This is a genomic window from Microcoleus sp. PH2017_24_DOB_U_A (genome assembly GCF_020738205.1).
GTDB lineage: Bacteria > Cyanobacteriota > Cyanobacteriia > Cyanobacteriales > Microcoleaceae > Microcoleus.
The window spans coordinates 1-57671 of record NZ_JAEQCT010000036.1 but is presented as its reverse complement, the minus strand read 5'-3'; the positions used below and the strand labels follow the sequence as shown (position 1 = coordinate 57671).

At 45.0% G+C, this 57671-nt stretch carries 44 protein-coding genes and 1 tRNA gene (1 of these 45 running past the window's edge); 17 read left to right on the top strand and 28 right to left on the bottom strand.

Going from position 1 to position 57671, the window contains the following annotated elements:
* Nucleotides 1-740 carry the start of an ATP-binding protein gene (locus JGK07_RS10825; RefSeq protein WP_293196985.1) on the bottom strand. Its footprint begins 3892 nt before the window's first position, so 740 of the gene's 4632 nt are visible here — the first part of the coding sequence; its start codon is at nucleotides 738-740; the stop codon falls past the left edge of the window.
* 427 nt (nucleotides 741-1167) lie between these two features.
* Entirely contained in the window at nucleotides 1168-6702 is a 5535-nt protein-coding gene (locus JGK07_RS10820) for a PAS domain S-box protein (protein WP_293183404.1), read from the bottom strand.
* Between the two features lie 680 nt (nucleotides 6703-7382).
* Here JGK07_RS10820 and JGK07_RS10815 point away from each other — a divergent pair.
* Nucleotides 7383-11195, top strand: coding sequence for a glycoside hydrolase family 2 protein (locus tag JGK07_RS10815; RefSeq protein WP_293225120.1), 3813 nt, complete (start codon nucleotides 7383-7385; stop codon nucleotides 11193-11195).
* A gap of 3 nt (nucleotides 11196-11198) precedes the next feature.
* Here JGK07_RS10815 and JGK07_RS10810 read toward each other — a convergent pair whose 3' ends face one another.
* The 11 genes from JGK07_RS10810 to dnaK form a co-directional block, all read right to left on the bottom strand.
* Nucleotides 11199-11585: a type II toxin-antitoxin system VapC family toxin gene (locus JGK07_RS10810; protein ID WP_293183400.1), complete on the bottom strand. Its 387-nt coding sequence runs from the start codon at nucleotides 11583-11585 to the stop codon at nucleotides 11199-11201.
* On the bottom strand, nucleotides 11582-11818 hold the full coding sequence (locus JGK07_RS10805; protein ID WP_293183398.1) for a toxin-antitoxin (TA) system antitoxin: 237 nt from the start codon (nucleotides 11816-11818) through the stop codon (nucleotides 11582-11584). The genes JGK07_RS10810 and JGK07_RS10805 overlap by 4 nt, the downstream gene beginning before the upstream one ends.
* A gap of 88 nt (nucleotides 11819-11906) precedes the next feature.
* On the bottom strand, nucleotides 11907-12152 hold the full coding sequence (locus JGK07_RS10800; RefSeq protein WP_293183396.1) for an HNH endonuclease: 246 nt from the start codon (nucleotides 12150-12152) through the stop codon (nucleotides 11907-11909).
* Nucleotides 12149-12604, bottom strand: coding sequence for a KGK domain-containing protein (locus JGK07_RS10795; protein WP_293183394.1), 456 nt, complete (start codon nucleotides 12602-12604; stop codon nucleotides 12149-12151). The genes JGK07_RS10800 and JGK07_RS10795 overlap by 4 nt, the downstream gene beginning before the upstream one ends.
* A gap of 279 nt (nucleotides 12605-12883) precedes the next feature.
* Nucleotides 12884-13027 (bottom strand): hypothetical protein, encoded by a 144-nt coding sequence (locus tag JGK07_RS10790; RefSeq protein WP_293183392.1) that lies wholly within the window; start codon nucleotides 13025-13027, stop codon nucleotides 12884-12886.
* Nucleotides 13024-15450 carry a dynamin family protein gene (locus JGK07_RS10785; RefSeq protein WP_366934279.1) on the bottom strand — a complete coding sequence of 809 codons (2427 nt, stop codon included), beginning with the start codon at nucleotides 15448-15450 and terminating at the stop codon, nucleotides 13024-13026. The genes JGK07_RS10790 and JGK07_RS10785 overlap by 4 nt, the downstream gene beginning before the upstream one ends.
* Nucleotides 15451-15600: 150 nt before the next feature.
* Nucleotides 15601-16575 carry an Rpn family recombination-promoting nuclease/putative transposase gene (locus JGK07_RS10780; RefSeq protein ID WP_293183388.1) on the bottom strand — a complete coding sequence of 325 codons (975 nt, stop codon included), beginning with the start codon at nucleotides 16573-16575 and terminating at the stop codon, nucleotides 15601-15603.
* Between the two features lie 207 nt (nucleotides 16576-16782).
* Nucleotides 16783-17844 carry a J domain-containing protein gene (locus JGK07_RS10775; protein WP_293192099.1) on the bottom strand — a complete coding sequence of 354 codons (1062 nt, stop codon included), beginning with the start codon at nucleotides 17842-17844 and terminating at the stop codon, nucleotides 16783-16785.
* Between the two features lie 140 nt (nucleotides 17845-17984).
* Entirely contained in the window at nucleotides 17985-18173 is a 189-nt protein-coding gene (locus JGK07_RS10770; RefSeq protein WP_293183384.1) for a four helix bundle protein, read from the bottom strand.
* A gap of 112 nt (nucleotides 18174-18285) precedes the next feature.
* Nucleotides 18286-18462 carry a four helix bundle protein gene (locus JGK07_RS10765; protein WP_293183382.1) on the bottom strand — a complete coding sequence of 59 codons (177 nt, stop codon included), beginning with the start codon at nucleotides 18460-18462 and terminating at the stop codon, nucleotides 18286-18288.
* 235 nt (nucleotides 18463-18697) lie between these two features.
* Entirely contained in the window at nucleotides 18698-20830 is a 2133-nt protein-coding gene (gene dnaK, locus JGK07_RS10760) for a molecular chaperone DnaK (RefSeq protein WP_293183431.1), read from the bottom strand.
* Between the two features lie 299 nt (nucleotides 20831-21129).
* Here dnaK and JGK07_RS10755 point away from each other — a divergent pair, with 299 nt between their 5' ends.
* From JGK07_RS10755 to JGK07_RS10735, 5 genes are all read left to right on the top strand, one after another.
* Nucleotides 21130-21879, top strand: a complete 750-nt coding sequence (locus JGK07_RS10755) for a Uma2 family endonuclease (protein WP_293183380.1) — start codon at nucleotides 21130-21132, stop codon at nucleotides 21877-21879.
* A 71-nt stretch (nucleotides 21880-21950) separates the two neighbouring features.
* The gene (locus tag JGK07_RS10750) at nucleotides 21951-23669 is read left to right on the top strand and encodes an SNF2-related protein (RefSeq protein WP_293183378.1); all 1719 of its coding nucleotides are present in this window, start codon (nucleotides 21951-21953) and stop codon (nucleotides 23667-23669) included.
* Between the two features lie 70 nt (nucleotides 23670-23739).
* Nucleotides 23740-24138 carry a hypothetical protein gene (locus JGK07_RS10745; RefSeq protein ID WP_293183376.1) on the top strand — a complete coding sequence of 133 codons (399 nt, stop codon included), beginning with the start codon at nucleotides 23740-23742 and terminating at the stop codon, nucleotides 24136-24138.
* A complete protein-coding gene (locus tag JGK07_RS10740; protein WP_293192094.1) occupies nucleotides 24117-25136 on the top strand; it encodes a helicase-related protein in 1020 nt (339 codons plus the stop codon). Before JGK07_RS10745 ends, JGK07_RS10740 begins: the two co-directional genes overlap by 22 nt.
* A gap of 175 nt (nucleotides 25137-25311) precedes the next feature.
* Nucleotides 25312-28803: a DNA methyltransferase gene (locus tag JGK07_RS10735; protein ID WP_293196991.1), complete on the top strand. Its 3492-nt coding sequence runs from the start codon at nucleotides 25312-25314 to the stop codon at nucleotides 28801-28803.
* 187 nt (nucleotides 28804-28990) lie between these two features.
* Here the strand turns inward: JGK07_RS10735 and JGK07_RS10730 are convergent, their stop codons facing one another.
* The gene (locus JGK07_RS10730; RefSeq protein ID WP_293183370.1) at nucleotides 28991-29629 is read right to left on the bottom strand and encodes a restriction endonuclease subunit R; all 639 of its coding nucleotides are present in this window, start codon (nucleotides 29627-29629) and stop codon (nucleotides 28991-28993) included.
* A 93-nt stretch (nucleotides 29630-29722) separates the two neighbouring features.
* Nucleotides 29723-30280 carry a DUF6009 family protein gene (locus JGK07_RS10725; RefSeq protein WP_293183368.1) on the bottom strand — a complete coding sequence of 186 codons (558 nt, stop codon included), beginning with the start codon at nucleotides 30278-30280 and terminating at the stop codon, nucleotides 29723-29725.
* A gap of 206 nt (nucleotides 30281-30486) precedes the next feature.
* Here JGK07_RS10725 and pds point away from each other — a divergent pair, with 206 nt between their 5' ends.
* Nucleotides 30487-31860, top strand: coding sequence for a 15-cis-phytoene desaturase (gene pds / locus JGK07_RS10720; protein ID WP_293233442.1), 1374 nt, complete (start codon nucleotides 30487-30489; stop codon nucleotides 31858-31860).
* A gap of 208 nt (nucleotides 31861-32068) precedes the next feature.
* Entirely contained in the window at nucleotides 32069-32998 is a 930-nt protein-coding gene (crtB, locus tag JGK07_RS10715) for a 15-cis-phytoene synthase CrtB (protein ID WP_293204914.1), read from the top strand.
* Nucleotides 32999-33140: 142 nt separating this feature from the next.
* Here crtB and JGK07_RS10710 read toward each other — a convergent pair whose 3' ends face one another.
* The 8 genes from JGK07_RS10710 to JGK07_RS10675 form a co-directional block, all read right to left on the bottom strand.
* Nucleotides 33141-33620, bottom strand: a complete 480-nt coding sequence (locus tag JGK07_RS10710; RefSeq protein WP_293196992.1) for a hypothetical protein — start codon at nucleotides 33618-33620, stop codon at nucleotides 33141-33143.
* Nucleotides 33621-34167: 547 nt separating this feature from the next.
* On the bottom strand, nucleotides 34168-35940 hold the full coding sequence (ureC, locus tag JGK07_RS10705) for an urease subunit alpha (RefSeq protein ID WP_293204917.1): 1773 nt from the start codon (nucleotides 35938-35940) through the stop codon (nucleotides 34168-34170).
* A 279-nt stretch (nucleotides 35941-36219) separates the two neighbouring features.
* Nucleotides 36220-37350: a glycosyltransferase family 61 protein gene (locus JGK07_RS10700; protein ID WP_293241806.1), complete on the bottom strand. Its 1131-nt coding sequence runs from the start codon at nucleotides 37348-37350 to the stop codon at nucleotides 36220-36222.
* 469 nt (nucleotides 37351-37819) lie between these two features.
* Nucleotides 37820-38131 (bottom strand): urease subunit beta, encoded by a 312-nt coding sequence (locus JGK07_RS10695; RefSeq protein ID WP_293186510.1) that lies wholly within the window; start codon nucleotides 38129-38131, stop codon nucleotides 37820-37822.
* A 36-nt stretch (nucleotides 38132-38167) separates the two neighbouring features.
* Nucleotides 38168-38470, bottom strand: coding sequence for an urease subunit gamma (ureA, locus tag JGK07_RS10690; protein ID WP_293153142.1), 303 nt, complete (start codon nucleotides 38468-38470; stop codon nucleotides 38168-38170).
* A gap of 316 nt (nucleotides 38471-38786) precedes the next feature.
* A complete protein-coding gene (locus JGK07_RS10685) occupies nucleotides 38787-39674 on the bottom strand; it encodes an urease accessory protein UreD (protein ID WP_293186512.1) in 888 nt (295 codons plus the stop codon).
* A 66-nt stretch (nucleotides 39675-39740) separates the two neighbouring features.
* Nucleotides 39741-41057, bottom strand: a complete 1317-nt coding sequence (locus JGK07_RS10680) for a photosystem II assembly protein (protein ID WP_293186514.1) — start codon at nucleotides 41055-41057, stop codon at nucleotides 39741-39743.
* The gene (locus tag JGK07_RS10675) at nucleotides 41050-41973 is read right to left on the bottom strand and encodes a radical SAM protein (RefSeq protein WP_293196995.1); all 924 of its coding nucleotides are present in this window, start codon (nucleotides 41971-41973) and stop codon (nucleotides 41050-41052) included. The genes JGK07_RS10680 and JGK07_RS10675 overlap by 8 nt, the downstream gene beginning before the upstream one ends.
* Nucleotides 41974-42702: 729 nt before the next feature.
* Between JGK07_RS10675 and JGK07_RS10670 the strand changes: the two genes are divergently transcribed.
* Nucleotides 42703-44478, top strand: coding sequence for an ATP-binding protein (locus tag JGK07_RS10670; protein WP_293186518.1), 1776 nt, complete (start codon nucleotides 42703-42705; stop codon nucleotides 44476-44478).
* A gap of 407 nt (nucleotides 44479-44885) precedes the next feature.
* On the opposite strand, the gene JGK07_RS10665 is transcribed toward JGK07_RS10670, so the two are convergent.
* Nucleotides 44886-44970 (bottom strand) — tRNA-Leu (locus JGK07_RS10665).
* Between the two features lie 199 nt (nucleotides 44971-45169).
* On the opposite strand from JGK07_RS10665, the gene ndhL reads away from it, so the two are divergent.
* From ndhL to JGK07_RS10645, 4 genes are all read left to right on the top strand, one after another.
* A complete protein-coding gene (ndhL, locus tag JGK07_RS10660) occupies nucleotides 45170-45385 on the top strand; it encodes an NAD(P)H-quinone oxidoreductase subunit L (RefSeq protein WP_293153127.1) in 216 nt (71 codons plus the stop codon).
* Nucleotides 45386-45691, top strand: coding sequence for a DUF3007 family protein (locus JGK07_RS10655; RefSeq protein ID WP_293186520.1), 306 nt, complete (start codon nucleotides 45386-45388; stop codon nucleotides 45689-45691).
* A gap of 328 nt (nucleotides 45692-46019) precedes the next feature.
* A complete protein-coding gene (gene trpA / locus JGK07_RS10650; protein WP_293219030.1) occupies nucleotides 46020-46817 on the top strand; it encodes a tryptophan synthase subunit alpha in 798 nt (265 codons plus the stop codon).
* A gap of 610 nt (nucleotides 46818-47427) precedes the next feature.
* Nucleotides 47428-48132: a DUF6658 family protein gene (locus tag JGK07_RS10645; RefSeq protein ID WP_293186522.1), complete on the top strand. Its 705-nt coding sequence runs from the start codon at nucleotides 47428-47430 to the stop codon at nucleotides 48130-48132.
* A 686-nt stretch (nucleotides 48133-48818) separates the two neighbouring features.
* On the opposite strand, the gene JGK07_RS10640 is transcribed toward JGK07_RS10645, so the two are convergent.
* Nucleotides 48819-50450 carry a YcjF family protein gene (locus JGK07_RS10640; RefSeq protein WP_293186523.1) on the bottom strand — a complete coding sequence of 544 codons (1632 nt, stop codon included), beginning with the start codon at nucleotides 50448-50450 and terminating at the stop codon, nucleotides 48819-48821.
* Nucleotides 50451-50479: 29 nt separating this feature from the next.
* Here JGK07_RS10640 and JGK07_RS10635 point away from each other — a divergent pair, with 29 nt between their 5' ends.
* Nucleotides 50480-50704, top strand: coding sequence for a hypothetical protein (locus tag JGK07_RS10635; RefSeq protein WP_293186524.1), 225 nt, complete (start codon nucleotides 50480-50482; stop codon nucleotides 50702-50704).
* 391 nt (nucleotides 50705-51095) lie between these two features.
* Nucleotides 51096-51623, top strand: a complete 528-nt coding sequence (locus JGK07_RS10630; protein ID WP_293193490.1) for a DUF937 domain-containing protein — start codon at nucleotides 51096-51098, stop codon at nucleotides 51621-51623.
* Nucleotides 51624-51731: 108 nt separating this feature from the next.
* On the opposite strand, the gene JGK07_RS10625 is transcribed toward JGK07_RS10630, so the two are convergent.
* The 3 genes from JGK07_RS10625 to JGK07_RS10615 all read right to left on the bottom strand — a co-directional run bounded on the left by JGK07_RS10625 (nucleotide 51732) and on the right by JGK07_RS10615 (nucleotide 52930).
* Entirely contained in the window at nucleotides 51732-52142 is a 411-nt protein-coding gene (locus JGK07_RS10625) for an Npun_F0494 family protein (protein WP_293193489.1), read from the bottom strand.
* A gap of 143 nt (nucleotides 52143-52285) precedes the next feature.
* Nucleotides 52286-52603, bottom strand: coding sequence for a DUF433 domain-containing protein (locus JGK07_RS10620; RefSeq protein WP_293226369.1), 318 nt, complete (start codon nucleotides 52601-52603; stop codon nucleotides 52286-52288).
* A 132-nt stretch (nucleotides 52604-52735) separates the two neighbouring features.
* Nucleotides 52736-52930: a hypothetical protein gene (locus JGK07_RS10615; protein WP_293290865.1), complete on the bottom strand. Its 195-nt coding sequence runs from the start codon at nucleotides 52928-52930 to the stop codon at nucleotides 52736-52738.
* A 300-nt stretch (nucleotides 52931-53230) separates the two neighbouring features.
* Between JGK07_RS10615 and JGK07_RS10610 the strand changes: the two genes are divergently transcribed.
* Nucleotides 53231-53671 carry a peroxiredoxin gene (locus JGK07_RS10610; RefSeq protein ID WP_293226373.1) on the top strand — a complete coding sequence of 147 codons (441 nt, stop codon included), beginning with the start codon at nucleotides 53231-53233 and terminating at the stop codon, nucleotides 53669-53671.
* Between the two features lie 882 nt (nucleotides 53672-54553).
* Nucleotides 54554-57208, top strand: coding sequence for a C39 family peptidase (locus JGK07_RS10605; protein WP_293226376.1), 2655 nt, complete (start codon nucleotides 54554-54556; stop codon nucleotides 57206-57208).
* Nucleotides 57209-57671: the final 463 nt, after the last annotated feature.

Sequence of the window (57671 nt, the reverse complement as noted above, 5' to 3'; positions counted from 1 at the left end):
CTAATTGCCGACAGCGCATAATTTGAAGTAAAAACCCCCCGCCATTCGCCAGCATCCTTGATGGGAGACACCGCAAAAATTCCTAACGTCGGCATAGCGTTGAAAACAACAATTGGCGACCAAGTTTGTTTGTTGGAGGCTTTGGCCTGGCGAAACCAAACTGTTTCGCGGTTATCCATAGGGATGCTATAGAGCAGTTTTAGGGGATTGCCTTTGGAGTCAACCGAGTAGTATTGCATTTTACCCAAGTCGGTACTTTTCATACTGCAAAAAAAACGCGTACCGATTGAGAATTTCTCCCCTGTCTCTTTTGTGACTTGTTGCACAAATTCCTCGCTCATCAGGCGCCCGTACCCAATTTGTTCTCCTCGCTCATTGACAAAAAAGCTCGATTGCAGAGCGGGGTTGAAGATTATTTGCTGCCAAAGTTGCTGTCGCAGTTGCTGAGTGTTGTTGAGGTTCAGCATTTCTTGTTCTACTGCTAGACGGTTGGCTGCTACGGCATTCTGGGGGGCGTTGAGGTAGTTGCTGAGCCGATCGCCAATTCGCTCTCCTACTTGTTCCATTAACTGCTGTGCTAGATCCTCGACGGATTCCCGGCTGCTTTTGAAAGAAAGATAACCCACTAGCCCGACAGCGCTGACTGTTAGCAACACAAAGGGAACAATCAGAACTGTTCGCAGGCGAGGTTTGCTGAAAATTTCGGCGGCTGCTGGGTGGTTGAGGGGATAAATCGGCATGGCGCGATCGAGGAGTTGGGCTGGCGATCGAATTTTAACTTTTGCAGTCTTCTGCGAGGTTAATTTCTAGGTATGTAGTTGCGCTTAAGCGCTCTTGATTTAGGTATGTAGTTGCGCTTAAGCGCTCTTGATTTAGGTATGTAGTTGCGCTTAAGCGCTATTTAGGTATGTAGTTGCGCTTAAGCGCTCTTGATTTAGGTATGTAGTTGCGCTTAAGCGCTCTTGATTTAGGTATGTAGTTGCGCTTAAGCGCTCTTGGTTATATGTAAGCTCAGAGCGCTCAAGCGCAACTACGTACCTGGAGGAGCGCTTAAGCGCAACTACGTACCTTTCCGGAGCGCTCAAGCGCAACTACGTACCTTTCCGGAGCGCTTAAGCGCAACTACGTACCTTTCCGGAGCGCTCAAGCGCAACTACGTACCTTCTGTTAGTGTAAGGTTTTTAACTGAGCTAAAACTGTGGCGAATCGAGCAGAATCGATCGGCTTTGCTAAGTGTTCGTCGTAACCGGCCTCGATCGCCCGATGCCGGTCTTGTTCGCTAGCATAAGCTGTCAGCGCCACAGCGGCCAAGCGCTTGATTTTGTCAGATTCGGACGATCGCACTTTGCGGATTAACGAGTAGCCATCCTCAACCGGCATCCCGATGTCGCTGACTAAAATATCCGGCGGCGACTGCTGTAAAATGTCGATCGCCTCTTGGGCTGAAGCAGCAGCCATCGCCAGAGCCCCCAACTGTTTCAGCGCCAAAACCAAAAACTCGCGGTTGTCGGGTTCGTCATCAACTACCAATACCTTTAAACCAGCCAAAATACCAGGACTCACGGCAGCTAATTGCCTTTCCTCTATCAACTGCGGCTGCTGACTCCGACGCTGTTTCAGGGGCAGCATTACTGTAAATGTCGCCCCGAGTCCCTCTCCGGGACTTTCGGCGCGTACAGTGCCGCCGTGAAGTTCCACCAAGTGCTCGACGATCGCCAATCCCAGTCCCAAACCCCCGTAAGCCTTAGTAATTGAGCCATCTGCTTGTCGGAAGCGATCGAACACGTAGGGCAGAAACTCAGCAGAAATGCCTTTGCCGGTATCGCTAACAATAATTTGTATGTAATTAGGTGATGGGGAATTAGCAACAGCTACCGCAGACAAACGCAGTTGGACTGTTCCCCCGGATGGCGTAAACTTGACGGCGTTAGTCAGCAAATTCGAGACTACCTGCTGCAACCTCTGGGCGTCGCCCCACATCAAACTGATTGCGGGGTCAAATTCCGAGGAAACAGTCACAGACTTAGCCTGAGCGGCGAAACTGACACAATTGAGGGCAACTTCGATCGTCTTTGTCATGACGAACCAGCCGGGTTTTAGAACCAGCTTGCCTTGAATAATCCGGGAAACATCGAGCAAATCTTCGACTAGCTGCGTTTGCACCCTCGACTGACGCTCGATCGCTTCCAAACCGCAAGCTAAAGAATCTGGTGTGTACGGGCGGGTGCGGAGCATTTGGGCCCAACCCAGAATTGCGTTTAAAGGCGTGCGGAGTTCGTGGGAAAGAGTGGCTAGAAACTCGTCTTTCCGGCGGTTGATGGCTTCTGCTTCTGCCCGCGCGGCTTGTTCGCGATCGAGCAACTGAGCGAGTTCTGCCTCGACTTGCTTGCGATCGCTGATGTCGGCGACGATCGACATACAGTTAATGTTACCCTTGGCGTCGCGGACTGGAGTTGCCCACAAACCGATGTCGATCGAGGTGCCGTCTTTTCTTTGGCGCTGGGTTTCCATGCCGGCGATCGCATTTCCAGCGCGAATTCCTTTCAAATTCTCCATAAATTCCTCCCGCTTGTCTGGGGGAACGCTGGGCAAAAATTTACCTACCGCCTCGGATTCTGGCCAGCCAAAAATCCTCTCTGCCGCTGGGTTCCACATTTTTACAATGCCGTCCTCGGCGCCGAAAACGGTAATTGCTAGGGGACAAGCCTGGATCAAGGCTTCCAAAGTTTGATTGATTTGCGATCGCGCCTCTTCTGCTTGTTTGCGATCGGTGATATCGACGTTCACGCCGATAGTCCGCAGGGGCAAACCGCGCTCGTCCTGAAACACCTTAGCCCTGCAAGCAATCCAGGCGACGCTGCTATCCGAGCGGCAGATGCGGAACTCGATGTTTAATTCCTCGCCGTTCGTCGCCGCAGCCAGTACCTGCTGTTCGGTGAAAGTGCGATCGTCTGGATGCACCATTGCCAGCAAATTTTGATAGCTGCTCTGGAAACCGCCGGCAGGCAGCCCGTACAAAGCCTCTAACTCCGGCGTACACGCGAGTTCGCCCGTTTGGACGTTCCATTCAAAAGTTCCGATTTTACCTGCTTGCTGAGCGATTTGCAGCCGTTGTTGATTGTTTTTGAGTTCTGCTTCCACCCGCGAGATTTCGGTCAAGTCAATGTAGAATCCGACGATCGTCTCTGGTTCGCCCTTGTCAGGGCACAAAGTCGTCGCGCCCATCAGCACCGGCACGCGGCTGCCATCTTTGCGGATGTACTCTTTCTTAAAAGGAGTTGCGACTCCCGACGCCCGCAGTTCCCCGGCCGCCCGGGCGTCGAGGTGGAGGTATTCGGAGGGGGTCATATTGTCCCACCGCATTTGACCGGAGAGCACGTCTAAGCGAGTATAGCCCACCATGTTGAGCAGGGAGTCGTTGGCGTAGGCGATGCGGCCGGTAAAATCGCCGATCGCGACTCCGAAAATATTTGAGTCTAACAGTCGGCGGAATAAAGCTTCGCTTTGCTGGATTACCCGTTTTGCTTGGTTGCGATCGGTAATTTCGGCAACCACGCTGCTGACTCCCAACAGCGTTCCCGATTCATCGATCACGGGGTAAAAGCTGACTTGCCAATCCCGCACAACTCCCGGCTGTTGAAGGGTTTCGGCCTTAAGTTCCATGTCGAGTACGGGGGTTTGCGTAGCGAGCACTTGGCGGTAAATCGGCTCTACCAGATTGGCAAGTTCCGGTATCGCTTCTCTGACGGTGCGCCCGATGTGATCTGCGATCGTGCGGCCGTTGATCGCAGCGAGGCATTCGTTCATGCGGATGTAGCGCAAATTGGTATCGAGAAAGCACAGCCCGACTGGTGTGGTGTTGTAAACTAAGTCGAGTTCTGCTAGTTGGTTGCTAATGCGAATTTCGTTTTCTCGGATCTGGTTTTGAGCTTGTTTGCGATCGGTGATATCGACCACGAAGAACGATCCTTTGTCTGTGCATCCTTGCAAGTGTCCGGCGCCGACGAAAACTGGGAAGCGCGAGCCGTCTGAGCGGATGTATTCTTTTTCAAAAGGCTCGCAACTTCCTGATGCTGCGACTTGGGCGAGGGCTGCGCGATCGAGTTCTGCGTATTCCGGCGGCGTGATATTGCTCCAGTGGATTTTTCCTGAAATTAAGTCTTCTCTCGTATATCCAATCATGTCCAGCAAGGCGTTATTAGCTTCGGTAATTTCGCCGCCCGCCTCCCAGAAACCAATGCCGATCATGTTAGAATCTACCACGCTGCGGAAGCGCATTTCACTTTCCCGCAAAGCTAATTCTGTTTGTTTAGCTGCGGTAACATCTGCGATAATTATGCCAGCGCCGATGATTTCTCCCCTTTCATTTTTCACCGGGTAGTAGTTGGCGAGCCAGTAGCCGAAATATCCGGGTCTTCCCCCATGTTCGCCGCTGACTTCTACATTTAAAACAGGTTCGCCGGTTTCTAGAACTTGCTGAATTATTGGTGCAAACTCGGCAGCGGATTCTGGCAACAATTGGCGGTAGTCTTGACCGAGATGCTGTTCTGCTGTCAAACCGTTGAGTTCTGCTAATACTTGATTGATGCGGATGAATCGCATTTCGCGATCGAGAAAGCAAATCGCTAGGGGAGATGCTTCTAACAGCGAGTCAATTAAGGCGAAGGATTGCGATGTTTGAGCTAGTGCTTGCTGCGCTTCTGCATAAAGTCTGGCGTTGTCCAGGGCGATCGCCACGCGGTATGCTAAATCTTCTAGCATTGCCATATCTTCTGCACTGTAGCGGCGCCCCAACTTTGAGGTAAAGCAAGTGATCGCACCCATTACCCGCCCGCGCGCCTTCAGCGGTACGCAAGCGTGAGAACCGATATTGAGCGATTCCCTACGGGATAGCTTCGCCGCGCGTAGCATTTCAATTTCTGCTGCATTTTCGGCTGCTGCTGCTAAAATCTCCTCATCCACTTCGGCAATTAGTTGGGATTTGCCGGTGCGAATTACCAGCGGATAGCCGTTAACAGCATCAAAGGCGATCGGGCTGCAAACTCTCAACTTATTAATCGTATCAACCGTAGAGGCTTCTGCGTGAGCCACAGCGACTTTGCGGACTTTTGAGTCAGTTTCGGTCAAATGAATGCAGCACCCATCGGCAACAGAATTAACTGCTAATTCAGCGACATTTTGCAGCACTGTTTCTCCGTCAAACGCAGCAGCCAAAATTTTGCTAACTTCTGCCAAAAATGCCGATCGCTGCTGTTCTATTTGGGCTTTTTCTCGGGCTGCTTGCTCGGTTGCCAACTGCAATCTTTGACTTTCTGTAAGTTTGAGTTCTGTGATATCGCGGGCAACAATTAACGCCGATTCTGGTACGCCGTCTTTGTCAAACTCTGGAACTACGCGAGATTGATAACTTCTGATGCCGTCGGTTGAGTAAGCCTGAAATTCGATGACTTCTTCTCGACCAGTTTCTAGCACTTTGCGGAGAGTTTCATCCCACCTCTGGCAAAGTTCCGGCGGCATTCCTATCTCTTGACTGGTTTTCCCGAGGAAGAATGAAATTGGTTTTCCTTGAGTTCGGGCAACTGCTTCGTTGACATAAATATAACGCAGTTCTTTATCGGTGCGGATAATCACATCGGGCGTATTTTCTAGCAGCGTTCTCAGTTGCTGTTCGCTGCTAGACAAAGCTGCTTGTGTTTGCTGTCTTTCAGTAACATCTCGCACCGTGCCCACGTGTCCGATAAGTTCCCCACAGTCGGAGAACATCGGCGCCGAACCAACATTAATCCAGCGCACAATCCCCTCTGCTGTTTGCAGGCGATACTCGATCGCATATTCCCCAAGTTCCCGAGTATAATCCAGCCATCGGCTCAATACGCGATCGCGGTCTTCCGGGTGAATGCAATTCTCCCAACCATCTCCTAAAAGTTCTGCCAAACTCAAGCCACAAATCGCCTGAGTGCGAGGGTTTGCATAGGTGTAGCGCCCCTCAAAATCTGCCATAAAAATTCCCACAGGCGAACAGGAACTTAAACAGCGAAATCGTTCTTCTTGAGCTTGCAGCGCTTCTTTAGCTACTGTTAGCTCAGCCGTGCGCTGTTTGACGCGGTTTTCTAGCTTGGCGTAGGATGAAGCCAAGGCTATTTCTGCTAATTTGCGATCGGTAATATCGATACCACTTGCGATCGCATATTCTACCAAGCCATCAATACCCAGCATCACTGTATTCGACCAAGAAATGAAGCGCTTGGATCCATTTTTAGTGCGCCAATAGTTTTGATATTCGCTGTAAACAACTTCTGCGTTTAGATTAGCAAAAACTGTTTGAGCTGCCTCAACTTCTTCCGGAATCAAGAACAGATCCCAAACATATTTATCCAGAACTTCTGCTACCGAGTAGCCAGTTGTTTTTTCGCAAGCTTGGTTGAATCGCACAATCCGTCCTCGACTGTCGAGAACTACAATCAAGCAAGCTGTGGTATCAGTTACTTTTGAAATAATCTGGCGTTCTATTTCTAGTTCTTGTTCTGCGGACTTTAAACCAGCATACCAGCCGCCAACCATTGCAGCGGCAAGAAGTAAGATTGCAGGAGTTGCCTGAAGTGCAAACAGTAACAGAGTTGTCAGCAGTAAGGCCGTGCCTGCGGTAAATGTAGCAATGCTGTAAGATTTAATGGGTAAAGGCAAGACCTGAAACCGACTCATTTTTTTTTGACCTGTAGCGATGGCGCGATCGCACTATTTCTGTTTGTGCCTATAAAACAACATGGTTAAAAAAAATTATGTGTTTTTTCTATACCAAACCACATTTGTCGGCGCCGTGCCATCTTCCCACAGACAGATTTTCTGAAGTCAGTTAACAGTTGACAGTTGATAGTAGTCATTAGTCATTAGTCATTAGTCATTAGTCATTAGTCAGTAGGGGCGGTGGATGGTGCGTGCCCGCCCTCATCAGTCATTAGTCATCAGTGCTGTCCCCGCTCGCAAACCTTATCATCAGTCATCAGTCATTAGTCACAGAGAATCAGAAAAATACTCCCAATCTCCCCCTCTCCCAATCTCCCCCTCAGGAGCATCTCATTTTTGTAAAAAGCATTTTTTCTTTGAGTGCGAGCGTCCCCGCTCGCGTATTTTACAATACGCGAGCGGGGACGCTCGCACTATAATAAATGCAAAACTGAGATGCTCCCTCCCACGTCTCCCCTTTCTCCCCTTTCTCCCCTTTCTCCCCTTTCTCCCCCTCTCCCACTCCCCCCCTCTCCCACTCTCCCCATCTCCCACTTTCCCCTTTGTCCACTCGTCGAAACCAAGCAATTGATGCGCGCAGCAGCTTATGATAAATGAAGAGACAAACTGGATAAGTTGATTTCTGGGAGGAACTTACGATGAATCACAAGCTGGCAAAAATTATCGGATTATTTTTCGCAGCCGCCATCGTCTTCGGATTCATCGGTTACGCGGTGCAAAATCCCAACTCGGTCACCAACTCAGTAATGTCGATCGGCTTTCCGAATCTTACTACAGCTACCGCCAGCGCGATCGACAACCAGCGCAACCAAATCTATCTCAACGGCACCTGGCAATTTGTCCCCGCCACAGGCAACCCCCAAAGTCCCCCCGCCTCCCCAAATTGGGGCTCCATCCAAGTACCCGGAGACTGGCAAGAAGAAAAAAACGAATTCATACCCGGAATCATCACTCGCGGCACCGGCAAAGACTGGGAAAACTTCAACAGCAAACAACTATCAAAAGCTTGGTATCAGAAAAAAATAGACATTCCCGGCGAGTGGAAAAACCGCCGCATTTTTATCGACTTAGCCCGAGTCAGCACCGATGCAATTATCTTTGTCAACGGCATTAACTGCGGTCAAATCGAATGGCCCTACGGCAATATTGAAATTACCAAAGTAGCCAAACCAGGTCAAAATACAATATCTATTTTAGTCGCAGCAGTCTCCGACGAAAAAGACAAAGCCGTGATCATGAGTCCCACAGAAATATACACCACAAAATCCAACTTGCAATCGCGGGGAATCATCGGCGAAGTCAGGGTTCTTAGCGTGGCCCCAGGCCCGCTAGTTAGCGATGTATACGTCCAAACTTCCACCAGAAAAAAGCAAATTAAATTAGATGTAGAACTCAAAGACATTACCCAAAACGGTCAAGTTCAGCTTGTAGCGCAAATGCTCGACGAAAAAGGCAAAGTCGAACAAAAATTTACAGGCACTGCAACCGTTCAAGCCAAACCAATTCAAACCGTAAAAGTCCAGTGGGATTGGCAAAGTCCCCGCCTTTGGGATGCCGGCAAACCCAACCTCTACACCCTGCAATTAGAAGTAACAGGCAGCGGCATTAACACGCAATACAACCAACCGTTCGGCTTCCGGGAATTTTGGGTACAAGGGCGCAAATTTTTCTTAAATGGCACCGAGTTTCGCCTGCGTCCCGCCTTGCATTCCGATACATGGGAAGGTGGCACAGTAGAAGTTTCAGACAGTTTAATAGACGCCTATGTAAAAGCTGGTTTCAATATAGCAGAAATCTGGCCTTGGAATCACGACGAACGGGGTAGATGGCACTTCCGAGAACTATTTTCCGAACGCGCAGACCTCAAAGGTTTTCCAATTATGGCGCCCGCATTAGATATTACTCCCATAGCTTGGAGCGAACAATGGAATAACCGCCAAATTATCGATCGCTGGAAAGGGCGAATGACAGCAGAAATGCGCCGCTACCGCAATCATCCCTCAGTATTAATGTGGGCAACAAGTCCCAATTATTTCGGCAACGGTGACGACCAAAATCCCCGCCGCATCGGCAAGAAAACAGTAGAAGGAACAATCGGCCCCGTCGAAGACCAGCGTTTGCGGGCAAAAACCCCCCTGGGAAATGAAGCTTTTGCTGCTATGAAATCTGTAGACCCAACCAGACCTGTAATGGTACATCAAGGCGGCACTTTTGGCGATGTTTATTCGCTAAATTCTTATTTAAATGTGATGCCGTTACAAGAAAGGGAAGAATGGATTTCAGAGTGGAGTAAAACCGGAGAAATGCCCTACATGGTAGTAGAATTTGGCACGCCTCTGCACGCGACCATGATGCGGAACCGCCAAGGTTTTGATAAGGTGATTGTTAGCGAACCTTGGATGACTGAATTTGCAGCAATTTACTTTGGCAAACAAGCTTACGACTTAGAAACTCCCACTTATAAACGTAAAATTCGCGAGCAATTTGTCAAGGATATGCAGTATAAAAGCTGGCACATGAGCAAGGATTTAGATTTTGCACCTGCTTTTCAAAAGTTGCAGTATTTATTCAGTACGAATACTTGGCGGACTTGGCGGACTTTTGGAATGTCTGGGGGCATGATTCCTTGGCAGCAAGGACACGGTTGGGATGTTTCGGATGCTGGCAGAACCAAGGTAGATCTGGGAGGATTTCAATCGGGTCGCCGAGGTGTTTATTTGAAGCAAGTGTCCAACAATCTGATGCATCATTTGCAACCAGAAGCTTACAAAATTTATCCGGCAGGGGAGGCAATTATGAAGAATAACGGCCCGACTTTAGCTTGGATTGCTGGTGCTAATCAGGCTTTTGCTGCCAAAGATCACAGCTTTTTTGCAGGCAGCAAATTGGCTAAGCAAATAGTATTAATTAACGATACCAGAGCGCAGCAAGATTTTGCATTAAATTGGCGAGTTATGGTCGGGGGAGAAGAGGTAGCAACTGGGGAGAAGAAGGGGAAAATTGACACAGCAGGCACGCTATTTTTCCCAATTGACGTGAAATTGCCAAATACAATTTCTAGCAAAGCTGACGGCGAAATTAGTTTAACTGCACGAATTGGCGATCGGCCGCATTCTGATACATTTCCTTTCCGGGTGTTTGCCAATCAAGCCAAAATCAAGGATACGCTAACAATCTTCGATCCAGTTGGCAAAACATCGGCAATGTTAAAGCAGTTAGGTTATAGTCTGGTGCCTTGGAATGGTTCGCAAGTTTTATCGCTATTAATTATCGGTAGGGAAGCTTTTTCTAGCGGGCAAAATTTGCCAGGAAATTTAGAAAATTTCGTGCGAAACGGCGGCAAAACAATGGTGTTTCCTCAGCGCCGGGAATGGTTGAAAAACATGGGTTTGCGGGTTGCCGAACACGTCAGCCGCCGCGCCTATCCAGTTGACAGCAATCATCCAGCAATTATCGGTTTAGACGGTGAAGATTTGCGGGATTGGATGGGGGAAAGTACGCTGGTTGAAGCTTATCCAGATACAACTCAAACTGGATCGAGATTGAGTCCAGCAAATATGCCTTGGTACGGCTGGCATTGGGGAAATCGCGGCGCAGTCAGCAGCGCTTCAATTGAGAAGCCGCACCGCAGCGGTTGGCGGCCAATTTTGGAATCTGAGTTTGATTTAGCTTATTCCCCGCTGATGGAATTGGATTATGGAAAAGGGCGGCTGATTTTAAACGAGTTGGATTTGGAAGACCATTATTCTGTAGATGGTGGGGCGGCGCAGTTAGTCCAACAAATTGTGAGTTACGGGACGAATTCTCCAATGCTTGGAAAGCCGGATAAGGTGGTTTTAATTGGGGGAGACAAAGATGCCAAGAAGTTGGACAGTTTGGGGGTAATTTATCAGCGGGCTAATGCGCTTTCTCAGGATGCTGGTTTGGCGATTGTGGGTGCCGAAGCGAATCTGAAAGATGCAGATTTGCGCGCTTATTTGAATGGTGGCGGAAATGCGTTTTTCTTGCCGCGTCAAGTACCTGTTGCGGGTTTGGGCGTGGGTTTGCAGCAGGCGAAGGATTTCGGGGGTTCGCTGGCGGTGCCTGGTTGGGATGAGGTGAAGGGGCTTAGCGGTTCGGATTTGCGATCGCGCTCTTTTTATGATACTTGGTTGATTAAGTCTGGGGGAGAAATCGGTGCTGACGGTTTGTTAAGCCGGGTTGCTGTAGGTAAGGGCGTGGCGATTTTCTCTCAAATTGACCCGGATAGTTTGAATGCTGATGCTAAGACTTATTTGCGTTTTACTCGCTGGCGGCAAACTCGGGCAAATGCTCAGATTTTAGCTAATTTAGGGGCAAGTTTTAGGGCCGATGGTGCTGTATTTAACGGTTCGAGTCAGGAGTTTTATCACCCGGATTATAAGACAGATTTTGAGAATGGGGACGATCCTTATCGGTATTATCGATGGTAGGAGTTACCAGTCAATGTTGACCGGATATTTGGCAAATATCGAATCGCAACTCACTAACACAGCGTCTTCTATATTGGCTTGAGCAATCAATAGGCGATCGAAGGGATCTTTGTGATGAGTTGGTAAGTTATTCAAGGCTAAAACATGAGCAATAGTAATAGGTAGCAATTCTATATTGTTAGTCACTTGCTGGCTTTCTATCACTTCTGTTAAAGGCAGATTCAGACTTAGTTTACCAAGTTGGAGCTTGATTTGGATTTCCCAAATGCTGGCAACACTTACAAGCAAAGTATTTTCTGGATTTTGACACAAGGCAAGAGCTTTTGGTGAAAGTCTTTGCGGGGAACTGTCCCACCAAATGAAGGTATGAGTATCGAGGAGTAATCTCATAGATTCCCTGTCCAGAATTCATCAGATAACGGTTCATCAAAATCCTCACTTGTCCAGATTGTTCCAGCGTGCAATCCTGCTGTGCGCGGCTTAGCTGGGGATGCAATGGGCGCTAATCGTACAAGGGGAATACCACCTTCTGTGAGAACAACCTCTATACCTTTAAGTGCTAGAGATAATAACTCTTTTAAATTTGTTTGTGCTTCTTGTATGTCAACTGTTTTTGTGAGCATTGCAGTTATCCTAGCTAGGAGTTAAAAGTGCGATCGCATGGCAGAGTGCAATTTCCATATCAAACGGTCAAACTTATTATACTAAATATCACAGGTCAAAGTGTCGCTTAAAGCGCGGGTCTAGTTTGTCGGTTTTCCTTTGGTTGCAGGTGCAGCAGAGGGTTTGCAGGTTGCTGATGTCGTTGCTGCCGCCGCGGGCTAGGGGGATGATATGATCGATCGACAGTTCTGCTTCTAGTTTGGTTTGGCCGCAGCTTTGACACTGATATTTGTTGCGAGTGAATACGTATTTTCTGACTTCTGGAGGAATCGGGATTCTAGGGGTTTTACTCATGAATTGTTCGATTGATTTTCATGGTTTAGTAGTTGGCGGCGCAAATCATCGAGGGGTGATTCTGGTTTGCTAGTTTCTGAGTTATTGTTTTCTGGTGTTTCTTCGACTTCGGGTTCGTCTGTGCAAAACTCTACAATGACTCTGATTTTAACTTTACCTTTTTGCCAACCTTTAGCCCCAATTTTTAAAATTTCACAGTCTATACCATCACCAAACCATTTTTGTTCTTCGTAACAGTTAAGCTGTGAATTATATTTACGGGTATTTATTGCTAATCCTTGAGTTGTGAATAACTCCGTAAGTGCATTTTCTAAGTGACAATTAGTTGCTGATTGCATTACGTGCGTAAGCGTACCTACTTTGAACATTGTAGAACCAAAGGAACAAACATCATCATTTCCGTAATTTTCTAGAAAAATATGTTTTTGCATATTGAGTGTTGATTTTTTCAAAATACGTTGATTTTTTCAAAATACGTTGATTTTTTCAAAATACTCTATTAACAATTATCAGGTATCGCCTCATTTTTGGCAAGAATCCCGGCGAATAGAATTCGCGGCTATACAAACAATGTCCGCCTCCGCGGACTAAGAATTAAGAATGTCTTCAACCCGCGTCGGCGGGTTTTCCCTGTGTAGGCGCGATTTCCAATCGCCGTAATTGATGCTCTTTTTGCAATAGCCCAGGCGAATAGAATTCGCGGCTATACAAACGATGTCCGCCTCCGCGGACTAAGAATTAAGAATGTCTTCAACCCGCGTCGGCGGGTTTTGTCTGTGTAGCCGCGATTTCCAATCGCCGGGTTTCCAATCGCCCAGTTTCCAATCGCCCGGATTTCCAATCGCCGTAATTTCGATCGCCAAAATTGCAATCATTCACAATCCACAACAACGCTATTATTTTCTCCAATTACAGGCAACAAATGCTCGTGCAACTTCATCGCCTGCAAACAACTATTGATTCCAGAAACTGCCCGATCGTACTCTTGAATCTTCTCTTCATTCTCAGCTTGCAGCCGCAGATTCTTAGCAATCTTCTCCTCAGCTTCCTGTGCCAAAGTTTGCTCCAAATAATCGCGGGCTTGACTGTATTTCTGCAAAATATCATCAGCTTGCTGTTCCGCCATCGGTAACAAATGCTCTTTCAGCGTTTGATTCACAGTTTGGCGGAAAGTTTGCCGAATGGTTTTCGATACTTTTGGCTCAAAATCTAGCCTCAATAATTGCCGAATTGCTGGTTGCGCGTCTACCATATTTTCGCAGTCAAAACCTTGGGATGTTTGCTGCAATGTTTCCCGGAATTGGTAAATCGAAAACGTGCCTTCGTCGTAAAAACGGGGACTTTCTCGCACGTAGCGATCGCACTCCACGCCCGCCGCATTCACCAAAGCACGAGAAACCCGCTGTGACAACTCCTCTAACTGCTGTTCAATTCCCCCGTCATTCCCCAACAACCGATAAAGTAATCGATAATATTCTGACTTACGAATGCTGTCTTTTAAATACTGGAAATAATTCTCAACCAGTGACTTAGTAGCCTCTACTAAAATATCTTCCAACTGATTGGCTAAATAATAAAGCGCTTCCACTAAAACCGCAATTAAAGGTGCAGTAGCATTGCGCGGATGACTCATCAAAGTTCGTCCGTAAGCCGCCTCAACCGAAAATCCATCTAGCAATTCATCCAAGCGGCGAATCATCCGAGATTGCAGTTGGCGAAAATCTGTATCGAAAATATCGCATCTGTTCATAATCATATCATTTACTTCTTTGGCGATATGTTCTCGAAATTCCTGTCCGACTTGCTGCAATTCTTGATTTAGACGTAAAAGTTCTTGGGCTTTCATCGCTTCAATTTCGCGGGGCTGGCTGTCCAAATTCCGCTGAATTGTTTGGTATTGTTTCCGCAGTTGAATGCACAAATCCTCTAAATCGTCAGCCAGATTTCTGAACAGTTGCGGGCGCTTTTCTTTGGTGAGATAATCGGTGATGGCTGTGCGAAAATCTTCGATGCCGCTATCTTGAATTAATTGCTGAATTAATGGTTGACCTTGTTCTGCCAGAATCCGCACGTAGTTTTGACTGGGCGTTTCGTAGCTGTTAACTGAAATCCGAAATTTGCTGGGAGATAGTTTCCCGGAATTCGCACAGTAGCGGTTAAATTCGCTGACAAATAGCGGTGTTTCTTCAGTGTTTTCACTTTTACTATCCGCATTCGTGTCTGCATCAACTCGATCGCGACTTTCGACAAATATGCTATCCAAACCAAAGCGATCGCGCCCGGTTGTCCCTTTTATCAAACTCCCGTAAAATCCCAGCAATCCGCTGGTTTTATAGACTCTGGCGGTGTCGCGAAAGTCGGAATTAATCAGATTTTCCAAGCGCTGGATCAGTTGCGCGTTGTACCAAGTTTCGTCAATGCGGTTGAAAATGTAAAACAGGCGATCGCGAATTCCGGGATTCGATCGCGTTTTCTCCATCAACTCCGTCTCTTCCGTCGTCATTTCCCCAGACGACGCAGCCTTCAAGACGCAGACAACCGCCGAAGTATCCGGGCTTTCAATCTTATCATAGGTCAATTCCGCATCCTGTTTGACAGGCGCATCAATTCCCGGCGTATCAATAATAATATTCCCATCTTGCAGCAGCGGATGGTAACAGTAATATTCAACTCGCTTGAGTACAGCGCTGTTGCTACCGCGCCGCGCGTAACTTGCAGCTTCCTTGAGATTGGAAAAATTAAACTGTTCCATCGAATAAGTTGCATTTTCCACAGCTTGAATGCGATCGCGATTCGCTTCAAACCCTTCTAAAAGTAGAGTCAAAGCCTTCGCTTGTTTAGCTCTCTCCGATTTATTTTCTCCGCCTTCCTTTTCGATAATTATGCTGCATCCCTGAGCTAAAATTTTAACTACATCTGTGAGATTAATATCAATTTCAGTAGTTAAATTTAACTGTTCGCAAAGAGCATAGGCTTGCTGGCGAATCTCAACTTCGCTCGAAAAAGTGAGAACAACACGCTCTTTTTGGGTAGATTCAGCGTAGGCGATATAGCATTCAGTACCGGTTGCGTGTCCGACCGCACTGTAGAGCAATTCTCGCTCCAACAAAGCATTAATCAGCATTGATTTTCCCGCACTAAAAGCGCCCGCAAACACAATCTCAAACTCGGGAGAAATTGCCTTTTTTAGAGAAGCTTGTACCGCCGTGATATCTTGTTGTCGCAAAGACGGTTCCTGACGCAGCAGTTGCAGTAGAGAGTCAACTTGCTCTTGCAGATTTTTGCATTGAGGCGGCATTTGAGTCATCGCGGCAGAATGCTCCTGTATTGTGGGAAAATTAGCTTAGGGTTAATTTTCGGCTAGTTCCTGAATATTTGCAACAGTAATTCTACTTATGTTATCGAGGATGGCTGAAAGTGCGATCCTCTTCGAGGGCTGCGCTAACGGCTATTGGGCGGCTAAATCTTGTGTTTCCAGCCAAGCTGCTAAGTCCGAGATTTGGGTAAAATTGAGCAAAGCTTCTCCTAAATCTTCTAATTTCGCGATCGACAATTCCCCGATTTGACTTTGAACTTCGGGAGTGACAGCACCTACACGGCGTTCCAACAGACGAACAATCAGTGCTATTTGTCCTGTTTTGATTCCTTCTTCTCTGCCTTCTTCTCTGCCTTCTTCTCTGCCTTCTTCTCTGCCTTTTTCTGTTCCTATTCGCACTGCTTTAGATATTGCACCTCGCCGATCTTGGATATAAATCTCCTGTTTTAGCAAGTCACTTAACTCGTCACGATTCAAATTAGCTCTACTTGCTATTGCAAATGCTTTATTGATTTCTGGCACAACTTCCATTGTTTCAGGTACTGTGTTTAAGTCTCTGGCAGTTTTGAGAAAATAAAGCCATTTGTCGGTCAAAGTTTCTAACTCCTCCAGACTTTTTTTAAACTTGGGTAACTCGACAAAAACTAATTCGATATCGTAAATAGGATAATCACTTAAAAACTCTCTTTCTTTCAGAACAAACCGCGAAGTTACTTTGTCAAAATCCTCAAACATTTCAAAATCAGTAATTGTCAAGGCAATCACTGGATTCAACATTACATATTGATCGGCTGTTTCTAATTGCGTGGAATAAGCTTTAGCTGCATTGTACAAAATTCGTTTTTCAAAAGCCTCTACGTTCAAAACCTGCATCTCGATAATGACAGTTGTGCCGTCATTTAAGTTGGCTCTAATATCTAAGTAAGTATCCTTAAGACCTCGAATTAGCGGCAATGAATAAGGATCGACGATTTCTAAACTTTCGATGGTGGGCTGATTGTCATATAGCAAGGCATTCAAAAAACTAATTAGAATGTCTTTGCTATTTTCAGAACCAAAAATTTTTTTGAAGGCAAAATCAGTTTTAGGATTGATGAATGTGAACATATAGGTAATGGGTAATGGGTAATGGGTAATGGGTAATGGGTAATGGGTAATGGGTAATGGGTAATGGGTAATGGGTAATGGGTAATGGGTAATGGGTGATGGGTGATGGGAAACCTCCCTCACCCCCCCCAATGGGCAATTGGGTGATGGGTAAGGTGCGCGCCCTACAATTAGTGATGGGTAAGGTGCGCACTGCGCACCCTACAATTAATTATACAAATTCTGACGCGGTTTGAAAGTCTCAATTTGCCGCAATTTTTCGTACAATTCCCGTTCCTCGTCACTAATTTCCTTGGGAATTAACACCTGAATTTCTACTAGCTGATCTCCCCGATCGCCATTTCCAGTCGGATAGCCCTTATTCGCCAGCCGCAACCGCTTCCCAGACGTGACTCCCGGTGGCAGTTTCATCTTCACCAAGCCGTCTAGAGTCGGCACTTCAATGTCTCCACCAAGTACCGCTTCGCAGGGTGTCAGTGGCAATTCGCAGCAAATATCCGACATTTCCAAGCGGAAAAATGGATGGGGAGAAACGGTGATTTTTAAGTACAAATCGCCACCGCCAATACCTTGATTTCGCAGGCGAATTCGCTGGCCCGATACCATCGCCCCAGGCATATTTACCTCGATCCACCGCCCGTCATCCAAGCGGATGCGCTCGGTACCGCCGGAATAAGCTCTTTCCAAAGGCAGAGTCAGCCTCGCATCAATGTCTTGTCTGATTTCGCGATCGTCTATTTCCCTGGTTTCGCGTCGAATTTCGCGATCGTCCAAATCCCTTCTCTCTTCCCGAGAATTAGCAACATAACTGGTTTTCTTAGAAGCCGTATTCCACGGTTCCGAAGTGGGAACTCGCGGTGCATCATTCTCTGTCGCCATCCTCACTTCCCGGCGCCTTCCGAGGACTTGATCGAGAAATTTATTAAAATCTGAGTAATCGCTAAAATCGATATCTTCGGCAGGCTTTTTGCGGCTATTTTTACTATTTCCCCAACTTGTAAAATTGGGAAGTTTTACGCCTTGTTTGCCTTGAAATCCCTTTTGTTTCCAGAATTTACTAAACTGATCGTATTGAGCGCGCTTTTCGAGATCGGAAAGAATATCGTAAGCTTCATTAATATCTTTAAACCTATCTTCGGAAGATTTATCTCCGGGATTCACGTCAGGGTGTAACTGTCTCGCGAGTCGTCGATAGGCTTTTTTTATCTCGTCAGCCGTAGCATCTCTGGGCACTCCCAGTATTTGATAGTAATTACGAAAGTTTTGCATAATTTGAGAAGGAAGAAGGAAGAAGGAAGAGGGAAGAAGGAAGAGGGAAGAGGGAAGAAGGAAGAAGGAAGAGGGAAGAAGGAAGAGGGAAGAAGGAAGAGGGAAGAGGGAAGAGGGAAGAGGGAAGAGGGAAAGATGTTTTATTCTGGTTTAAGTTTATTGATTGTGCTGACAATTAGTCGTGTGACTTCATCTACTTCTTTAACAACCGGTGATATTTGCTGGTGCGTTCCTAACCCCACTTTTTCAGAAATCACTAAATGAGTATCCAGTTCTCGCAGCGAACCGAGAGTTATTTGTAAATATCGAATATACTCTTTCGTGCTCACCGAATAGCAAGGGTTTGAAGCCCCAGCATGAAGGCAGATTGTGATAAGAACGGAGTTTAAATCTCTGTTCTTATCACTTCGCTGTCAACTGTCAACTGTCAACTGTCAACTGTCAACTGTTTAAACGTCCATATCCCTCAGCAATGTTAGCTGGTACTGATACAGATGCACGGCGAATTTGACTGGTAATACCATAAAGTTCAGATGGATGAAATGATTTGGTTAATTCGTAGCAAAGTTGACAAAGATAAATACCCCGCTGCCAGATGTATTGTTCTCTATGACTCATAAAAAAATATAGTTTTCTCCTTGCTGATTATAGTAATCTCTATCTATTTCCAAGAAGTCTAGTGTAGTAGAGGAGAGAAAAAAGAAGTCCAGAAGAAGTGGAAAAAGGGCGGTCACATATTCTCTGCTAAAAATCCGCTATTTTCCTTCTTCCTTCTTCCTTCTTCCTTCTTCCTTCTTACTTCTTACTTCTTACTTCTTCCTTCTTCCTTCTTCCTTCTTCCTTCTTCCTTCAATTACAACCAATCATCGTCGTCATCCCAGTCGTCGCTTTGATTTTGATAGGGGCGAGTTGGGCGGTTATTGCTGGTTCTGCGATCGGGTGTGCGATCGTATGGGCGATCGGGTGTGCGATCGTAAGATCGATCGCGATCTGGCATACGATCGCGATCGTAAGAGCGATCGTAAGGGCGATCGGGCATTGGATCGACTGTCGATCGCCTGTAGGGCTTAGCATTTTGATAATAGCTGCTGTCATCGCTGCGCCGCTTGGTACTATCGCCTGTAAAAGTCCGCTTCACAGACTCAAAGAAATCATCATCATCGTCATCATCAGCAAAGGCCGCGACTTCCCGACTCAAATCGTAAAGAGCATCCTGCAAATCCGAGCCAACTTGGTCAACTCCCCGCTCATCCTTACGTTCCAAACTGTCTCGCAATTCCCGAATTAAAGTTTCAATGCGCTGGCGGCTTCTTTGGGCAAACTGCATTCCGCGATCGAGTGCAACTTCCCGCAACTGTCGCTCAGCTTGATAAGCCAAAGCCTCAGCGCGATTGCGTTTTTCCACCTTTTCCCGCTGCAACTTATCAGCTTGAGCAAACTGTTCCGCATCGCGAATCATTTGATTCACTTCCTGCTGGCTCAGCGTCGAAGCACCTTGCACAGTAATGCTTTGTTCCCTGCCGGTAGTTTTGTCCAAAGCAGTCACCAACAGCATCCCGTTAGCATCAATATCAAAAGCCACTTGTACCTGCGGGATCCCTCGCGGTGCCGGCGGAATTCCCGTTAATTTAAACCGTCCCAAAGACTTATTATCTCTACCTAATTCCCGTTCCCCTTGGATGATGTGAACTTCTACCACAGTTTGGTTGTTTTCAGCAGTCGAAAAAATATCCGATCGCCTAACTGGAATAGTAGTATTGCGCGGAATCAGTTTTTTCATCACCCCGCCGATGGTTTCCAAGCCCAGGGACAGGGGCGTCACATCCAACAGCAGCACGTCGCGGACATCCCCGCCCAAAATCCCCGCCTGAATAGCAGCACCCACCGCCACAACCTCATCGGGATTGACATTTTGATTCGGTTCGCGATCGATCAAACTCCGCACAATTTCCTGCACCAAAGGAATGCGAGTCGAACCGCCGACCAACACAACTTCATCAATCCGAGAAGGACTCATATTGGCATCAGCCAAAGCTTGTTTCACCGGACGGCGCATCCGCTGCACCAAATCGCTGCACAGCCCCTCAAATTGACCGCGAGTCAAACGCGTTTCCAAATGCAAAGGCCCATCTTCATTTGCATCAATAAACGGCAAATTAATCTCAGTGACGCCAACTCCCGACAGCTCTATTTTTGCTTTTTCTGCCGCTTCGATCAAGCGCTGCAAAGCTTGGCGGTTTTTGCGTAAATCCACGCCTTCTTTTTCTAAGAATTGTTCAGCCAACCAATCAACAATTTTGGAGTCAAAATCATTGCCACCCAACTGAGTATCGCCGCTAGTTGCTTTAACTTCAAATACTCCATCTCCAACATCTAAGATAGATACATCAAAAGTACCGCCGCCCAAATCAAAAACTAAGATTGTTTGACTTTCTCGCCTTTCCAAACCGTAAGCCAAAGAAGCCGCAGTCGGCTCATTTAAAATCCGCTTCACATCAAGTCCGGCAATTCTGCCAGCATCCCGCGTCGCCTGTCGCTGCGAGTCGTTGAAATAAGCAGGAACAGTGATTACAGCCCCCGTAACTTCTTGTCCCAGATAGCGGCTGGCTTCATCGGCCAACTTCCGCAACACCATCGCCGAAATTTCCTCTGGGGCGAAATCTTTTTTCAGGCGAGGGCATTTGATTTTGATGTTTCCGTTGTCGTCGCGGCGAGTTGTGTAAGGGACGCGCTTTGCTTCTGGAGTCAGTTCGGTATATTTGCGCCCGATGTACCGTTTGACGGCGTAAAAGGTGTTTTGGGGGTTGAGAACATTTTGGCGTCTGGCCATTTGTCCGACAAGGCGTTCTCCTTCCTTGGTGAAAGCAACCACCGAAGGAGTTGTCCGCATCCCTTCTGCGTTGGCAATCACAACCGGTTTGCCGCCTTCCATGACGGCTACTACTGAGTTTGTCGTTCCGAGGTCAATGCCAACTACTTTTCCCATACGTCCGTTGTCTCCTGTGGCGTTGTGTGTAGCTTTTTCAATATAAGCGTTAAGTTCGATCGCATTTATTGTACCGCGTCGAGCCACGGGGCTGCGGGGGGGTTATCTCACTTCGGGCTAGCGGTTGGGGTTGGTTGGGTGCGATCGACCTTTTTTCCATATGGCTTTGGCGCAGGGACTGAGGAGCAAATTGATTAGAATGGAGAGCAAAAGTTATCCTATCATCAACATCAAAATTAAAAGCCGTTAGCGCAGCCCTCGAAGAGGATCGCACAAACACCTTCAATCACCATAAAACCATGAAATTCAGCTTAGATGTAGAAAACAATCCCACAGGCTGGCCGGATCATACTCAACTACCCGAATCAGACGGTACTTTTGTGAAGAACTTTCAAGAACATCCCCAAAGCATTTTACTAACCGATTCCATAACTCCTATCTTAGAAAGAATTCACGCTGACGGTAACTATTGTATCGGTCAAGATAGCGGTATTTATTGGCGATTAACTGACCCCTTAGAAAAGGGTGCAGAAGCACCTGACTGGTTCTATGTACCGAATGTTCCACCAACATTGGATGGTAAATTTCGCCCTTATTATGTGTTGTGGCAAGAGTTTATATCACCGTTGATTGTGTTAGAGTTTGTATCCGGGAATGGTGCTGAAGAACGGGACAGAACGCCTTTATTGCGATCGGGCAAACAGGAAACTAAGGCTGGTAAATTCTGGATTTATGAAAATGTCATACATCCGGCATTTTATGGAATTTATGAAGTCAGCAAGGCTAGTGTTGAAGTCTATCATCTGATCGAAGATAGGTATCAATTAGTTGCAGCAAACGATCGCGGTCATTATCCGATTCCACAGTTAGGAGTAGAATTGGGAATTTGGCAAGGTACTTATCAAAATATGGAATTACCTTGGTTGCGCTGGTGGGATAGTGAAGGGAATCTGTTGTTATCGGGGGCCCAAAGAGCCGATCGCGCTGAAGACCAATTAGAGCAATTACGCGCTCAATTGCGATCGGCTGGAATTCAACCAGAACTCTAAAGAAAGAAGAGGAGACGGCAGTGCCGTTTCCCTACAATTAATCTAACATTATTCATCACAGAAAAAACCAAGTGCCACGCATTTTTGACAACATCGAACTATCTCTGCTACCAGCATTACGAGAAACCATTAAACTCTCCTACCGTGCCGATTTTTGCGTGGGCTATTTCAATCTCAGGGGATGGCGGAGCATTGGCGATTTAATCGAAGCATATGTGGGAAATCGGGGAGCATGCTGCCGCCTTTTGGTGGGAATGCAAAGCTTGCCATCCGATGAATTGAATGCTAGTTTTAGCCTGATTTCCCATCATCGGGGGATTGACAATAGTACAATTATTCGCCTCAAAAAACGGATGGCTAAGGAGTTTCGTCATCAGTTGACAATCGGGGCTCCCAGTGATATTGACGAACAAGGCTTACGCAGATTGAGCTATCAGATTAAAACCGGAAAAGTTATTGTTAAATTATTTCTAGCTTATCATCTACACGCGAAGCTCTATCTCGTTCATCGTCACGATCCAAATAGTCCGATTGTCGGTTTTTTGGGTAGCAGCAATCTGACTTTATCGGGACTATCAAAACAAGGAGAATTGAATCTTGATATCTTAGATTCTGATGCTTGTAATAAGTTGCAAAAATGGTTTGAAAACCGCTGGGAAGAATACGGCTGTATTGATATTTCTAAGGAACTCGCCGAAATTCTCGATCGCAGTTGGGCGCGATCCGAACTGATTCCACCCTATCACATCTATCTCAACATTGTCTATCATCTGTCACACGAGGCGATCGCAGGTATTTCCGAATTTCAGATTCCCCGCGATTTTAAGGGTTTATTTCAGTTTCAAGAAGAAGCCGTTAAGCTAGCAGCCCGTCACATTACCAAACGGGGAGGCGTGATTATTGGCGATGTGGTAGGTTTGGGCAAAACTTTAGTCGGTACAGCTATTGCCAAAATTCTCCAAGAAGATTGTCTCTTGGAAACCCTGATTATTTGTCCGAAAAACTTGGTCAAAATGTGGCAGGAGTATGCTGATAAATATCGCCTCCTGGCAAAAGTCTTATCCATCAGTCGGGTACAGCAAGAATTGCCGGAATTGCGACGCTATCGAGTTGTGTTAATTGATGAAAGTCACAACCTCAGAAATCGAGAAGGCAAGCGATATCGAGCGATTCAAGAATATATTGCCATCAATGAAAGTAAATGTATTCTGCTTTCGGCAACTCCTTATAATAAAACCTATTTAGATTTATCTGCTCAGTTGCGACTGTTTATTCCCGAAGACCAAAATTTAGGATTGCGGCCCGAAGCTTTGCTAAATCAATTGGGCGGCGGCAGTCAAGGAGAGTTAGAATTTATGAAGCGACATCAATGTTCGGTGCGCTCTTTAGCGGCTTTTGAAAAGAGCGAACATCCTGATGATTGGCGAGATTTGATGAAGCGCTACATGGTGAGGCGAACTCGCTCGTTTATCAAAGATAATTATGCGGAAACCGATGCAGAAAAAGATCGCAGATATCTAGAATTTGCCAATCGCACTCGCTCCTATTTTCCCGATCGCCTTCCCAGAACCATTAAGTTTTCCTCGGAAACTTCCACAACCAACTCCCAGCTTGACTTTGAGGAAATTGTCGAAGTCATCAACGCCCTAAATCTGCCCCGTTACGGACTCGGAAATTACATCGCCAAAAAACCCAAACAACAGCCGACTGAAGCAGAACAGCGACAGTTAAATGCCCTATTTCGTGGCGGTCGTCGGTTGATGAGATTTTCCGCGGACAAACCTGTTTAAACGGCTAGAAAGCAGCGGGAGTGCGTTTATTCAGTCGATCGAGCGGCACATCCTGCGGAATTTTGTTTATTTGTATGCGATCGGGCAAAACTCCGATATCCCGATCGGCACTCAGGATGCAGAATTGTTGGATACCCGCAACAGCGATGAAGATGCTGATTCAGTGGTAATTAGCAATTTTGATAGCGAAGAAACCGAAGATGATTCGGAGCATCTCAGTGTTGCGAATATACCCGTAGGGGAGAAGCATTTCGGCAGTAAATCTTTGCTTATTACTAATGAATTATCTGCCGGAATGCTTCGCCCTGACCAAATTGAGATGCACCCAGATGATTCGGGCGAACTTTTAGATATCGAAGCCGAATTGCTGTTCAACAAAAAAAGCTTTAAGCAGCGGGCAGAAGTAGTTTATGGAGAATATAAAACACGCTATCAACGCAGATTTAAATGGCTAAAATGCGCGTCTTAATTACCACCGACATTCTGAGTGAAAGGCACAATTTACAAGACAGTGCAATTATCGTTAACTATGACTTACCTTGGGCAATCATCCGGTTGATTCAGCGGGCGGGAAGAGTAGACAGAATCGGGCAAACAGCCGATCGCATTTTGTGCTATTCATTTTTGCCAGACGAAGGAGTAGAACGGATTATCAATCTCCGCGCCAGACTGCGCCGACGGTTACAGGAAAATGCCGAAGTTGTCGGCACCGACGAGACATTTTTTGAGGACGATTCACCACAAGTCATTCTGGATATTTACAATGAAAAATCCGGGATTTTAGATGGAGAAGAAGATGCCGAAGTTGACCTAACATCAGAAGCTTTTCAGATTTGGAAAAATGCGACTGACAATAATCCGACTTTGAAGAAAACCATTGAATCAATGCCAAATGTAGTTTACTCAACTCGCGCTCATACACCCGTACCATTGCAGCCAGAAGGAGTTTTATTGTACATGAAAACTACCGAGGGTAATGATTCGTTGATTTGGGTCGATCGCGCGGGAAACAGTGTCACACAATCGCAAATCGCAATATTAAGAATTGCCGCCTGCGACGAAGCGACTCCTGCCATTTCGAGAGACAAACAGCATCACGAATTAGTCAAAAAAGGTGCTGAATTGATAGCAGAAGAAGAGTTAACTGCGGGCGGACAATTAGGGAGATCCTCCGGTGCTCGGTTCCGAACCTACGAACGTTTGAAAAATTACGCGCAGTCCATGCGTGGTACAATATTCGCATCCGAGGAATTGGCAAAAGCCATTGATGAAATTTACCGCTATCCCCTGCGCCAGTCGGCAATTGACACGTTGAATCGGCAGTTAAAAAGCGGTATTGGCGATCGGGCATTAGCAGAATTAGTCGTAGGATTGAGGATGGATGACCGTTTTTGTATAGTTAGTGAAGATGGAGACAAACGGGAACCAATGATTATTTGTTCTTTAGGCTTGTTTCAGAGGATATAATTATTGGGAGTCGAGAAACCGGGAACGGGCAAGATGCCCATTCCAAAATCAAATTAAGTCTTGTGGAACGGGCATCTTGCCAGTTCTTGAAAATAGTACAACATCTCAGATTTAACTTACTTCTTCCTTCTTCCTTCTTCCTTCTTCCTTCTTCCTTCTTCCTTAATATATAACCATGCCGCAAACACTTACAGAATCCCGTCAACTTCTCCAAGACTTTGAATTCAACAAACTATTCGTCCAACAACTCGGTTGGGATAATCCATCATCCCGCAAAACCATACCCACAGAAGTTGATGGCGAGACTTATTCCCGAACAGCCATCGCCCAACTTTTAGGAGTAGTTATATATGAAATTACCACCGCTAGCGGTAACATTCCCAATGCGGCCCAAAGATTGACAATCTATCGCGAAATTGTCCAGATATCCCGCGAAAATATATTAATTTTTATTGATGCAAATCGGACTAAATCTCTTTGGTATTGGGTGAAGTGCGAAGGTACAAAACTTTATCCTCGCGATCGTGTATATGTGAAACGGGAACCTTGCGATTTAATGTTGAGTAAAGTCACAGCTTTAAAAGTTGAATTAGCAGAATTAGGAACGCTATCGGTGATTGATGTCGCCCAAAGATTGCAGGCTGGATTGGATGTTGAACGAGTTACTAAGAAGTTTTTTGAAGAGTTCAAACAGCAACACGTTGAATTTTTAAGTGTGATTTCCGGGATAGATAAGGAGACAGACAGGCGCTGGTATACTTCGGTTTTACTCAACCGTTTGATGTTTGTTTATTTTTTGCAGCGCAAAGGGTTTATCGACAGCGGCAAAATGCTATATTTGCAGGAAAAGTTAGCTGAAAGTAAACTGCGGGGAACCGATTTATTTTACTCGGAATTCTTGAAAACACTGTTTTTTGAGGGATTTGCTAAGCCACAATATGAACGAAGTTCTCAGGTTGAAAGGCTGATTGGCAATATTAAATATTTGAATGGGGGACTATTTCTGGAACATCCCATCGAACAGAATTATCTGAATATTGCTATACCCGATGCTGCTTTCGAGAAAATATTAGATTTATTTGCGCGCTATTCTTGGAATCTCGACGATACGGTTGGTGGGAAGGAAAACGAAATTAATCCGGCAGTTTTGGGATACATCTTTGAGAAATACATTAACCAAAAAGCCTTTGGTGCTTATTATACCAGGCCGGAGATTACTGAATATTTGTGCGATCGCACAATCAACAAACTAATCCTCGATAAAGTCAACCAATCCCTCAACTCCTCCAACTCTTCCTCCCCCTCCCCCTCTTTCTCCCCCCTTAGCAAGGGGGGCCGGGGGGGTTCTTCTCATCAATTTGAAACAATCACCGAACTCCTCACCAATCTCGACGCAAATCTCTGCCGCCGCCTACTAGAAGAAATCCTCCCAAACCTCACATTATTAGACCCAGCCTGCGGTTCCGGCGCGTTTTTAGTCGCAGCGATGAAAACGCTGATTTACATCTATTCAACAATCATCGGTACAAGCAAGTTTTTAACCGACCACTACCTCAACGACTTACTCAAAACCATCGAAACAGAGCATTCATCACTCAACTATTATATCAAAAAACGGATTATCAGCGACAACCTCTACGGCGTGGATATCATGCCGGAAGCAGTGGAAATTGCGAAATTGCGACTATTTTTAGCCTTAGTTTCGGCGGCGCAGAATGTCAGCGACTTGGAACCGCTGCCGAATATTGATTTTAACATCATGGCTGGCAATTCCTTAATTGGATTGATTCGGGTTGATGAAGAACGATTTGATTCTGTAGGAAATTCGCGCCAAGGTAATTTACTGCAAATTTTAGCTTCTGCTAATTACAAAGGAATTTTAGCGGACAAGAATAAGTCGATTGATTTATATAAAAAACACGCTTTTCAGTCTGGGGAAGAGGAAGGAACTTCTCAAGAATCGCGATTATTGAATTTGCGGCAGCATATTGAAAAGTTAAACCAGGAGTCGCAAGTCAAGTTAAATCAGTTATTGTTTGATGAGTTTACCAGGCTGAAAATTAAGTACGAAGAGGTGCAGTTAGCGGGGAAACCTCATAAACGAGTTTTAACTATTGATGATATTGCAAGATTGCAACCGTTTCACTGGGGATATCACTTTGACAGAATTTTAGAACGGGGAGGATTTGATGCGATTATTGCTAATCCACCTTGGGAAGTTTTCAAGCCAGATGCTAAGGAGTTTTTTGCTAATCATAGCAATTTAGTGACGAAAAAAAAGATGGATATTAAGAGCTTTGAAAAAGAGCAAAAGAAACTCTTGCAAGATTCTGAAGTTGCTAATGCTTGGTTGGAATATCAGAGCAATTTTCCCCACATTAGTGCTTACTATTGTTCAGCAGAACAGTACAAAAATCAGATTTCGATTGTCAATGGTAAAAAAGCAGGTACGGATATTAACCTCTATAAACTTTTTGTAGAACAATGTTTTAATCTCTTACGCAGAGGTGGCGAGTGCGGGATTGTGATTCCCAGCGGCATTTACACTGACTTGGGTACTAAGCAACTGCGGGAAATGTTATTTAGTCAAACACAAGTCACGGGGTTATTTTGTTTAGAAAATCGCAAAACAATTTTTGAAGGGGTTCATAAGAGTTTCAAAATAGTTGTTCTTACTTTTGAGAAGGATGGGATAACAACTGAGTTTTCCTCTGCTTTTATGCGTCTTGATGTGGAGGAACTGCAAAGGTTTCCTAATGCTGATAGCTTGCGAATTAGCGTTGAATTAGTGCGGAAGTTATCTCCTGACTCTCTGTCGGTGATGGAGTTTAAAAATGATGGAGATATTCGGATTGCTGAAAAAATGCTGCAATTCCCGTTACTTGGCGAACAGATTAAGGGGAAATGGAATTGTATACTACATCGCGAATTTGACAGGGGTAACAGAACTGATTTTTTTCAACTTCAAGCCACAAGCAATAGTCTACCACTTTTTGTAGGAAAAATGTTTCATCAATTCACTAAAACTGATGAATCTGCGCCATACTGGATCGAAGAAAAAATGGGGAGAAAAGAATTACTTGGAAATAATAAAGATTGCAATCAGATACTTGATTATCAATGCTATCGTTGGGTACATCGACGAATTGCTCGTAATACTGACTCGCGTACATTAATTACGACCATTGCTCCCAGCAGAGTGTTCTTTGATAATAATAGTACCAGTATCGATTTAGGTAAATCTAAAATTGGTCAAGCAGAAATGTTGGCTTTTTGTGCAATGTGTAACTCTTTTATTGTGGATTGGTTTCTCCGTCAAAAAGTGACTACAACTCTTAATATGTTTTATATTTACCAAATTCCTATCCCGCGATTAACCACTGGTGACAAATACTTCTCGGACATCGTACAGCGCGCCGCAAAACTGATCTGCACTGCCCCAGAATTTGACGAATTAGCCCAAGAAGTCGGCTTAAACTCGCACCGAGAAGGCGTTACCGATGAAACAGAACGCGCTAAATTGCGAGCGGAATTAGATGGCATCATCGCTCACCTTTACGAATTAACGGAAGCAGAATTTGCGTATGTTTTGACTACTTTTCCGATCGTCCCAGAAGCTGTAAAACAAGCAGCATTGGCAGCATATCGCACGTTTTCATGTATGTAAAAGTATTGTAGGGTGCGTCAGCCCACAGCGTTTACCTTAGCTTTTGGAGCGATTGAGCTGACGCACCCTACAGGCCTCGTTAGTGGTTTAAATGCGTAACCTTTCCAAGCAAAAAAACTGGGTTTTTCACTGAATCTGCGGGTGAAAATCAAAGATTTTTGCAAAAACCCGGTTTCTGATTCCCCCACTAACTCAGATTACCTACATTCAACTCACCGAGGCGCTTCAAAATACTCAGCACGGTGTACAACTCGTTCCCTGGATTTAAAAGGCAAAACTTCCGAGAAAAAGCGTACTGCGGTGTTTCCCCCTTAACTAATTTGACAAATAGAAAATCTGCCCCATTCGTTAACAATCCGTAAGTAGGTCGATCGCTCTTCAGATTAGCTAACATATAAGCTAGCAACTGCGGAATCCCTACTTCCAAAGAGAACGCCGCTTTCTTGGACTCGATAACTACTACCCAAAACTCCTGAAACAAAGCTAGAACATCCAACTGTCCCCTGACAATCATTCCTTCATCTTCGTCAACAATTTCTACAGACTTTTCGGAAGTAACGTGAAAAGGAGCAAGATAAAAATCTGCTAAATCCAACAATGGAGACAATACTACCATTTTGACTGTATTTTCTAGAAGTGGGGGATATTCTAGTAAATTTGTGTAACTTGCTTGCACTCTGTCTAATCGCTGTTTCTCAGCTTCTGAGATTTCTGGCAAATTATCCTGCCACTCGCGAAAGAATTGGTCATCTCTGACTAATTTAATTCCAAATTTTGTTCTCAAGCCGTACATCGTGACATTTCGAGCTTGAATTGTTTGTACCATCGTTTTATACTAAGTTTAAAGTCTATACAGATTGTGCCCTCAAGTGGTCATTCCCATCTATAAAATAGATGTTTTACCTAATGGCTGTATCTATTAGCTCTTGATTTCCAACACAGAAACTCTCTTTTCAAGTTCTAATAGCCTCTGAATCATTGGTATATCTTCGACAGAATCTAGATGACTAGCTAGAGCGCTAACTATGACATCAGTTTGAGATATGCCCGTTTGCTGAACATATCTTTTGAGCTTGCTAAAAAGACTACGGGGAACTCTCACAGCTATTTGAGATTTCTTACTCGGAGATAGCCCTTTGTGTTTAGGTTCTATACTTAATGGTTCTACTGCTTCAGTAGGATGATCTGCCTGTGTAGAGCTACCTACTTTGTAAGCTTCATAGTCATTTTCACGAAGTGTGAAAATTCGTCTGATAAAACACTTATGATTTCCGGTAGGAGGGGCATCATCTTCTAATTCTGCATACCCCACTAAAGTTTGACCTTGCTGAAGCTCTGAAAGACGTTTTTTAGAGACTCCTTTTCTGGTAGAAAAATTTACCTCGCTCTCTCGCACCCAAGGCATTTTGCTGATATCTACAAGCCAGGCAATTTCGGCTTCGTGCCTTAAGGTCTCGTCGCTGACAAAACTGTTCATAGTTTTTATTTTCAGTATGTTTACTAATTATAGCACGTAGGGCAAAAAATAGCAACTGCATGGCAAATTTCCCTAAAAATAGCTAAGAACCAGATCGCCCCGCACCGGACACGGCACAACCACGTCCCTACAGATTGCCCAAAATTTTGTAACGAGTTGTAAAGTATAATGAACACAAAGTGAATATAGAGGCCAAGTAGTATTAAATGCGAGTTGCGATCGCCGGAGCAGGCTTAGCAGGACTTTCCTGCGCTAAATATCTTACCGATGCGGGTCACACCCCCATCCTCCTAGAAAGTCGGGACGTACTCGGCGGTAAAGTAGCCGCCTGGAAAGATGCAGACGGCGACTGGTACGAAACCGGCCTCCACATCTTCTTCGGTGCATACCCAAATATGCTGAAACTCTTCAAAGAACTTGACATTGAAGACAGGCTGCAATGGAAAGAACATTCGATGATTTTCAATCAGCCGGAAACGCCCGGAACCTATTCTCGCTTTGACTTTCCCAATATTCCGGCTCCGTTGAATGGCCTTGTGGCTATCCTCAGAAACAACGATATGCTCACCTGGGCCGAAAAAATCAGTTTCGGCATCGGTTTGCTTCCGGCGATACTTCAAGGCCAGAAATACGTCGAAGAAATGGACAAATACTCGTTTTCAGACTGGCTGAAAAAGCAAAACGTCCCCCCCAGAGTCGAAAAAGAAGTATTCATCGCCATGTCCAAGGCGCTGAATTTTATCGACCCCCACGAAATATCTGCAACCATTCTGCTGACAGCCCTCAACCGCTTCTTGCAAGAGACAAAAGGCTCGAAAATGGCCTTTTTAGACGGTTCCCCTACGGAGAGGTTGTGTCAGCCGATGGTAGACTACATAACTGAACGCGGTGGCGAAGTCCGGCTGAATGCACCCATCAGAGAGTTTTTGCTCAATGATGACAATACGGTGCGCGGTTTCCAGATTGGCGGCGTCAAGGGGGCCGAGGAAGAAATTCTGACGGCGGATCTTTACGTTTCGGCGATGCCGGTTGACCCGCTAAAGTTGATGATGCCGAAACCTTGGGGCGAAATGGATTATTTCAAAAAGCTCGAAGGTTTGGAGGGAGTACCGGTGATTAATGTACACTTGTGGTTCGATCGCAAGCTGACAGATATCGACCATTTGCTATTCTCGCGATCGCCCTTACTGAGCGTCTACGCCGACATGAGCAACACCTGCCGCGAATATGCCAACCCAGACAAATCCATGCTGGAACTGGTACTCGCACCCGCCAAAGACTGGATTGGCAAATCTGACGAAGATATCGTCGCAGCCACAATGGTCGAGTTAGAAAAACTCTTTCCCGACCAAATCCCAGAACCCGCCAAAGTGCTCAAATATCACGTAGTCAAAACCCCACGTTCCGTCTACAAAGCCACCCCCGGACGCCAGGAATGCCGTCCCTCGCAAACAACTCCGATTAGCAATTTCTATCTAACGGGGGATTATACGATGCAGCGTTATCTTGCGAGTATGGAAGGTGCCGTGCTTTCTGGTAAGCTGACAGCGCAGGCTATTTCAACTGCCAATAAAAAATGAAAAATTAAGAATTTTTCATAAAGACTGGGGCTGACGCACGGGCGACCAGAAACCGGGTTTTTAGCCAAAATATTTGCTTAGAACCCTCAATCTCGGTTCAAAAACCCAGTTTCTTTGTTCAGATGCGTAAGTCCTCAAGACGTAAAAGAATCTCCTGTTGTCTCAACGGGGGAATGTCAGTTCTAATCTTTAAATTTCTTATTCTCGGATGCTGCAACTGTCAAAACTCCAGTGCATGAGAACTCTGGCCTCTTTGGATGAATCCTACGAACTGTGCCGCCAAGTCACAGCGAGTTATGCCAAAAATTTTTATTTAGGCACTCAACTCATGCCCGAAGCCAAGCGTCGGGCAATCTGGGCGATTTACGTCTGGTGCCGCCGCACCGACGAACTCGTAGACGGGCCTGGTTCTGAGGCTACGACCCCTGAAACGCTAAATTTGTGGGAAAAACGCCTAGAATCTGTGTTTGCGGGCCATCCCCACGATGATTATGACGTGGCTTTGGTGGATACGCTGTCTCGTTTCCCGATCGACATTCAGCCGTTTCGAGAGATGATTGCGGGCCAGCAAATGGACTTATACCGCAGTCGCTACGAAACTTTTGAAGAGCTCAATCTTTACTGTTACCGAGTAGCCGGCACTGTTGGGCTGATGTCGATGTCTGTGATGGGCGTAGACGAATCCAACTCTGCGGCTAATTGGAATTGGCACTGGGGGAATAGAATTCCCAAAGAAGAAGCCGTCGCCCTCGGTATAGCCAAGCAGTTGACGAATATTCTGCGCGATGTGGGAGAAGATGCCCGCCGTGGCCGCATTTACATTCCCTTAGAAGACTTAGCTTTGTTCAACTATACCGAAGAAGATTTATTCAACGGTGTAATTGACAACCGCTGGCGGGAATTGATGCGCTTTCAAATTCAGCGAGCTCGCAAATTATACGCCAGCGCCGAACCGGGAATTAAAGTGCTCAGTCCCGATATCCGCTGGACAGTGTGGGCTGCTACGATGTTGTACAGCAGAATCTTAAATGCGATCGAGTGCAATCAGTACGATGTGTTTCAGAAGCGGGCATACGTTACCAATTCTCAGAAACTGTTGTGTCTCCCCGCCGCTTGGTTGAAGTCAAAAGTGCTTTAGCAGCGGGCAATTTGGCTGGCGATTCGGCAACGGGTAAGGGCTATTTGTCAAGTTACAAATTATATGATGTCCAGCAAATTGCAAATGAGATTTGTAGGGACACGGCAGTGCCGTGTCCTTAACTGTTTTGTGTTAATTGGAGTCAAAGTGGTGGTGTAGTGGTTGAATTTTTCAATTGGGCGATCGTACTTTCGAGCAATTCCTTTTCCTGTTGTAGTTTTGCCTCTAAATTTTGAATTTGTTCGCGGCGGGCTTCAACTTCGATAAAGCGGCGAGACAACTCTTGACTTTGCAAGGTGAGAGATTGCCGCCACCCTTCCGCCTTCTGGGCTTCTTGCTGCAAAAAATCGGGAGTAAAGCCTGTTGTTAAATACTTCTGAACTAATTCTAGCACCCAGTTTGTAGCCGATTGAATATGCAACAAAATCTTGCTATTTTCGCCAATATCTGCTAATACTAGCATCCCTTCATTTAAAACATTGCGATCGAAATCTGGCGGTAGCGTCAAGACAGTTTCTTGAAAAAGAATAGCCCATGTCTCATCATAATTTTGACAAGCCAGCAATTGCAGACTTATCTCACCTGAAATTTCCTTCTTTTGTACTTGGGCTAAATATAGCATAAGCGTAATTGGTAATTGGTAATTGGTAATTGTAATTGGTAATTCATAATTTGCCGTGTTAGAACAATTTGTTATATTTTTGAAACCAAATTTGTAGGGGCGGGTTCACCAACAATTTACGGTAAAAATGAATAACTTCATAAACCCGCCCCCGCCCACCAACAATACAAATGTACCATAATTTATTGGTTGGTGAAATGTTCATCTAAATAATCGCGGGGATGGGGCGGGTTTATGAGATTGTTTGTGGATTTCATAGATAGTTGGTGAACCCGCCCTACGGAATTTTGGGATTGTTTTGATGAGGCTATTGAAACCAAATTTGTAGGGGCGGGTTCACCAACAATTTACGGTAAAAATGAATAATTTCCTAAACCCGCCCCCGCCCCACCAACAATACAAATGTACCATAATTTATTGGTGAAATGTTCATCTAAATAATCGCGGGGATGGGGCGGGTTTATGAGATTGTTTGTGGATTTCATAGATGGTTGGTGAACCCGCCCTACGGAATTTTGGGATTGTTTTGATGAGGCTGCACAACCAATCAAAACAGAAAATATCTCTGCGCCATTGGCAAAACAGTTGCCGGTTCGCAAGTCAACAATTGTCCATCCGCCCTCACTTCATAGGTTTCTGGATCGACTTCCATGTGCGGCAAATAATCGTTGAGTTTCATATCTCTTTTACTAATCTGCCTTGTCCCGGAAACTGCTACAGTTGGCTTTTGTAAACCGAGCTGTGCTGCAATATCTCGATCGCGCGCCACCTGCGAAACAAACGTCAAACAAGTCGCCCCAATTGCCCCCCCAAAGCTGCCAAACATCGGCCGCATATGCACCGGCTGCGGCGTCGGAATGCTCGCATTAGCGTCCCCCATCTGCCCGTAGGCGATCGCACCACCCTTAATTACCAACTCCGGTTTCACCCCAAAAAACGCCGGCCGCCACAAACACAAATCCGCCAACTTACCCTCTTCCACCGAACCCACATACTGACTAATTCCGTGAGTAATCGCCGGATTAATCGTGTATTTAGCAACGTACCGCTTCGCCCGAAAATTATCATTTCCCCCCTCTATTCCCCCCCCTTGGTAAGGGGGGGTTATCCCTCTTGTTTCCCCCCCTTGGTAAGGGGGGGTTAGGGGGGGTAAATTCCCCCTTTGCACCTTCATCTTATGCGCCGTTTGCCAAGTCCGAATAATCACCTCTCCCACTCTTCCCATGGCCTGCGAATCAGAAGAAATCATACTAAAAGCACCCAAATCGTGCAAAATGTCCTCAGCAGCAATAGTTTCCCTTCTAATTCTCGACTCAGCAAAAGCCACATCCTCAGGAATCCCCCGATCCAAATGGTGGCAAACCATCAACATATCTAAATGTTCTTCCAAAGTATTGACAGTGTAAGGGCGAGTCGGGTTAGTAGACGAAGGCAAAACATTAGCTTGGCCGCACACTTTAATAATATCCGGTGCGTGTCCGCCGCCAGCACCTTCTGTGTGGTAAGTGTGAATTGCCCGATTTTTAAACGCAGCAATTGTAGCTTCCACAAATCCCGCTTCATTCAGAGTGTCTGTGTGAATTGCCACCTGCACGTCGTACTCATCAGCTACATTCAAACAATTGTCGATCGTTGCTGGCGTAGTTCCCCAATCTTCATGAAGCTTCAAACCCATTGCACCCGCCAAAACTTGCTCGACTAATCCTTGAGGTTGACTGCTATTTCCCTTACCTAAAAATCCCAGATTCACCGGAAAAGCATCGGCTGATTGCAGCATTCTGTACATATGCCAAGGCCCCGGAGTGCAAGTTGTAGCGTTTGTACCCGTTGCTGGGCCAGTGCCGCCGCCGATCATGGTAGTGACTCCAGAGGCGATCGCCACTTCGATTTGTTGCGGGCAAATAAAATGAATGTGAGTATCAACTCCCCCCGCCGTCAGAATCATTCCCTCACCAGCAATTACTTCCGTGCCGGGCCCGATAATAATATCTACCCTATCTTGAATGTAAGGATTTCCGGCTTTCCCAATTTTAAAAATCTTGCCATCTTTAATCCCAATATCTGCCTTGACAATCCCCCACCAATCCAATATCAAAGCATTAGTAATTACCGTATCAACAGCACCATCAGCATTAGAAATAGGCGACTGTCCCATGCCATCGCGAATGACTTTACCGCCGCCAAACTTAACTTCATCCCCGTAGGTTGTGAAATCTTGTTCAACCTCTATGAATAACTCAGTATCAGCTAACCGCACGCGATCGCCCGTTGTCGGCCCGAAGGTTTCCGCGTAAGCGCGGCGATCCATTCTGTAACTCATGCTTTCTCCTAATATAAATATTTTTTTAGTTGGCAGTTGAGGCTCGCTTAAATTATACTATGTGCCGAGTTCTTCAATCTGAGTTAGCAAATATAGCGGTTCTCAAGCGTGGTGAGGTATGCCCTAATGCCCTAATGCCCACGGAACCCACGGAGCCCTATGCCCACGGAGCCCTATGCCCACGGAGCCCTATGCCCTATGCCCATGAGTACCTCATCTTTTTGAGAAAGGCTATATTTACAACATTTGTGCGATCGCCCCATTTGTCGATTTGTAAATTCATTCCAGCATTTTCTTGATTTCCCTTCTCAAAACCTCCACATCCACCGTCATATCCATGCTAATTAAACTCCAATCTTCCGAATCGTCGCTGTTATCAACCATACGGGAGTATTCTAATCCCAATATCTGGGAAATGTAATAGAAAAACGGCGGCGTGTACCCGCCATAAAAGCATTCCAATACTTTCGTTCCAGGCTGACACCACAACAAATTTGTAAAACCAGCGCCGTGAGGGCCAACAACCACCGCTGCTTCTGCAAACAGGCGAATTTGTTCATCCACAGTGCGCGAAATATCTTCCAAAATTTCAAAACCAAACTCTTTCAACACCTCTCGTACTTGTGCCTCATTTTTAACCTGGCGTTGCCCGCTTCTAGAAAGATACAATTTCCTGTAAGGCTTGACATTTTCCTTGAGACAGAATTTCTTCCGCAAAAGCTCTATATCGTAAGGACTGGGGAAATACCAATCTTGATTGTTTCCTAATACTAAACTTTCTGCATGATATCCTGTATCTCTAGCCCGAGTGTCGATTAGCGAGCTTTTAGGAATACCGAGTTTGGTCAGAAAATCCAACTCAAAAGCTGTATGGCGCAAAGGATAACAAATTTTGGCTTCTTGCCAAATCTCCTTACCTAAAGCCTCCTCAATCCTACAAAGTTTTGCCAGTACAAAAATCACATAATCGTAATAACTGCACCACAAATGCGACCAAGGAGCAACTACCAGCGGATAGGTAATTTGGTGGGATTTATAAGGCCATTCCAGAATACCCGCGCCGCTAATCCGAAAATCTAGGTCTAACAGCAACTTGTGATTTAGCAGCGTGTTTCCAGACGTACAAATAGTTAGAGCCTCTATGTGTTTATTCACGGAAATTTTCCACACATAATCCGGGTCAAAAGACACGGTTTTTTCTGTGGTAAAAAACCGAGAAGGTACTCCATTTACTGAGGTTAATGCAGGTATGTTGACGGGTTCGTGCTGCTGTTTGTAAACGATGCTGTTATCTAATAATTTGATGCTGGTACGCCGATCTAACGGGGTTCTCCAGATACGCCTCGACGTTGCAAGCAAACTCTGCTTCAACATCTGTTTTATCTGGTCAACTAATTTTGGATTCATCATGCGCTTTTGCTGTGTATGTTTGCGGTTTTGAATACCAATATCGATCGCAAACTGCCGATTTTAACTCGCTCAAAAGTCTGAGGTTTCACTAACAAAAGAAAGGCATTTATACACTTATGCAGAGAATTTTTTTTGACATTGCTTTGTCACTCTCCAGCGGTAGTGCTGTTCAACAGTTGACAGTTGGCAGTTGACAGTTGACCGAAGGAGAGCGACCTCTACCTAGAAGGAAGAGAATTGGAGTAATGAATAGTCTGATTTTAATTTCTCCCGATCGGGGAGAGGCTTTCAACCAATTCTTTCTGGTAAGTGATACCATTTTGATTTTAGCTTTTCCATAGGATGACCGAGCGCGATCCTGGTTGGGATTGCGAGGTTAAAGTTGCATTATTTTAACTGGGATGAGTTTTAAGTTAACAAATTCCCAATTCAACATTCAACACTTGCAAACGATTTTCTGCTTTCATACTTAACTTTCCAGATGACCGTTCACTTTTCCATTAAAGCCGTAGACTTGACGGCTACCCACAAACGGTACTAATTGAATTTCTCTTTCATCTCCCGGCTCAAATCTAACTGCTGTACCTGCGGGGATATCCAACCGCATTCCTTTTGCTTGTTCTCGTTCAAATTCTAAGGCTTCGTTCGCTTCGTAAAAGTGATAGTGAGAACCAACTTGAATGGGCCTGTCACCCGTATTTGCAACCAGCAACCGCACTGTTGGGCGATCGGCATTTAGCTCAATTTCACCGTCTGAAACAATCATTTCTCCCGGAATCATATCTGTCTCCTGCGAGTCTGTGGGTTTAAATATTATTTAACGAATCGGATCGTGCACTGTCACCAACTTAGTTCCGTCGGGAAAAGTCGCCTCAACTTGCACTTCATGCACCATTTCCGGTATCCCTTCCATCACATCTTCCCGCGTCAGGAGAGTTGTCCCGTAGCTCATTAAATCTGCGACGGTGAGGCCATCTCTTGCTCCTTCTAAAATCGCGGCGGAAATGTAGGCTAGTGCTTCTGGATAGTTTAATTTTAAACCTCTGTGTTTGCGACGCTCTGCTAGCAGGGCGGCGGTGAAAATCAGCAGTTTGTCTTTTTCTTGGGGGGTGAGTTGCATTTTTATTCTTGTAAGTGCGATCGCATTATTTATTCAAGTTCAACTATCAGCCGTGGCAAATCATCGGTAATTACATCCCATGACTCAAGATAGTGTTAACATCTGGTTTGTGTCAAGGTGATTTATCCTTTTGTTTTTGGACTTTAGCAAAGAACCGAAAACGACTTTTTGCCGATCGCATATTTCTGACTTAAATCGGCTATATTTGTCACGACGAATGTCAATCGGAAGAAGTAGTCTGTCTGGTACTGGGGGCGGGTATTGCATTTGATGTGTTGCACCGGAAACAGAAAGTAGGTGAAACTAAAAGAGAATGCTATTTTATCCAAACTCTGGGCAAACAGCAAGGGCGTTCTGAAAAAGACAAGCGCAGCAATTCCCAAATAGCGACAAACCAGTCTCTGGCGGCAGCGGTGGACGAACCGCGATATCGGCACAGCAAACCGTTGGGAATGCGAGTAACGCCGGCAGCAGAATTAACGGCTACAGATCCGGAATAAATTGTATCTTCGCACCGCAAAGCTCGCACTTTTTCCAGCATCTCGGCTGTGACTGGTTCGCCGATCCAAGCGAGGGTAGCAACTACGGGTTTTCCTGCTAAGCCGTGAGCGCTTTCGAGCATTTCGCCCCCACCTTTGAGCCATTGTCTGTCAATCCACAGAGGGCTGTTTTTTTGCCAGATTTCGGTGTGCGATCGCCATTCTCCAGACAAGAACTTTTCGCCCCTAGCACTGCGTCCGAACCGCGTAATTTCCCACAGCAAAATACTGGCTTGCGGTGCTAATTCTACCCGCAAGTCTTGTCGGTAAACTGCGCCGTCGAAAACGATAGTTTCCTGGGGAAGCCATTCCAAATGAGCGCCAGTATCTAGTTGAATGTCAATATTTTGTTGCGCTGACTGTCCGCTGCTGCGATAAATTTTACCAGCCGCAGCACTGGTGATTAAGGCTTTGGCGTTTTCTTGGAGGTGGAAATTGAGCGAAAGGCGATCGCCCCCGACAACTCCCCCAGCCGTGTGCAAAACTACGCTGTGACAAACCTCTTTCCCTTCAGGATAAAACGGACGCTGTACCTTGAGCGGCGCTTGCATTTGATTGTGAATAATTTGGGTAGCCCCGTCACGGTTTGCGTAGGCTAACTTGAGGCTGCCATGCCAACCATTTTGAAATTTATTTGTAGAGGGGTCAGTCAAATTTTTGAGCATATTTTTTTGCATTAAAATTCAATACCTATCAAATTATATCTGAGTTATTTTACTCATTTGAAAACTTCATTTTTGGGCTAATATTACATAATCATCAATTGAGTAATTCAAGTCATAACGTAAGTTAAAGTGCTTACGAAAAAGTGGACTGATGAATTGCTGGGTATGAAGATTTTCTCTAGCAAATTTTCCAAAATTCGGATGGGATGTCCGGCTGTTTGTTGAATGTAAATATTTATACCAAACCAAGTTTAACCCCACATCATCAAGAAATTGTTTGACCACACTTAGCTCCTGTTCGCAACTTTCAATTTGACGAATATTGTAAGGTTTAAGCAACTTATTTTCTTGAATAATTAGCAAAACATAACCACAATCTGTCAGGCAATCCGTAAATATATCCTTATAAATGCGATGGGATTTTTCTCTTCTATCCTCATCGTTAAAAAAACAGTGAGAAATTACAATAAAATCAAAAAAGTTTTGAGGAATCTTTCTAGATTGACTTTCACCATCAAAGATACTAGAAGTGTCAAACCGAAAGTAAGCATTGATCTCGTGGGGTTCCATATATTGCCGCCAAAATTGGAGTCCGCGATATTGAAAAGCTTTTTGCTGTTCCAAAGAGTAATAGGATATGTGCATTGGCGGTATTAAACAAAAGTCGTTAATAGTTTGCAGGAACAAACCTAGTCCGTAGGCAACTGTCCCCGGCCCTGCGGCAATATCAAGGATATTGACTTTAGTTGGTAATAATCCTGCTTTGTAAATGAGAAACCAAGCTAGATATGCACAATAGACGTTATCTAGGAAATACCTAATTAAATAGATGTGAGGACTTAGCTCAAAACTGTATCGAGGATCTTGTCCTTCTTTGAGTTTTTGTATATCGTCAATAGCTTGTTGAAGTAAAGAATCAAAATTTGTTTTTTGCCGACTCAAATTATTCAGCTCATTTTTGATGAAACCAGCCAAATGTTGTTCAAACTTATCAAATACTTTTTCATAAATCCCTGTGCATTGAATCATGCTGGCATCGCATTCTTTAAGCTTGAAACTTTGTGAAATAACTTCAATAAATTGTGTATCCGGAGTCAATAAGCTTAAGTCATCAATATCTCCGGGAAAGGCATCAATTTTTCCGAACCCCAGTTCCAGTTCTAACTCTGCTAAACGCCGATCGCCTTCTTGGAGGCGGTTATTTTTTTGTTGCAATAATTTTTCAAGCTGTAGCCATTCTTTATATAGTTTCTCCTGCCACGATAATTTTGCCCCTGAATTTTGTATTTCTTTTAACAGTTTTTGGGCAAGTCGATTATTTTGACTCTTAACGGCTTGGTTAAACTTTTGAGAACGCCACCAGTTAGCTAGCAGATTATTCATAGCCAAATCCCTCTTTGCCTTCCATGATTTCAACATCCGGGAGCATCGCCTTGAGTTTATTTTTAAACTTGCGATAACTCTGCTGTTCGCTATTGTACCACCAAGCGTACTTTTGTTTAAGAGCTAATGCTTCTGAGCGCGTTGATGCAATTAGCGATCGCTCGTTGCTGGCATGAAAATCTTGAATCACTACCCGATCGACAACTTCTAGCTTGCTAATAAAATTACCTTCATCTTCGGGTAGGGTAGGTAGTAGTGGGGTCACAGTTATAGAAAATCTGACTTCGCAATTTTCTTGATAAGGAAAGCTGTATTTCAGTTTGGCAATAGCTTTAAGTCTTGCAGGAATACTCGGAGATTTTGGTTCAAAATCTTTCCGCACTTTTTCGCTACCAGTTGGAATGCTCATGTTGATTCGCAATCGCTGGAATTGCTGTAAAATATCGATATCTCTAGTTATCATAGGACTGCGAGTTTGGATAACCAGCGTCGGCTGATAGGGAACCATGACTTCTAACAAATGCCTAGTTAGTTGTTCTTTCGATTCAATTGGCTGATACGGATCTGTGACACTACTCATGTAAATTGTCGGTGGGCGATCGGGGTTTTTCTTGTGCCAACGTTCTAACTCTTTCTTAAGAATTGCCACTGCATTTTGCTTGATAATTACCCAATTTCCCCAATCATCTCGCATCTGTGAATTCGGGCTGAAAGCAGCAGCATAACAATAGCTGCATCCGTACTGACAGCCCCGATAAGGATTTAGCGTGAAATCGTAAGCACTGATAAATCCAGTAGCTTTGTTAAGCACTGATTGTGCATTTTGTGCATACACTTTGGCATTCCCGAAGTTTTCCCTGAGTGCGGAAGTGTGTTTTTTGCCGACGGAATATCCCTCATACTGAGACTTTACCATGATTACACGTGCTCCACGATTAAAAGAGAAAATGTTTAGGGATGAGAAATGCGATGGTGTTTCGATTTTACTATTTTATAGTACCGAACTAAAAAAAGTTGCCAAAACAGTGGGGAATTACTCAATTTTATAATAAGTTTTTTGAAGAAACAACTAGCTAACTTTATAAACTGTATTTTAAGGTCGATCGCCAATGTAATGCAAGCTTATGGATTTACTGACAGCGACGATATTTTCGCAAAATTGCTGAAATCCCACCTAGAACTGGCAAAAAAAACCGGAAGAACCCGTAGTTAGAGCTTGTATCCTTAACTAAGTAAGTGAAAATACTGTAGCTTTTTTTATGATTTTTGTAAAGTTGCGTATAATCACATAAATTGTTGATACAGATCACAAACACTTTTGTCTAAGAACAGAGATAATTAAGGCGTTATGGGGTAAATCGCGTCGGCTGGCAGCTCAGATAGCAATTGATCTGGCAAATTCAATAGAAAGATTAGTTTGACATTTTGTACTCAACCAACTGTCAGGCTAGAAAACGAAAAAGTTAAAAATCCGAAAAATTATCGTATCTCCCTATCGTTTTTTTAGGGAGTAGAATACGAAGTATTATAATTTTTCAACAAATCTACTGATTAACTGAGAAATACAGGTTTATGCTGTTTCTCGATATTGCAAAAAATTGTGCAGGATGTCAACTACTCCTGATTTGTTTGGGAGGAACTTTCGATGTTATTATTGACCGACACTCAGCCCCAAGATAGCAAAGTAGAGCCAGCAAACTCTGCTCAGAAAAAATTGTTACACCATAGATTTATTAATTTAAACTGGCTAAGGGAACGATTCAACCATTTGCGGATAGGCCAAAAAATCAGCTATGGCTATGCTTTAGCTATCGGCATAGCGATTTTGGGAACGGGTGCGGGCCTGAAAGTGGGAGACTACTTTCGCAAGCAAGCTTTAATTCAGGTAAATGTTGCTCAACAACAACAGCAACTGTTGCAAAATTTGCAAAATAGCATATTTGAAGCCCGATCGCACGCAGCGAGATTCCCGGCAGTTTTGGGAAACACGGTGTGGCTGCAATACGAACACGATCGGTTTGTCCAGCAAATCAATCAGGCGAAAATCCTGATTGCGGAAATACAATTTTTTGCGATCAAAAATCCCGACTGGCTAGCAAGACAAGAGAAAGATTTGCAGTCAATATTGCCAAGGTATGCGATGGTCATCGATTATTACGATCGGCTAACTAAACTGCAATTAAAAGAAGCCGAAGTGTGGCATTTGGAAGCTAACCGCATCGAGTCGGCACAGCTACAATTGTTGAGAAATCGCAGCGGCGAAGAGGCGATCGTACTAGATAAACTTTCCGATCATTTAACCCAATTAATTGCTACTGTAGACATTCAAAAAATGCAAGGGGTAGAAGCATTAGAAGAAGCTGAAAGTTTGCGAAACCGAATTATTCTCGGGAGTATGGTAATTTCAGGACTCCTCGCCGTGTTACTGGCGGACAAAACGAGCCGCGCCATTGCCCAACCCCTCGAAAGCGTGACAAACGTCGCCCAGCAAGTAGCCCGCGAATCTAATTTTAACCTGCAAGTACCAGTCACAACTGAAGACGAAATCGGAGTTTTAGCGGCTTCTTTCAATGAATTGATTCAGCGAGTTAGCGATTATACACAAGAACTAAAAGAAACTCAATCCCAATTAATTCAGACTGAAAAAATGTCGTCTCTCGGTCAAATGGTGGCAGGGATCGCCCACGAAATCAACAATCCGGTTAATTTCATCGGTGGTAACATTGACCATGCTAATAGATACATCCAAGATTTGGCAGACTTGGTAACTCTCTATCAAGCATACTATCCCAACCCACCGGATGAAATTAAAGACTGCATCGAAGACATTGAATTGGACTTTCTCAGCAAAGATTTGCCAAAAACGCTTGCTTCGATGAAAATGGGAGCCGATCGCATTCGCGAAATTGTCGTATCCATGCGGAACTTTTCCCGTTTAGACGACGGTTACATGAAACCTGCGGACATTCACGAAGGAATAGACAGCACCCTGATAATTCTCAATCACCGACTCAAACAAGGTATCGAAGTTATTAAAGAATACGCTAATTTGCCTCCGGTTGAGTGCTATGGAGCGCAACTGAATCAAGTATTTATGAACGTACTCGGCAATGCAATTGATGCGCTGGAGGAGGTAAAAAAGGCAGACAGAGCGTTTTCACCAACGATTTGGATCTGCACGGAAGTTACGGCAGATAATGCTATCACTGTCAAGATTCGGGATAATGGGCCGGGAATTACCGCAGCCACTGCCCAACAGATATTTGACCCGTTTTTTACTACAAAGTCGATCGGCAAAGGCACTGGATTAGGATTGGCTATTTCCTATCAAATCGTTGCCAAGCATCAAGGCAAAATTGAGATGAATTCTCAAATTGGACAGGGGACGGAATTTGCGATTACTTTGCCAATTGCTGAGTAATATAGCAGGCGATCCGGGACGGGCTAGAAGCCCATCCCACAAATCGGGGGGTGCATCTCAATGCAAGCGAATATATCCGTATGGGCTATAGCATGACCGCAGAAAATATGGGATTATAACTAATAACTTATATGCGGTCATGCTTCTTCAGGCTTCAAAAACCAGATCCACCCAAATCCGGGACGGGCTAGAAGCCCATCCCACAAATCTTGCAAGCATTACTATAAGCTAGCGCGCATCTAATTTGAAGAATTCTCTTTCTTACAACTCTTGTGGGGTGGGCTTCTAGCCCGCCCGAAAAGTTAAATCCGCCACATCTTAGGATTTAGAGAAAGATGAGCGGAAATTAGAACTCTTGGTGTTGAGGCCAATCTGAAACTATTAGCTCACAAACCATGAAAATTTAATGGGGGTGGAGGGACTTGAACCCACACGACCGTTTCGGGTCAACGGATTTTAAGTCCGTAGCGTCTACCATTCCGCCACACCCCCTTTCGTGAAGCTGCTGCTGTGGTTTTGACCCACTGACAACAACAGCCTTTTATTCTACACGCAAAACCCTAAATAGCGCAACCCCTAATTGAAAAATTCTCAAAAGTCGCGCTGTATCTCCCCAAGCGGTACAATAGTTAACCAGCTAGCTGAGCGTGTCAACCGACTGACCCTGTTATTATTCCCTTAAAGCAAATCTATGTATATTACCTTGCTGCTTTACGCCGTCTTGGGAGGAGCTTACCTCCTGGTAGTACCCGCGGGCACCTACGCTTACCTGAACAGTCGCTGGTACGTGGCCTCCTCTTTTGAGCGTGGCTTCATGTACTTCTTGATGTTCTTCTTTTTCCCTGGTATGTTTCTCCTCGCTCCTTTTTTGAATTTTCGCCCCAAACGGCGGCAGATAGAAGCCTAAATGCGACGTATTGACGTAATTGGAATCAGTCTAGGCTTTTTTGTAGCGGGTGGGTTGGCCTACTTGGTGCTACAATTCGCCGGACTCGACAGCATGAATGCTGGGATTTGGAGTCAGTTATTTTTGATAGCTGGCTTGATTGGCTGGCTGGTGACTTATTTGTTTCGAGCGCTTACTCAAAAGATGACTTACAGTCAGCAACTGAAAGAGTACAAAGATGCTGTCTTGCAGAAGCAGCTCGATGAACTCACTCCTGAAGAGTTAGCCAAACTTCAAGCCGAAATTGAGCAGGAAAAAGATAGTTAGTCAGTGGTTAGTTGTCAGTTGTCAGTTGTCAGTTGTTAGTGGTTAGTGGTTAGTTGTCAGTTGTTATATCATGTCCGGTCGATCGACCGCGATTTTTGTAGGGGCCCGTGAGCCAACAATACCTGCCAATAATTGATAATCTCAAAAACCCGCCCCGACCGGGATATTATGGTTAATCAATCGGACATGATATTAGTTGTTATTAGCTAATACCAACTGCCAACAACCAACTGCCAAGAATCAACTGCCAAGAATCAACTGCCAAGAGTCAACTGCCAAGAATCAACTGCCAAGAATCAACTGCCAACAACCAACTGCCAACTCCCTAATGACTATTTCTCATTGTTTTGAAACGTTGCGAAAAAGCAACCAGTGTGGATTAATTCCTTTTATTACTGCTGGCGATCCAGATTTGGAGACAACGGCTAAAGCGCTACAAGTTTTGGATGATAACGGTGCAGATGCGATCGAGCTTGGCGTACCTTATTCCGATCCCCTAGCTGACGGGCCGGTGATTCAAGCTGCTGCTACGAGGGCGCTACAGCGGGGAACGCGGTTAGATTCGGTACTGGAAATGGTAGCGAGAGTTAGTCCGAATTTGCGATCGCCCATCATTCTCTTCGCATACTACAACCCGATTTTGTACCGAGGTATCGAAACCTTCTTGCAGGAAATCAAAAGTGCTGGAGTTCAGGGATTGCTTGTACCAGACTTGCCCTTAGAAGAAGCTGACAGCCTCATCCAACCTGCCAACAAATTAGGGATTGAACTCACCTTATTAGTTGCTCCCACAAGTCCCAAAAGTCGCATAGAAGCGATCGCTCGCGCGTCTCAAGGATTTATTTACTTAGTCAGCGTGATGGGGGTGACAGGAGTGCGGGAAGGCTTAGATACGCGAGCAAAAGAGTTGCTGAAAGAAATCCGCAGCATCACCGACAAACCCATCGGCGTCGGCTTTGGTATCTCGAAACCCGAACACGCCCGTCAAGTCAAAGAATGGGGTGCAGATGCTGCGATTGTTGGTAGTGCTTTTGTCAAACGCTTGGCCCAAGGAACTCCAGAAGAGGGTTTAGAGGCGATCGGCGAATTCTGCAAGAGTCTAAAAACAGCTATTCAAAATGATTAGTAACTGTGCAGATACTTTCCGCCATTAGACAGATGTGGGCGATCGGCACGTGCGGCGACAATTGCCATTAAAGACCTTGTTGTACTTGAGATCGTACACCCATTTCCTTCTGGTTCCTGACCGGAAGGTTTTTTTTACCTCCCAAAGCGCAAAACAGTTCAACTACAGTAGTCCTGTCCCGATCGCCGCTATATGTATACATGACTCGCTCTTCGGTGATAGCACTCTTCAACAGTTGACAGTTGACAGTTGACAGTTGACAGTTTGAGAGCGACCTCTACCCTTAAGTCCGAGGATTGGAGTAATGAATAGTCTGATTTTAATTTTCCCCTCAAAGGGAGAGGCTTTAAACTAATTATTTCTGGTAAAAAATGCTTTTTACTATCATTTAGCTCTCATTCCTGCTCTCGCGACTATAACTAAAGCTTTTGTTATTGCTTCTAGTATGACTTAAGGAATGTTACTTCAGATAGATGAAAAACTTCTGTTTGTCTTCGTATATTTAAAAAAGTGTTTGAGTGCTTAATGTTTGTAATGGTAGCCACCTACAGAACCACCAGGCATTTAAACATATTCCAAAAAATAAGTCACCATAGAAAGGAGCATTTTTATGAACAGACTAACTGCATTTCTGAAAAAAATTCGAGCTGTACAAATTTTAACAGTGTTTCTCGTCGGCATTTTAGTATTTGTGAGCACTGCCTGCAAGGGATCTGATGTCATAGCCGGAAAAACTGCCGACCAAATTAGAAAAGAAGTGCCTTCAGAGGCTGTAACTTCCGTATACAAAGGCGGCCAGAATCAATACAGCGATGACGATCCCAGAAACCCAATGGTTAAAGGAGTAGAAGCAAAAGCTAAGCTTCTTAAAGAGGAAGCCCAGCGCCGCATCGAAACCAAATCTAGTAGCAATGTGCGTGAAAATATCCGGCGGGTAGCAGATGACGCGCCGAACAAACTCGACCAAATTGGCGAGAAGATGAATGACAATGTTCGTACCGCTCAGCAGAAAGCTGATGAGTTTGGTGACAAAACAAAACAAGGCTTTGCTAATCTTAAGGAAAATACTCGCGAAGGCTTGAAGGGAGCAAAAGGGATTGTTAAAGAAGCCACCGAGGGAGCAAAAGAAAGAGCTGCTGAGGGTACTGAGTCGCTGAGATATAATGTCAGCGAAGGCAAAGAAAATGTCAAAGATGCAGCGCGAAATGTAAAATACAACGCTGAAGATGCCTCGGACAAGGTTCGCGCGAAAGTAAATCGAGATATTGACAGAACTCAACGAGCTGCTGAAAGAGCGGTAGACGCGATCGACTAATTTGAAATAAAGCTATTTCCCGATCTCAAAGCAGCAGTCAGACAGAGTTTTTAACCTACCTCTGTCTGACTGCATTTTATTATTCTAGTCTGTTTTAACCCAATACGGTTTACTTAAGATGGTCCGAAGAGAGGCACGTTAGCTTTCGCGATCCGAAGGAAAGCAATCTCCGTATCTATTGTTCATAGGGTTTTACCCCCAGGGTGTTCTTAAGTAAACGGTATTGGGCTTTAAGTTTTAACCCAAGACGCTTGTAACAGTATGTAAACAGGCTTAAGTCAGCCAGTAGAAAGCATTTGGACACTTTACAATCGTTTACATAGTTGTGTTTTAAAGCGCCGACTTACTTAGAGCCAAGTCGATCAAACCATATGAAAAATAGACACTCTTGTTTGCTTTCCTTCGGATCGCTGCGCTAACGTGCCTCTCTTCGGACAATCTTAACCTCAAGAAAGGCTGGTTTCAGCAGAATGAAACATGAAATAGCCCTGGAACTAATGACTGTTGACTAATAACTAATAACTAATATAGCCTTTCTCAAAAAGATGAGGTATGGCTGACAGCTTACATAACCGCTTAAATCAAGAGGGCTGAAGCCCAACAACGTACCTCGTCTTTGTGAGAACCGCTATAACAACTAACAACTGACAACTGTCAACTGTCAACTGTCAACTGTCAACTGACAATTACCATTCATCGTTTCGCTTGTTGCTGTGGGTTTCCCAATCGTCGCCTGGGTGCTGATACAAGGGTTCGGGTTCCAATTCTGCTGACATTTCTAATTCTGGTTCCGATTCTTCTTGCTGGTAGATGTTTAGAGGTTCGACAACGCGGGCGATCGCATCTTTGACAAAAGCTTTGACAAACTCGTCTTTCCGATTTAACTGAAACTGCCTTTGCACGACTTCGGCGATGCCGCCGTCACCCCAATCTTGGTCGTGTCGGAAATATTCAATAAAACTTTTCCCGGCAATTCTGGTTAAATAAGCGGCGCTGACTGCTTGAATTGCTTTGCCAAGTACAAATCCGGCTACACTTAACTGCAACGCCCTTGAGACTACTTGAATTACGCCTTCAACTATTCCTAAGCTGGCTAGGGTTTTGGCGAGAGACAGGGCTAGTTCTTTGGCGCGATCGATATTTAATTCGCAGCCGTAAATCTTGGCAATTTCTACTACCATTTGAGCGTTAACTGCTGCTGTCGCTAACAAATCTACAACTGGCAAAGGCGTAACGGCAATTACTCCGGCTCCGATCCACTGAAAGCGCTCTACTACTTTATCAGCAGCGCGCCGTCTTTGAGCGTCAATTAATTTGCGTGCTTGGTCTCCCAAATGCTGAGATTGTAGCAAAATGTTGTCCGCAATTAAGTCTTCGCCTTCGGCTCGCAAAATTGCTGCGATTCGCCGAATTAATGGCATCATATCGGGGTCTGGCTGAAATATTGTCCCGCTTTCTAGTACAACTTTTTGCGGGTTGGCGCTAATTGCAACTACATCCATTGCTGATATTAAACCTTTAACTCGCTGTCGCAGTTGATCGAGAATTTCGTCTCTGTCGTTGTCGGGATAAAGGTCTACTTTATTAAAAACCACGATCGACCTTTTGCCAATTTGGGCCAAAGTCCGCAGCGGTTCATACTCAGATTTGCGTAAATCGCCGTCCAACACAAATAAGATCAAATCAGCCCGGGCCGCCAACTGCCGCGCCAATTCCTCTCTGTAAGTCCCCGCTACTCCCGCTTCCAAGATGCCTGGGGTATCAGTAATTGCTAATTCTCGATCGACTCCTTTCAATTTCAGAGTGTAAGTTTCTCCAACTTCGGTAGTTCCCATTGGCGCCCCCACCTGTCCGGCCATCCGCCCCACCAGCGCATTTACAGCCGAAGTTTTGCCCGCAGAACCGGTACCGAAAACAACGATCCGAACATTGCCGCGGGCCATGCTAGCTTCTATTTCGCGGGCTCTCAACAGCAAAGCTTGCCGTGCTACTTCATCTTGAATGCGATCGACTTGCTGCCTGATTGCTTTGAGATTTTCCGAAGCAGCTTCGCTTTTGACAACAGGAATCTTCGGATCTATCGCCCGTTTTCCCTTAACTTTTCCCGGACGTTGCAGCAGCCTAAAATAATAAAACAGCGCAAAAATTAGCGTTGCTAAAAGTACAACGATCAGGAAAATTAGCAAATTAGCCAGCAGCGGAGAAGCAGACAACGCAACTTGACTGTAAAGCCCAGTTAAGGAACTCACCAGCCCAATAATCAACCCCAGGGTGAGGCAGAAAGCGGCAATTAATGTTAGCAGGCGCGGCAAAGGCATGGGGCAGGGGCAAGTAAAAGGGTTATATTTTGATTTTTACATTTTCGCCAGAACTCGGAACTGTTGAAGCGCCCGATCGTACTGCTGCGCGCGTAAATTCCGATTCGGCTTGTCCTTCGGGTTCCATGCAGTGTGGGTTTGAGTGCCAGCGGATGCAACTAAAACATGGCGATCGCGCCCGAGGCTGCAATTGTAGCTTAGCAGACAATTTATTGTTCCACTCACCCGCCCGAACGCCTTTGTCGGTTTACTGATACCTACCTACCTATTTATTCGATCGCGAGTTGAACTATATAGTTTTTTAAACAAATATATCTTAAGTACCTAGAAACACGGTTTATTAACGTCATACCAGTTGCCAAAAAGAATGCAACTGATTTTCCAGTTTTCCAAATCCTTACGGAATCAGTCATTCCCAATTTTTCAATCTAACATCTAAAATCGTAATCGTATAAGTGCATCCTAAAATATCCGATAACGGAAACGATAAACCAAGTTGCTAGTGCAGGATAAGAACGAGCGTCCTAATAAAAAAAAAATAGTATGATGAGTGAAAATACCCAATTCAAAACTATTTTCGGTAATCTTGAAAAACAGGCTTTGCTATAATTCACAGTTGAGCAACCACTGTACGGAGCGAAAATTATGGGACTCTTTGACCAAATTTTGAGTGCGATCGACAATCCCAACCAACAAGCAAGTCCCAATCAGTTGGGCAACATTCTGGGTGCGGTAGAGCAGTTGAGCGGCAACCACGGCGTCGATGCGGGTACGACTCAGCTAGCGATGTCGGTTTTGGGTGGATACGTGCGATCGGCATTGCAAGACGTGCGATCGCAATCTGGAGACGTACAAGCTCAAGAAGTTGTCAACCAATTTAGCGGCACAAATCCCAATGCACAAGCGGTACAGAGTTTGTTCGGAGGTGGCCAACTGACGCAAATAGTGACCGATATCGCCCAAAGAACCGGCTTGAATAACGAAACAGTGCAAGGGATGATCCCTGTTTTACTGCCCTTGGTACTCAATTTGCTGCAAAGCGGCGGCAACGCCCAAAATCCAGCCCAGGGCGCAAATCCCGTTTTGAATGCGTTTTTAGATGGAGATGGAGACGGCGACGTAGATATTACTGACGCCATGTCGATGGCTAGCCGCTTTTTGAATCAGGGCTAATTACCTGAAAATTCGGGGAGAGAAATTGACGTTTGTAGTGAGGACTTCAGTCCTCATTAAAATCTAATTATGCAGGTGCGCGGCGCGCACCTTACCGCCTTAACGCTCTTATGAAAATAGTCCGAACCCTCGGCTAACGGCATTTCCCAGGCGATCGCACAATGAAGCAGTTGGCAAACTATTTCCTTGCTGTTCCCATTTTTCCACGAGTTGGCGGCCCAGGGGCGTGAGGCGAAAACTATCGGTAATCCCTTGTCCATCTACTTCGCGCCGCAACACGCCGACTTGAATCAGCCACAGCAGCGAGTTTTCGGCTGCGAGTTCGGATACGGGCGATCGGGTGTAGCCACTTTCGACACCTGCATTTGAGGCGATCGCGCTTAGGAAAACACTGTTATCGCGGATGGTCTGGAAGAAGTGTAATTGAAAAGGAGCACACCGGATCGCGCGATCGGCTCTTTTGACAGTGCGGCTGGGATAACTAATAGATTTAAACGCTTCGGATGGGATAAAAGTCATTGATTTGGCTCAGAATAGCTAGTATATTTTTGATTGTTACAGATATATTATCAAATTGGACTTGTAAAAAACTACCCATATTCTCACAGGAACTCAACAGATTCGCAACTAGAGTTACATTTTCGTCAAGATGAAATTTAATCTTATTCATGCTGGCGATTTTTTAATTTTTGTTGCAAAAGCGATGGGGTTTGAGCTTTTAATTTGCGCGCAAATTCTGCATCTGCTTCGATCGCAAAGCGAATTTCATCTGGGCGATCGTGATAATAGGCTAAAGCTGCATAGATATCAGATAAAGTAATACTCGGATAGTGATACAGAATTTCGTCTGGTGACATTCCCATTTGTTCGTGCCAAACCACAATATCCTGAACTCGGATGCGATGTCCGGCGATACGGGGTTTTCCCCCACAGATTCCAGGGGTGATTTCGATGTGCTCTTGAATGACGGCGATCGACATGGTAGCGACTTAATATAGGTTGTCTCTTCTATTTTAGGACAGTTTAGACGAGTTTGACTGTAAAAGCCATTTTACTCTAGCCTTTTTCTGCATTGCAAACAAGTATTTATAGTATGCTTCACAGAAATATATTTAGGCATAAACTTTTCTTGATCCATAAGTATCTGAAGCTTCCGCATCTTCTAAAGTAAGAAACTCGTGCAATTCATTAATAGCAAGAGGATTAAGATAAATATTTAATTCAGCTTCATAAACTTCAGAAAATGACTCGATCGCCTGTTTGAGTTTGTCGATAGACTGTTCGGGAGTATTTCCTTGTCCAACCAATCCATTCTCCAAACACAATGCCACCCAATACTTGGCACTCTTTCGGATAATAACAGTGTAAAAATCTATCATATTTTACTTACTTCATCAAGTTTGATAGCGTCAGTATATTCGGAGTCCACGCCCACAATCTAACACAATATCGCCCGTCAGTCAAGGCACAAAATTACCCATCAAAACTATTCCGAAAGGTAGATTTTACATTTTGGTCGCTCAATTCCGAATCTAAATTTAAGAGATTGACAACAACAGCCCAAAATCAACTAAAATATCTTTATCAATCGCAAGGTCAACAAAACTATGACATTACCAGTTGGGTGCGCGGCTCCTCAATTCACCGCCAAAGACACAAACGGCAAAACCGTCTCCCTCTCCGACTTCACGGGTAAAACCGTCATCTTGTATTTCTACCCCAAAGACGACACCCCCGGTTGCACCAGACAAGCTCAAAGCTTCAAAGCAGCCCATGAAGAATACAAGGGCAAAGATATAGTAGTTCTTGGTGTCAGCCGCGACAACGAAGAATCGCACCAAAAGTTCACGGAGAAGTACGGTTTGCCTTTCCAGCTATTAGCAGATGTTGATGGCACGATTACCAAAGCCTACGATGTTGAGAAAGGTGATTATGCCAAGCGTGTTACCTTTGTCATCGACGGTACTGGCAAAATTATTCAGGTTTATGAAGGGGAAACGATGAAAGTTGACTCTCACGCTCAAGATATTCTGGTCACCATAGTTTAGCCGCCGTCAGTCTAACATTCCTGAACGCACTAAAGGGCTAAAAATCCGGTTTCTTCCGAGATATCTCGTTGCTACACGCAATTTTCTCGTAGAAACCGGATTTTTTTGTAATACCATTTCCACCAAAAATTGCTACAGAATAAATTTTGTGTTTGTTTATCAAACTATTGCGGATATGTGAAATACGCACTCCGACAAAGAAACCGGGTTTTTTCCCAAATTTGCGAATCACAGCAAAGTATTATCGCAAAAACCCGGTTTCTGGCAACCCGTGCGTAAGTCTAAAGAAACCGGGTTTTTTCCCAAATTTGCGAATCACAGCAAAGTATTATCGCAAAAACCCGGTTTCTGGCAACCCGTGCGTAAGTCTTAGGATCGCAAATTAAATAATTTACACTCTTGAAAGTGGGATGGGCGTCCCGCCCGTCCCGGAAGGACGGGCGGGACGCCCATTCCACAAGAACAATAAAGATTGTAAGTTATTTAATTCTCATTCCTTATAAAAATTTTTCGTCGCGACACACCCTACGACTAAAATTCCTCAATCTAAAATCCCTCAATCTAAAATCTCAAATGAGCTAAGTGAGGGGTCAAAGGTATAGGGGGTAATAACCTACTTCAATTAAATTTTTTCTCGCAAAAATTGCGCCACAAATTCTGTCAACCAGCGGTATATTCGCGTCAGGTGCGCGATCGCTAGCTGGACTGTTAGATTTCTGGTAAAAATCTCGCCAACAATAAAAAATTCATGCTTTAAAACGCATTAACTGCCCCTAGATTCAGTCCAGGAGCGATTTTGTCCGGGATCGGATCGTTGTGTTTGATAAAATGAGAAGTTATCCTTGCTGTAGCTGAATAATTAAGTAGGTAGGCGGATACATAATGACAAGCACCAAGACTATTTTGAGTTATTTAGGCCCACAAGAAGTTGAGGCTAATCGAGCCTCTGTCTTAGTTGGCAGTTTTGATAAAAATCAAGTGGCGGCAATCTCAGCAGCAGAAGGCTCAAATTCCCTGAAGGCCGGGATAAATTTATCGACAGGCATTTGGAACATTAGTTTAGAGAAAGGATTCGATAGCGCCGGTACTCGCACGGTGCAGGTGAAGGCAACTGATAAAACAGGCAAAGTTATCGGCGAACAAACAATTAACATCAAAGTTAATCCTGCTTCTAACACACCCGATCGCTCTTTCACGTTAATTACGCTCCAAGATACCCAATTAAAAGCCGGAACAGTGCCTTCTGGCAGTCTCACTTCTCAGCAAAAAGCGGAAATACCCGCAGGTAAAAGTTATCAAATTAGCAGCTACGAGTTTGAAGACGAACACCTAAATGTTGAACTAAATAATCCAATTTCTCCCGTGGGAAAATCAGGCTTTTTTTATGAAAAGCACGCAGTCATCACCAAAGGCTCAAAAATCCTGATCTTCGATCGCGCCGATCTACCTACCCCGCCCCCTGGAATGCAGTTGCTGTGGGTGAACAAAAAAACCTGGTTAAAGCGCAACCCCGCAGATTCGACTATTTTAAGCCCGACTCAGAAAGTGCGATTTGACCAGGGGGAAACTTTCAATATCTTCGGCTACGCTTGCGTGGAAAGTCATTTTCGAGTCACTCTCGATCGCCCAATTCCCAACTTCGGCAATTCGGGATTTATGTACTCGCAACACGTCCAGATTTTGCAAGACGGCAAGGGGATTGCCTGTGACAGAAATGCAGTTACCATGACTGTTGTCAAAACTACTGTGTTGAAAAAACGGCCGGTGGATGCTGTCAAGCTGCAACTGCCAGAAAAAATCACTTTACCGGCGGGAATGATTTACGGAATTTCCGGATTCTCGATCGAACAAGGTCATATTAAAGTCTCGCTGACTGAAAATTTGCCGCCCTTTGGCAATACGGGTTTTGTTTATCCAGATTTCGTGCAATTTGCCAAAGGTGGCAAATCTTTCAATCCGGCCCCAAATTTAACGTATCAAGGCCCGACAGAGGTTTTGGTCAATCAGTCGATCGCACTTTCAGGTACTTTTGACAAGCAAGAAGCAGCAAAAGTTGAGGTAATAGCCGAGGATAAATTTCCGCTAACCGTGACACTCAACCAACAAGCAGGCACTTGGCAAGTGAATTTGGCTAAAGGATTTAGCATACCGGGAGCTCGCTGGCTGAGATTGCGGGCAACTGATAGCAAAGGTAACATTACCGCCAGCCAAATAATTTATATTACCGTAAGTTCAGATCCGCTGACTGTCGGAAAAGATTTGAGCTTAAAGATAGTTTCCGACACTTGGTTTAAGGTAGCCCCGGTTGATGGTTCCCGCCTCAACAACCAGCAAAAAGTTCTTGTCAAAGCAGGTCTGACTTTGGCACTTAGCAAGTACGGATTTATTGACGGACATCTCAAGGTGGTTCTGGATTCGACAATTTCGCCGATCGGCACTTTTGGCTATTTTTACGAACCAGACGTTCAGCTTGCCAAAGGTACAAAAGTCCTGAAATTCGACCTAGCAGACGTACCCAATAGCAACGGGAATGCTCAACTGTTGGTAACTCAAACAACTCTGATTAAAGGTCAACCAAAAGAATCATCGAAACTCCCTGCAAACCAAATTGCTGAACTAACTTTAGGCAGCACCTACGCCATCACTGGTTATGCCTGCATTTTGGGGCATTTCCGAGTAACTTTCGCCGAAGCTATTCCCGGTTTTGGCAATGTGGGATTTATCTATTGGCAATCTGTTCAAATCAAGAAAAATGGCAAAGAAGTTCCCTTTGACCCGGATCCTTTGACAATGACAATGCTGCAACCAACTGTGTTTAAAAAACGCCCTGTAGATGCTGCCAAGCTGACGGCTACCGAGAGAACTACACTGCCTTTAGGTCGAGTTTACGGTGTGGAAAGCTACGGTTTGGAAACCGATCACCTGAAAGTTTCTCTGACTGAAGAGCTGCAAAATTTCGGCAATACAGGTTATGTTTTTCCAAGTTTTGTTCAGTTCAAGCGGGGAGATAAAATTTTCGATCCGGTTCCGAACAATGTGGAATTGAACGTGCCGTATTTTTCACAGCGGGACAATCCGCGTTTTGACTGGTCTACTTGCAATGTAACTGCGATCGCCATGGTGCTGTATTATTACGGCGTTCGTTCTAAGTATGGGGGACAGTTGGAGGATGAGTTGTTGCAGTGGTGTTTCGACTATGCCGGCCAGGGTTCTCAAACCGATCATAACGTGCTTTCGGCGCTGATTAAGGCTTACGGGTTTAAGACGAGTTTTAGTGCGACTCGGAAATGGGCTGATGTGCGATCGGAATTGCTGAATCGGCGGCCGATAGTTTTAGCGGGAGATTTTACGGCGGCGGGTCACATTATCACTTTAATTGGCTACAATTCTGAGGGTTATATCGTGCAAGATCCGTGGGGAGATGCACTCACGGGTTACAGAGATACTGAGGGAAGAAAGTTGATGTATCCGTATGGCTATATCAATCAAGTAGCCGGGCCTGATGGGAATGTTTGGGCGCATTTTATCTCGCGCTAAGCTTTTTAGGAACGGGCCGGAGAGCCCGTTCAATAGGTATGTAGTTGCGCTTGGGCGCTCTTAGCATTGAGGTATGTAGTTGCGCTTCAGCGCTCTTGGCATTGAGGTACGTAGTTGCGCTTCAGCGCTCTTGGCATTGAGGTATGTAGTTGCGCTTCAGCGCTCTTGGCATTGAGGTACGTAGTTGCGCTTCAGCGCTCTTGGCATTGAGGTACGTAGTTGCGCTTCAGCGCTCTTGGCATTGAGGTATGTAGTTGCGCTTCAGCGCTCTTGGCGTTGCTGAACTTGAGTATGAATTTACTTTTTTTACGATCGATAAAAACACAATAGGTATGTAATTGAGCTTTTTGGTAGAACTTAATTCATACCGTCAATCAGCCACATCGCGCTCTTTCATATACCAAGCCAAAGAGCGCTGAAGCGCAACTACATACCTTACTCGTTGAGCTTTTTGGTAGAACTT

Excerpts from the sequence above, each read along its gene's own strand:
- JGK07_RS10820 (WP_293183404.1), bottom strand. The coding sequence starts at position 6,702 with ATGAGTCGGTTTCAGGTCTTGCCTTTACCCATTAAATCTTACAGCATT.
- JGK07_RS10815 (WP_293225120.1), top strand. The coding sequence starts at position 7,383 with ATGAATCACAAGCTGGCAAAAATTATCGGATTATTTTTCGCAGCCGCC.
- JGK07_RS10810 (WP_293183400.1), bottom strand. The coding sequence starts at position 11,585 with ATGAGATTACTCCTCGATACTCATACCTTCATTTGGTGGGACAGTTCC.
- JGK07_RS10805 (WP_293183398.1), bottom strand. The coding sequence starts at position 11,818 with ATGCTCACAAAAACAGTTGACATACAAGAAGCACAAACAAATTTAAAA.
- JGK07_RS10800 (WP_293183396.1), bottom strand. The coding sequence starts at position 12,152 with ATGAGTAAAACCCCTAGAATCCCGATTCCTCCAGAAGTCAGAAAATAC.
- JGK07_RS10790 (WP_293183392.1), bottom strand. The coding sequence starts at position 13,027 with ATGATTGCAATTTTGGCGATCGAAATTACGGCGATTGGAAATCCGGGC.
- JGK07_RS10785 (WP_366934279.1), bottom strand. The coding sequence starts at position 15,450 with ATGCCGCCTCAATGCAAAAATCTGCAAGAGCAAGTTGACTCTCTACTG.
- JGK07_RS10780 (WP_293183388.1), bottom strand. The coding sequence starts at position 16,575 with ATGTTCACATTCATCAATCCTAAAACTGATTTTGCCTTCAAAAAAATT.
- JGK07_RS10775 (WP_293192099.1), bottom strand. The coding sequence starts at position 17,844 with ATGCAAAACTTTCGTAATTACTATCAAATACTGGGAGTGCCCAGAGAT.
- JGK07_RS10765 (WP_293183382.1), bottom strand. The coding sequence starts at position 18,462 with ATGAGTCATAGAGAACAATACATCTGGCAGCGGGGTATTTATCTTTGT.
- dnaK (WP_293183431.1), bottom strand. The coding sequence starts at position 20,830 with ATGGGAAAAGTAGTTGGCATTGACCTCGGAACGACAAACTCAGTAGTA.
- JGK07_RS10755 (WP_293183380.1), top strand. The coding sequence starts at position 21,130 with ATGAAATTCAGCTTAGATGTAGAAAACAATCCCACAGGCTGGCCGGAT.
- JGK07_RS10740 (WP_293192094.1), top strand. The coding sequence starts at position 24,117 with ATGGCTAAAATGCGCGTCTTAATTACCACCGACATTCTGAGTGAAAGG.
- JGK07_RS10735 (WP_293196991.1), top strand. The coding sequence starts at position 25,312 with ATGCCGCAAACACTTACAGAATCCCGTCAACTTCTCCAAGACTTTGAA.
- JGK07_RS10730 (WP_293183370.1), bottom strand. The coding sequence starts at position 29,629 with ATGGTACAAACAATTCAAGCTCGAAATGTCACGATGTACGGCTTGAGA.
- JGK07_RS10725 (WP_293183368.1), bottom strand. The coding sequence starts at position 30,280 with ATGAACAGTTTTGTCAGCGACGAGACCTTAAGGCACGAAGCCGAAATT.
- pds (WP_293233442.1), top strand. The coding sequence starts at position 30,487 with ATGCGAGTTGCGATCGCCGGAGCAGGCTTAGCAGGACTTTCCTGCGCT.
- crtB (WP_293204914.1), top strand. The coding sequence starts at position 32,069 with ATGCTGCAACTGTCAAAACTCCAGTGCATGAGAACTCTGGCCTCTTTG.
- JGK07_RS10710 (WP_293196992.1), bottom strand. The coding sequence starts at position 33,620 with ATGCTATATTTAGCCCAAGTACAAAAGAAGGAAATTTCAGGTGAGATA.
- ureC (WP_293204917.1), bottom strand. The coding sequence starts at position 35,940 with ATGAGTTACAGAATGGATCGCCGCGCTTACGCGGAAACCTTCGGGCCG.
- JGK07_RS10700 (WP_293241806.1), bottom strand. The coding sequence starts at position 37,350 with ATGATGAATCCAAAATTAGTTGACCAGATAAAACAGATGTTGAAGCAG.
- JGK07_RS10695 (WP_293186510.1), bottom strand. The coding sequence starts at position 38,131 with ATGATTCCGGGAGAAATGATTGTTTCAGACGGTGAAATTGAGCTAAAT.
- ureA (WP_293153142.1), bottom strand. The coding sequence starts at position 38,470 with ATGCAACTCACCCCCCAAGAAAAAGACAAACTGCTGATTTTCACCGCC.
- JGK07_RS10685 (WP_293186512.1), bottom strand. The coding sequence starts at position 39,674 with ATGCTCAAAAATTTGACTGACCCCTCTACAAATAAATTTCAAAATGGT.
- JGK07_RS10680 (WP_293186514.1), bottom strand. The coding sequence starts at position 41,057 with ATGAATAATCTGCTAGCTAACTGGTGGCGTTCTCAAAAGTTTAACCAA.
- JGK07_RS10675 (WP_293196995.1), bottom strand. The coding sequence starts at position 41,973 with ATGGTAAAGTCTCAGTATGAGGGATATTCCGTCGGCAAAAAACACACT.
- JGK07_RS10670 (WP_293186518.1), top strand. The coding sequence starts at position 42,703 with ATGTTATTATTGACCGACACTCAGCCCCAAGATAGCAAAGTAGAGCCA.
- ndhL (WP_293153127.1), top strand. The coding sequence starts at position 45,170 with ATGTATATTACCTTGCTGCTTTACGCCGTCTTGGGAGGAGCTTACCTC.
- JGK07_RS10655 (WP_293186520.1), top strand. The coding sequence starts at position 45,386 with ATGCGACGTATTGACGTAATTGGAATCAGTCTAGGCTTTTTTGTAGCG.
- trpA (WP_293219030.1), top strand. The coding sequence starts at position 46,020 with ATGACTATTTCTCATTGTTTTGAAACGTTGCGAAAAAGCAACCAGTGT.
- JGK07_RS10645 (WP_293186522.1), top strand. The coding sequence starts at position 47,428 with ATGAACAGACTAACTGCATTTCTGAAAAAAATTCGAGCTGTACAAATT.
- JGK07_RS10640 (WP_293186523.1), bottom strand. The coding sequence starts at position 50,450 with ATGCCTTTGCCGCGCCTGCTAACATTAATTGCCGCTTTCTGCCTCACC.
- JGK07_RS10630 (WP_293193490.1), top strand. The coding sequence starts at position 51,096 with ATGGGACTCTTTGACCAAATTTTGAGTGCGATCGACAATCCCAACCAA.
- JGK07_RS10625 (WP_293193489.1), bottom strand. The coding sequence starts at position 52,142 with ATGACTTTTATCCCATCCGAAGCGTTTAAATCTATTAGTTATCCCAGC.
- JGK07_RS10620 (WP_293226369.1), bottom strand. The coding sequence starts at position 52,603 with ATGTCGATCGCCGTCATTCAAGAGCACATCGAAATCACCCCTGGAATC.
- JGK07_RS10610 (WP_293226373.1), top strand. The coding sequence starts at position 53,231 with ATGACATTACCAGTTGGGTGCGCGGCTCCTCAATTCACCGCCAAAGAC.
- JGK07_RS10605 (WP_293226376.1), top strand. The coding sequence starts at position 54,554 with ATGACAAGCACCAAGACTATTTTGAGTTATTTAGGCCCACAAGAAGTT.